The following is a 54,808-nucleotide window of genomic DNA, read 5'->3' as shown; positions in this document are numbered from 1 at the left end:
GCCCGGCGCGCCCGGCGACGCCAGCGGCGGCGGCAGCAGCAGCCAGGCCTGAACCCTCTTCCCCGTTTCATCCCTTCCAGGCGCGACATGCCCATCATCGAATTCACGCTCGCCGACGGCAGCCCCTATATTGAAGTCAACCAGCTGCTGAAGGCCACCGGCGTATGCGACAGCGGCGGCGCCGGCAAAATGCTCGTGGCGGAAGGCCACGTAAGCGTGGGCGGCGTTGTGGAAACCCGCAAGACGGCGAAGATCCGGCCCGGCCAGATCGTCACCTGCGGCGACGCGCGCATCGTGGTGCGCGCCGCCGAGGCGGGCGGCGCCCCGGCCTGACGCTCCCTCATCCATCCCAGCAACGCCGCGAGCCGCCATGAAATTCAAGATGTCCCGGAACTCCATCTTCGCCGTCCTGCTGCGCTCGCCGTGGTGGATGAGCGCGGGAGTGGCCGTGCTGCTGTCGGCGGCCGGCTTTGCCGCCCTGCCCCTGGAGTACGCCGCGATGGGCGTGTTTGCCGCGGTGCCGTTCGCGGTCATCGCCATCATGGCGGCCTACAAGCAATTGCGCGCGCCGTCGGGCGCGCGCGTGCAGGCCGTGGCCGAAGCGGCGGCCGGCATGTCGTGGGCGGACTTCTCCCGGACCGTCGAGGCGGGCTTCCGCCGCGACGGCTGCGAGGTGCAGCGCCTGCAGGTTGCCGGCGCGGACTTCGCGCTCAGCAAGGACGGGCACGTGGCCATCGTCAGCGCCAAGCGCTGGAAGGCCGCCCGCGTCGGCGTCGAGCCCCTGCGCGAGCTGCAGGCGGCGCGCGAGCAACGCGGCGCGCGCGAAGCCATTTACATCGCCTTGGGCGAGGTCTCTGAAAACGCGCAGCAATACGCCAAGGCGCAAGGCGTGTCGCTGATGACGGCGCCCGAGCTGGCCAAGCTGCTGCGGGACCTGAAGACCTGATCCGGACACGGCGATGAGCTACCGCCTGCTTGCCGATCTGGTGCTCGTCGTCCACGGCCTCTTCGTCGCATTCGTGGTGTTCGGCGGGCTGCTGGCGCTCTGGAAACGCTGGATCGCCTATGTGCATCTGCCCGCGCTCGCCTGGGGCGCCCTGGTGATCGGCATGGGCTGGATCTGCCCCTTGACGCCGCTCGAGGTTTCGCTGCGGCAACAGGCCGGCCAACAAGGCTACGGCGGCGGCTTCATCGAACACTACGTGCTGGGGATCATCTACCCCGAGCACATCACACGGGAAGTACAGATTGCGCTGGCGGCGCTGCTGATCGCGGGCAATCTCATCATCTACGCCCTTTGGGCCCGGCGCGGCCGGCGCCCCGCCGCGTAGCGCGGCGCCGGGCACCGGAAGCTCCGTTCCTACAGGCTGCGCGCGATAACCAGGCGCTGGATGTCGCTGGTGCCTTCATAAATCTGGCACACGCGCACATCGCGGTAGATGCGCTCTACCGGAAAATCCTTCAGATAGCCGTATCCGCCCAGGGTCTGGATGGCTGCGGAACACACTTTCTCGGCCATTTCGGAGGCGAACAGCTTGGCCATCGACGCCTCGGTAAGAGCCGGAAGGCCCGCGGCGCGCAGGGCCGCGGCGTGCAGCACCAGCTGGCGGGCGGCGTGGATCTGCGTGGCCATGTCTGCCAGGCGGAACGACACGGCCTGATGCTCCATGATGGGTTTGCCGAAGGCCTGGCGGTCGCGGGCGTAATCGCGCGCGCATTCGAACGCGGCCCGCGCCATGCCGACGGACTGCGAGGCAATGCCGATGCGGCCGCCTTCCAGGTTGGACAAGGCGATCTTGTAGCCTTCGCCCTCCTCGCCCAGGCGGCTGGCGGCCGGGATGCGCAAGTCCTCGAACGCGATCTGGCAGGTGTCGGATGCATGCTGGCCCAGCTTGTCTTCTACCCGCAGCACCTTGTAGCCGGGCGTATCGGTGGGCACGATGAACGCGGAGATACCGCGCTTGCCGGCCTCGGGATCGGTCACCGCGAACACAATCACGGTCTGGCCGTTGCGGCCGGAAGTGATGAACTGCTTGGCGCCGTTGAGGATGTAATCGCTGCCGTCGCGGCGCGCGCGGGTGCGTAGGCTGCTGGCGTCCGAGCCGGCCTGCGGCTCGGTCAGCGCGAAGGCGCCAATGTGCTCGCCGCGGGCCAGCGGCCGCAGGAACTGTTCTTTCTGCGCATCGGTGCCGAACTTCAGGATGGGCATGCAGGCGACCGAATTGTGCACGCTCATGATGGTAGAGCAGGCGCCGTTGCCCGCCGCGATCTCCTCCAGCGCAACGGCGTACGACACATAGCCGCTGTCGTTGCCGTCCCAGGCCTCCGGCACCAGCATCCCGAAGAACCCGAGCTGCGCCATCTCGGCGATGGCGTCGGCGGGATAGTGGTGGTCGCGGTCCCAGCGTTCGGCATTGGGCGCCAGGCGCTCCTGCGCAAACCGGCGCGCCATTTCCTGGACGCTTTGCTGTTCTTCCGTCAAAAGCATGGTTGTCTCTCCTGGGTGCGGCAGCCAGCGTGCGGGATCGCCGCCTGGCTTTGTCTGCGCGAGACGGGGCCCGTCATAGGGGCCCCGCATGACAGCGAGGATACACCGCGGCGGGCCCGTCAGGCGCGCGGCGCGTCCTGCTCGGCGCGCTGGCGCGCGGGGCCCGTCGCCCCGCTCAGGTTGTAGGCGGTATTCACCAGGCCGATATGCGAAAAGCCCTGCGGAAAATTGCCGACCAGCCGCCGGCGGACCACGTCGTATTCCTCCGCCAGCAAGCCCAGGTCGTTGCGCAGCGTCAGCAGCCACTCGAACAGGCGCTCCGCGTCGTCCAGCCGGCCCTGCATCACGTAGGCGTCCGCCAGCCAGAAGCTGCAGGCGAGGAACACGCCTTCCTCGCCCTCCAGCCCATCATCGGTGCGGTCGGTGGAGTAGCGGCGCAGCAGGCCGTCGCGCAGCAGCCCGCGTTCGATGGCACGCACCGTCCCCGCCACGCGCGGATCGTCGGCGGGCAGAAAGCCCACCTGGGGAATCAGCAACAGGCTGGCGTCCAGCGCATCCGACCCATAGCTCTGCACGAAACAACCCTGTTCACGGTCGTAGCCGTGCTCGCAGATATCGGCCCGGATCTGCTCGCGCAGCCGGCGCCATGCCTGCACCGGTCCTTTCAGGCCGAAACGCTCGCACGCCTTGACCGCCCGGTCGAACGCCACCCAGCACATCAGCCGGGAATGCGTAAAAGCCCGCCGCTCCCCCCGTACTTCCCAAATGCCATGGTCCAGCTCCGTCCAGCGCCGCGCCAGCGGCTCCAGCAGTACCTTCTGCAGGCGCCAGGCCTCGGCCAGCGGCGCCAGGTCCGCCACGCGCGCGGCATACAGGGTCTCGATGAGCTCGCCGTAGACGTCGAGCTGATTCTGGCCCGACGCGCCGTTGCCGCTGCGCACCGGCAGGCTGGATGCGTAGCCGGGCAGCCAGGGAATCTCCTGCTCCGGCAGCCAGCGCCCGCCGGCGATGCCGTACATGATCTGCAACTGGTCAGGATGCCCGGCCACCGCGCGCAGCAGCCACTGGCGCCAGGCCTCGGCCTCTTCGCGATAGCCGGCATTGAGCAGCGCATAGAGCGTCAGCGCCGAATCGCGCAGCCAGCAATGGCGGTAGTCCCAGTTGCGGCTGCCGCCCAGCGTCTCCGGCAGCGAGGTGGTGGGCGCGGCGATGATGCCGCCCGTGGGCTGGAAGGTCAGGAGCTTCAGCGTGATCAACGAACGCAGCACCGCATCGCGCCGCGCATCCGCCGGCCCTTCCCAGTGGCAGCGCTTGGCCCATTCCTGCCACCACGAGATCGTGCGGTCCATGCTTTCGACCCGGTCCGGCACGAAATGCGGGGTGCGGTGCGAACGGTGGTACGACAAGGTGAAGGGCACCACCGTGCCCGGGTGCACGTTGAAGCGCGCCGTGGTCTTGAGCTCGTGGCCCTCGAGCTCGATGGGCGTATGCAGCTCGACGGCGTCCGGCCCGGCGATGGCGCTCAGGCCGTAGTCGCGCCGCCGCACCCAGGGCACCGCCTGGCCGTAGTTGAAGCGCAGCACCAGCTCCATGTCCATCTGCACGTGCCCGGATTCGCCGCGCACGATACGCACCACGTCCGCGCGTTCGTCGTCGTCGCTGAGCGGCATGAAGTCGAACAGCGTGGCCGCGCCCGTGGCGGTCTCGTAGCGCGTTTCCAGCACGGCGGTATCGGGCACGTAGCGCCGCGAGACGCCCGCGGCCTTGCCGTGTGGGGCGATGCGCCAGCGTCCATGGCGCTGGTCGCCGAGCAGCGCCGCGAAGCAGGCGGGCGAATCGAAGTGCGGCAGGCAGAGCCAATCAATCGAGCCGTCCCGCGCGACCAGCGCGGCGGAGAGCATATTCCCGATGAGTCCGTAGTCTTCCAGGGGTTTGGACATGCGCGCCGCCCTATGCTCAGGCCCTAGCCCGCGCCGCGAAATTCGGGATAGAGCGTCATCCCGCCATCCACGAACAGCGTCGTGCCCGTGACGTAATCGGATGCGTCGCTGGCGAGCCAGACGGCGGCCTGCGCCACATCCTCGGGTTCGCCGATACGGCCATAGGGAATCAGCTTGAGCAGATTCGCCAGGCTGTCCGGGGTATCCCAGGCGGGCCGGTTGATTGCGGTGCGGATGGCGCCCGGCGCGATGGAGTTCACACGGATCCTGGCGGGCGCCAGCTCCTGGGCCAGCGACTTCATCAGCAAGGAGACCCCACCCTTGGACGCCGCGTAGTTCACCTGGAACGCCCACGGGATAACTTCGTGGACCGAGCTGATGAAGAGAATGTTGCCCTGGGCGAGGCCCTGCCGCGCCGGATCCGCGGGCTGCGTCTCGAAGGCCCTGGCCGCCGCGCGAGCGCACAGGAAATGGCCCGTGAGGTTCACGTCGATTACCCGCCGCCAGTCGGCCAGCGTCATGTCGGCGATCGGCGAAGGGTGCTCGATGCCCGCGTTATTGACCAGGATGTCCAGCCGCCCGAAGTGCCGCACGGCCTCGCCGAACAGATGTTCCACGTCGGCTTCGCGGCTGATGTCGGCGGCCGCGGCCACGGCCTGGCCGCCCACGCGCTGGATGTCTTCCACCACCGCGGCCGCACGCACCTGCGAATCGCCGCCCGCCCGGTGATTGACCACCACGCGCGCGCCCGCCGCCGCCAGCGCGATGGCGGTGGCCCGCCCGATGCCCGACGACGCGCCGGTAACCAGCGCGACGCGCCCTTTAAGGTCCGAACCTTGCCGCATGCCGCCTCCCTTGCGGCGCACCGCCAGGCACGGCCGCTGGATGTCGAGCTAATCAGGTTAGTCCTGCCCTCCGGACGGCACAACCCCGACGCGCAACAGGGTTTGACACAGCGGGCGCGGCCACGGCGGGCGACGTGGGCGCGCGCCAGGCTGCCTGACGGGCTCCACGCCCACACGATACTTTTAAAGTTGCATAAGTGGCCTCTCTTGCCCTATTATGCAACTTATAAAGTATCTTGATAGACATTCCTGGGAGTCCGTCCATGACATACGACGCCATCATCGTCGGCGGCAGCTTCGCCGGCCTGTCCGCCGCCCTGCAATTGGCGCGCGCCCGCCAGCGCATCCTGCTGATCGACGCGGGCCTGCCCCGCAACCGCTACGCCGCGCACGCGCACGGAATCCTGGCGCAGGACGGCAGGCCGCCCCGCGACATCCTGGAACAGGCGCGGGCGCAGCTCGCGCTGTATCCCACCCTCACCTTCCTTGACGGAGAAGCGACAAAGGCCAGCGCCGTCCGCGACGGCGGCCCGTTCCGCGTCGCGCTGGCCGACGGGCGCGAAGCGCTCGGCCTGCGCCTGATTCTGGCCACCGGCCTGCGCGACGAACTGCCGCCCCTGGCGGGCCTGCAGGAGCGCTGGGGCCAGACGGTCCTGCACTGCCCCTACTGCCATGGCTACGAAAACGCCGGCCGGCCGCTGGGCGTGCTGGCCGCGCATCCCTTGTCCGCCCATCAGGCGGCGCTGCTGCCGGATTGGGGCCCGACCACCTACTTCACGCAAGGCGAGTTCGAGCCCGACGCCGAACAGGCGGCCCTGCTCGCCAAACGCGGCGTGCGCATCGAACGCACGCCCGTCGTCGAGCTGATGGGCGCGGCGCCCGCGCTGGACGCCGTGAAGCTTGCCGACGGCCGCCGCATGGCGGTCCACGCGCTCTTCGTGGCCAGCAGGACGCACATGGCCAGCCCGCTGGCGATGCAGCTGGGCTGCGCGTTCGACGAAGGCCCGCTGGGGCCCGTGATCCGCGTGGATGCGCTCAAGCAGACGACGGTCGCGGGGGTGTTTGCCGCAGGCGACGCAGCCATTCCCATGAGCAACGCGACCCTGGCCAGCGCCTCGGGCGTGATGGCCGGCGTGTGCGCGCACCGGTCGCTCGTGATGGCCTGACGGCAAAGCAAAAAAACGCCACGTTGCCGTGGCGTTTTTTTGCGGCCGGGCGCTTACCTGACCTTGCCGTCCTTCCAGGCGGCCAGCAGCTTTTCATAGGGAATGGTCTCGCCCTTGGGCTTTTCGTTGGCGAGCTTTTTCCAAGGCGCATGCTGATCGGACAGCCACTTGGACGGATCGCTCTTGGCATTGAGCTTCGGCGCGCACTGCGCCATCCCCGCCCGTTGCAGCCGCGCCATGACCTGGTCCATTTCGTTGGCCAGGTTGTCCATGGCGGCCTGCGGCGTCTTCTCGCCGGTTACGGCGGTGGCGACGTTCTTCCACCACAGCTGCGCGAGCTTCGGATAGTCCGGCACGTTGTTGCCAGTGGGGGTCCATGCCACGCGCGCCGGGCTGCGATAGAACTCGATCAGGCCGCCATAGTTCGCGGCGTTCTTGGTGAAGAACTCGCTATTGATGTCGCTGTCGCGGATGAACGTCAGGCCGGTGATGGATTTCTTCAGCGACACCGACTTGGACGTGACGAACTGCGCGTACAGCCAGGCCGCGGCCATCTTGTCCGGGTCGGTGGACTTGAAGAAGGTCCACGAGCCCACGTCCTGGTAGCCGTTCTGCATGCCGTCCTTCCAGTATGGGCCATAAGGCGACGGGGCCATGCGCCACTTGGGAGTGCCGTCGTCATTGACCACCGGCAGGCCCTTCTTGGTCATGTCGGCGGTGAAGGCCGTGTACCAGAAGATCTGCTGCGCGATCTGGCCTTGGGCTGGCACGGGGCCGGACTCCGAGAAGGTCATGCCCATGGCCTGCTGCGGCGCGTACTTCTTCATCCAGTCCACGTACTTGGTCAGCGCATAGACAGCGGCTGGGCTGTTGGTGGCGCCGCCGCGCGAGACCGACGCGCCCACCGGGGTGCACTTGTCGTCCGCGACGCGGATGCCCCATTCGTCCACCGGCATGCCGTTGGGCAGACCCTTGTCGGCCGCGCCGGCCATGGACAGCCAGGCATCGGTGAAGCGCCAGCCCAGCGACGGGTCCTTCTTGCCGTAGTCCATGTGGCCGTAGACCTTCTTGCCATCCAGCTCCTTGACGTCGTTCGAGAAGAAGTCGGCGATGTCCTCGTAGGCGGACCAGTTGGTGGGTACGCCCAGTTCGTAGCCGTACTTGGCCTTGAACTTGTCCTTCAGATCCTGGCGCGCGAACCAGTCCGCGCGGAACCAGTAGACGTTGGCGAATTGCTGGTCGGGCAGCTGGTAGAGCTTGCCGTCCGGCGCCGTGGTGAACTTGGTGCCGATGAAGTCCTTGAGGTCCAGGCCCGGATTGGTCCATTCCTTGCCCGCGCCGGCCATGTAGTCCGACAGCGGCAGGATCGCCCCGTAGCGGTAATGGGTGCCGATCAGGTCCGAGTCAGAGATCCACCCGTCGTAGATGGATTTGCCGGACTGCATGGACGTCTGCAGCTTCTCGACGACGTCGCCTTCCTGGATCAGGTCGTGGTTGACCTTGATGCCGGTGATCTCGGTGAAGGCCTTGGCCAGCGTCTTGGATTCGTACTCGTGCGTGGTGATGGTTTCGGATACCACGCTGATTTCATTGACTCCCTTCGCCTTGAGCTTGGCGGCGGCCTCGATGAACCACTTCATCTCGGCCATCTGCTGGTCCTTGGACAGCGATGAGGGTTGGAACTCCGAATCGACCCACTTCTTCGCTTCCGGCTCACCGGCCCACGCTCCCGACGTTCCGATCAGGGCGATAGCGGCCGCCATGGCGTGCATGCGCAATTTCATGACCTGTCTCCTCGATAAGCCTTCCCCACTGTTCGCTGCGGACCGCTGGCCGGGGAAGACGCTGGCCGATAGTCCTTCCACACCGCTTGCATTGACGAGGGGTCTGGCGCCCCTCTTCAGCCCTTCCTCATGACGAATGCCAGTACCAGCATCGACGCGGCAAAGCCGATCCACACCGAGGGCGGCTCGTCCAGCGACAGCCATTGGGCCGCCTTCTCGCCAAACCCCACGTACGCCAGGTTGACCCAGGCCGCGGCCATCAGGCCGATGAAAAGGCGGTCGCCCCGCGTGGTGCGCAGGGGCAGGAATCCCTTGCGCTCGACCGTGGGCGATTTCAGTTCCCACACCGTCATGCCGACCAGCATCAGGACGATGCAGGAAAAGAACACGGCGACGGGGGTGGTCCATACCATCCAGCTGAACATGGGCGGTCCTCCTGATGGTTTCCGGCGCTATACCCGGCCCATCGCGAAGCCCTTCGCGATGTAGTGCCGCACGAACCAGATGACGATGCCGCCGGGCACGATGGTCAGCACGCCCGCCGCGGCCAGCACGCCCCAATCCATGCCCGAGGCGGACACCGTGCGCGTCATGGTGGCGACGATGGGCTTGGCGTTGACCGAGGTGAGCGTGCGCGCCAGCAGCAGTTCCACCCAGCTGAACATGAAGCAGAAAAAGGCCGCCACCCCCACGCCCGACTTGATCAGCGGCAGGAAGATCGTCAGGAAAAAACGCGGAAAAGAATAGCCATCGACATAGGCGGTTTCGTCGATCTCCCGCGGGACCCCGGACATGAAGCCCTCCAGAATCCACACCGCCAGCGGCACGTTGAACACCAGGTGCGCCAGGGCGACCGCCAGATGCGTGTCCATCAGGCCGAACGAGCTGTAGAGCTGGAAGAACGGCAGCAGGAACACCGCGGGCGGCGTCATGCGGTTGGTCAGCAGCCAGAAGAACACGTGCTTGTCGCCGATGAAGCGGTAGCGCGAGAACGCATAGGCGGCGGGCAGCGCCACGGCCAGCGAAATGACGGTATTGATGGCCACGTAGATCAGCGAATTGATGTAGCCCGAGTACCAGGCCCGATCCGTGAAGATCGTCCGGTAGTGCTCGAAGGTGAAGTCGCTGGGCCAGAACGTCAGCGTGCTGACGATCTCGGTGTTCGTCTTGAACGACATGTTCAGCATCCAGTACAGCGGCAGGATGGCGAAGACCAGGTACAGGGTCAGGAAGGCGCCGCGCCACCAGGTGTTGTTCTCACGCATTCGAGCGCTCCTCGTCGAAGCCGCCGGCCGTGCCGGCGCGCTGCATCCAGTTGTAGAGGATGAAGCACAAGAGCAGGATGATCAGGAAGTAGATGATAGAAAACGCGGCGGCCGGCCCCAGGTCGAACTGGCCCACGGCCTTCTGCGTCAGGTACTGCGACAGGAAGGTCGTGGCGTTGCCCGGCCCGCCGCCCGTCAGCACGAAGGGCTCGGTGTAGATCATGAAGCTGTCCATGAAGCGCAGCAGCACCGCGATCATGAGCACGCCGCGCATCTTGGGCAGCTGGATGTAGCGGAACACGGCCATGCGCGAGGCCCCGTCGATGCGGGCGGCCTGATAGTAGGCGTCCGGAATCGCGCGCAGGCCGGCGTAGCAGAGCAAGGCCACCAGCGGCGTCCAGTGCCAGACGTCCATGACCAGCACCGTAACCCAGGCGTCGATATCGTTGCCCGTGTAGTTGTAGTCCACGCCCATCCAGGACAGCGCAGCGCCCAGCAGACCGATGTCCGTGCGGCCAAATACCTGCCAGATGGTGCCGACGACGTTCCAGGGGATCAGCAGCGACAGCGCGATGATGACCAGCACCGCGGAGGCCCGCCAGCCGCTGGCCGGCATGGACAGCGCCAGCAGGATGCCCAGCGGGATCTCGATCGCCAGCACCGCCAGCGAAAAGCCGATCTGGCGCAGCAACGCGCCATGCAGCTCTTCGTCCTGGAGCACGGCGGCATACCACTCGGTGCCGACGAACACGCGGCGATCGGGCGAAATGATGTCCTGCACCGAATAGTTCACGATGGTCATCAACGGCAGGATGGCCGAGAACGCCACGCACAGCACCACGGGCAGGACCAGGAACCAGGCCCGGTGATCTATGGGTTTCATCGGATCAGCTCCTCGTCGCGGTAGAAGCAGGTATGCGGGTTGAGCACGGACAGCCAGACCGTGCCGCCGGCCGCGGCCGGCACGGCGCCGTTGCCCAGGCGGGCGCGCACGGGCACGCCCTCGAAATCCGCCACCAGCAGCGTATACGTGCCCACGTCCTGCACGCGCTCGACGCGCATGGGCACGGCGCCGGCGGCGTCCGGCTCGGCCAGGCGCAGGTACTCGGGGCGCACGCCCAGCTTCACCGGCCCCGCGCCGGCCAGTTTGGCCGCCATGGCCTCGGGCACGCCCGCCACGCGGCGCTGGCCGACGTCGAGGGCGCCTTCGCGCCATTGCGCGGGCAGGAAATTCATGCCGGGAGAGCCGATGAAATGGCCCACGAACGTATGCGCCGGGCGCTGGAACAGATCATCCGCGCTGCCCACCTGCACGGCCCGGCCCCGCGCCATCACCATGACCTGGTCGGCGAAGGTCAGCGCCTCGGTCTGATCGTGCGTCACGTAGATCAGCGTCAGCTTGAATTCGTGGTGGATTTCCTTGAGCTTGCGCCGCAGTTCCCACTTGAGCTGCGGGTCGATCACGGTCAGCGGCTCATCGAACAGGATGGCCGACACGTCGCTGCGCACCAGCCCGCGGCCCAGCGAGATCTTCTGCTTGGCGTCGGCCGTGAGGCCGCTGGCCCGCCGGTCCAGTACGGAGGACATCTCCAGCATCTCGGCGATGCGTCCCACCCGCTCGCGGATGCGGTCGCGCGCCATGCCGCGGTTGCGCAGCGGAAACGCCAGGTTCTCGGCCACCGTCATGGTGTCGTACACGACGGGAAACTGGAAAACCTGGGCGATGTTGCGGGCCTGCGGCGTCTTGCCGGTGACATCCCGGCCGTCGAACAGGATGCGGCCATGGGACGGGCGCAACAGGCCGGACACGCAGTTCAGAAGCGTGGTCTTGCCGCAGCCGGACGGCCCCAGCAAGGCGTAGGCGCCGCCGTCCTGGAACGTGAACTTCAGCGGCAGCAACGCGTAATCGTCGTCCGTCCTGGGATCCGCGACATAGGAATGGGAAAGGTCCAGCTCGATCTCCGCCATCAGGCCGCCTCCCCCGCGCCCGCCGGCTGCCGCGGGGCGGCCAGCAAGGCGCCGCCGGCGCCGAAGGCATAGGTCTGGGCAGGGTCGAAGTACAGCTGCACGCGCTGGTCCAGGGTGTAGCGATGGACGCCGGGCAATTGCGCCACCACGTCGCCCGCCGCCGTTTCGGCATGCACGAACGTGTCGGAACCGGAGATCTCGGCCAGCTTCACGACCCCCGGCAAGCCCAGGTGGCCAGGTCGGGGTTCCACGTCCAGCGCGCCGGCCCGCAGGCCGGCGGTGATTTCCGCGCCGTCTCCGTCTCCGCCCGTGCCCTGCGGCAGCGCCCGCTCCACTTCCATCTCGCCTTGCAGCACGAAGCCGGCGGCCGTCCGGCGCGCCGCGAACAGGTTCATGGGCGGATCGCTGAAAGCGCGCGCCACGCGCAGGGAATTGGGCCGGTGGAAGACCTCGGCCGTGGGCCCGTATTGCAGCAGCTCGCCCGCATCGAGCACGGCCGTGTGGCCTCCCAGCAACAGGGCCTCGCCGGGTTCGGTGGTGGCGTACACGACCGTGGAACGCCCTTCGGCGAACAGCTCGGACAGTTCGTCGCGCAATTCCTCGCGCAGTTTGTAGTCCAGATTGACCAGGGGTTCGTCCAGCAGGATGAGCGGCGCGTCCTTGGCCAGGGCCCGCGCCAGCGCCACCCGCTGCTGCTGTCCGCCGGACAGTTCCGACGGATACCGTTCCAGCAGGTGGTCGATATGCAGCCGGGCCGCCATGGCGCGGACTTTTTCGCGGATGTCGCCCGCCCCGCGCAGCTTGAGCGGCGAAGCGATGTTGTCGTAGACCGACATGGACGGGTAATTGATGAACTGCTGGTACACCATGGCGACGTTGCGCTGGCGCACCGGCACGCCGGTCACGTCCGCCCCGTCGGCCAGCACGCGGCCTTCGGTGGGCCGGTCCAGTCCGGCCATGATGCGCATCAGCGACGTCTTGCCCACCAGGGTTGCCCCCAGCAGTACCGTCATGGCGCCCTCGACCGGCGCGAGGCTCATGGGGTACAGGTGCGTTTGCGAGCCGGCCCGCAAACCGATCCTGTCCAGGTTCAGCTGCATCTGATCTCCTCTACCTACTAATACGTCCCTATTTGTTTAATGCGGACTTCGGTATTCGGTACAGCGGCTCGACCTGCGCCAAGCGAACGACAGGATGAGCATACTCTTTCAGATAGCTTTCGTTTTTTGTGCGTTTTACTCAAGAAGCGAACAAAAAACAATCTTGCAGCGCGTCATTATTTTTCGCTTTTGTTGTTTTATGATGTGAATATGACATTGAATCCCCGACAGAGCGCGCTGATCGAAATGGTGCGGGCCCAGGGCTCCGCCTCGATCGAAGAACTCGCCAAACGTTTTGACGTCACGCTGCAGACGGTGCGGCGCGACGTCAATATCCTTTCGGAAGCCGGCCTGCTTTCGCGCTTCCATGGCGGCGTGCGCATCGAAGCGTCCACCATCGAGAACATCGCCTACCGCAAGCGCCAGGGCCTGCACGCCGCCGGCAAGCAGCGCATCGCAGAAGCCGTCGCGCGCGCCGTGCCGGACGGCTGTTCGCTGATCCTGAACATCGGCACCACCACCGAAGCGATCGCGCGCGCCCTGTTGCGCCATCGCGGCCTGCGCGTCATCACGAACAATCTGCACGTCGCGGACATCCTGTCGGACAACCCGGACTGCGAAGTCATCGTGGCCGGCGGCGTAGTGCGTTCGCGCGACCGCGGCATCGTGGGCGAAGCAACGATGGACTTCATCCGCCAGTTCAAGGTGGACATCGGGCTGATCGGCATTTCGGGCATCGAAGCCGACGGCACCCTGCGCGACTACGACTTCCGCGAAGTGCGCGTCGCGCGGACCATCATCGAACAATCGCGCGAAGTCTGGCTCGCCGCCGACAGCAGCAAGTTCAAGCGCCAGGCCATGGTGGAACTGGCGCACATTTCGCAGATTGACCGGTTTTTCACCGATGCGCATCCGCAGGAGCCGCTGGCGCAGGTCCTGCTGGACGCCGGCGTGCGCTGCGACGTCGCCGCGGCACCCAATACTTTGAAGCAAACACCTTGATCTCTATGAACGCTCCCCTCGCCTCCGCCGCCCCGCCCGACCGCAACCGTCTCCTGGCCACGCTGGACAACACGCATTCCTGGGATGTGATCGTCATCGGCGGCGGCGCCACGGGCCTGGGCACCGCGGTCGACGCTGCGTCGCGCGGCTACCGCACGCTGCTGATCGAAGGCGCCGACTTCGCCAAGGGCACGTCCAGCAAGGCCACCAAGCTGGTGCATGGCGGCGTGCGCTACCTGGCGCAAGGCAATATCAGCCTGGTGCGCGAGGCCCTGCACGAGCGCGGGCTGCTCAACCGCAACGCGCCGCACCTGGTGTGGCCGCTGGGTTTCGTCGTGCCCGCCTACAACCTGCTGGACCAGCCTTTCTATGGCGTGGGCCTGAAGATGTACGACATGCTGGCCGGCAAGCTGAACCTGTCGCCCAGCCGCTGGCTGTCGCGCCGCGATACGCTGGCCAATGCGCCGACCCTGGCCGAAAGCGTGAACGGCCGCAAGCTGAAAGGCGGCGTGCTGTACTACGACGGCCAGTTCGACGACGCGCGCCTGGCCGTCAGCCTGATGCGCACGCTGTTCGACCTGGGCGGCACGGCGGTGAACTACGTGCGCGCCACGGGCCTGACCATGACGGGCGGCAAGGTGGACGGCGTGACGGCGCAGGACGCGATCGGCGGCGCGAACTTCACGCTGCGCGCGCGCTGCGTCGTCAACGCCACCGGCGTCTGGGTCGACGCGGTGCGGCGCATGGAAGACAAGAACGCGCAGACCATGGTCGCCCCGAGCCAGGGTGTGCACTTGACCCTGCCCCGCGACTTCCTGCCCGGCAATCGCGCCATCCTGATCCCCAAGACCGACGACGGGCGCGTGCTGTTCGTCGTGCCCTGGAACGGCCATACCATCGTCGGCACCACCGACACGCCGCGCGACGACCTGCCGCTGGATCCGCAAGCCGGCGCCCAGGACGTGGACTTCATCCTGGGCACGGCGGCCCGCTACCTCAGCCGCAAGCCCACGCGCGACGACGTCACCAGCGTCTGGGCCGGGCTGCGCCCCCTGGTGAAGGCCACCGGCGAAGCGTCCACCAAGACCTTGTCGCGGGAGCACACGATCCTGGTGTCCAAGGCCGGGCTCGTGACGGTCACCGGCGGCAAATGGACGACCTACCGCCGCATGGCGCAGGACGTGGTGGACACGGCCATCCAGCACCAGTTGCTGACGCAGGCCAGCTGCCGCACCGAATCGCTGGCCCTGCATGGCGCCGCGGACCTGGCCCCGTCGCAGGAGCATGCCGGCACGCCGGACAGCTACTACGGCAGCGATCTGGCGGCGCTGAAGGCGCTGCCGGGCGCCGACCGCATGCTGGTCAAGAGTAGCGGCCTGTCGGAAGCGCACGTCCGGTTCGCCGCGCGCTTCGAACTCGCGCGCAGCGCCGAAGACGTGCTGGCGCGCCGCAACCGCGCGCTGTTCCTGGATAGCGAAGCCGCGATGCTGGCCGCGCCCGAAGTGGCGCGCATCCTCGCGGAAGAGCTGGGGCACGATGCCGCTTGGCAGCAGCGCACCCTGCAGGACCTGGCGGCGGTAGCCGCGCACTACCGGTTGAAGTAACCACCCTACGGAACCCGCAGCGGGCTCTGGCGGATCATCCGCTCGAACAGGCGCAGGAGGCCCGGATCACATTTGGCGCCGGCCTCCTCGTTCAGGATGCGCATGATCTCCGCATGCGGGCGCGCCGGATGATAGGGCCGCGCGTCGCCCAGGGCATCGTAGGAATCCGCCAGCGAAATGATGCGTGAGTGCAGCGGGATGGCTTCTCCCGCCAGGCCGTCCGGATAACCGGATCCGTCGAAGTGCTCGTGGTGATGGCGCACCGCCAGCGCGATCAGATCGCGCTGCGGGATCGCGCTGTGCAGAATGATTTCGGCGCCCGCCGCCGCATGCGCCTTCATGATTTCCCAATCGTCCTTATCCAGGCGCTTGGGGGAAAACAGCACGCGGTCCGGCGTGCCGATCTTGCCGACGTCATGCAGCCGGGCCGCGACGGCGACCACTTGGTGTTCGGTTTCGGGCAGGCCGCAGGCCTGGACCAGGGCCACGCTCAGGGCCACGACTCTGTTGCAGTGATGGCCGGTGGCGGGATCGCGCGTCCGCATGGCGGCGAACAGGCCCTCCACGCAGCAGCCATGGGAAAACTCGGGTACGTCTGGAGGCATCAAGGCTTAAAGCGCAAGACGGCCGGGCGCCGTGCGCGTGTTTCAGAAAGTAGCGATTCTGACACAATGCACGGCAATTCCGGCCTATCAGATGACAGCCCAAGCTGGCGATGCAGCGCTAGCCGGAAATCAGCTCTTGAGCCGCTCCAGCAGGGCTTCGGCCACCTTCACCGACGAGGCGGGATTCTGGCCGGTGATCAGCAGACCGTCGCTGACCACGTGCGGCTGCCAGTCCGGAGCGCTGGAATAGAGCCCGCCCAGTTTCTTCAATTCGTCCTCGACCAGGAACGGCACCACGTCGGTCAATTGCACGGCGGCCTCTTCCGCATTGGAAAAGCCGGTGACCTGCCTGCCCTGCACCAGCGGCTTGCCGTCGGCCGTCTTGGCGTGGCGCAGCACGCCGGGCGCGTGGCACACGGCCGACACCGGCTTGCCGGCCGCCAGCATGGTCTCGATCAGCGAAACCGACTTCGGATCCTCCGCCAGGTCCCACAGCGGACCATGGCCGCCAGGATAGAAAACGGCATCGAAGTCGGCCGGCTGCACCTCGCCCAAGCGGCCCGTGGCGGCCAGCAGGCGCTGGGCCCCGGCATCCTGCCGGAAGCGGCGCGTATCGTCGGTCTGGGCGTCGGGATCGTCGCTCTTGGGATCCAGCGGAGGCTGGCCGCCCGCGGGCGAAACCAGCGTGACCTTGGCGCCGGCGTCGACGAACGCATAGTACGGCGCCGCGAACTCCTCCAGCCAGAAGCCGGTCTTGCGGCCGGTGCCGCCCAGCGTGTCGTGGGATGTCAGCACGATCAGGATCTTCATAGTGCGTTCCTTTCATCGGGGCCGACACGCACGATGCGCTTGCCGGCGTTCTCGCCCTTGAGCAGCCCGATCAGGCCGCGCGGCGCGTTTTCCAACCCCTCGACCACGTCTTCGCGGTACTTGACCCGGCCTTCCCGCACCAGGCCTTCCATTGCCTGGCGGAATTCGCCGTACCGGTGCGCGTATTCATTGAAGATGATGAAGCCCTGGACCTTCAGGCGCTTGGTCAGGATCGTGCGCATCAGCAGGCCCAGGCGGTCGGGACCTTCGGGCTGGCTGGTGGCGTTGTAGGCGGAGATCAGGCCGCAGACCGGCACCCGGGCGCGCGGATTCAAGAGCGGCAGCACCGCGTCGAAAACGGCCCCGCCGACGTTCTCGAAGTACACATCGATGCCTTGCGGCACGGCGCGGGCCAGGCGGCCCGGCAGGTCGGGCGCCTTGTGGTCCAGGCAATCGTCAAAGCCCAGCTCGTCGACCGCGTAGCGGCATTTGTCCGCGCCGCCGGCGATGCCCACGACTTTGCAGCCGTGGATCTTGGCGATCTGCCCGACCACCGCGCCCACCGCCCCGCTGGCGGCGGCCACCACTACGGTTTCGCCCGCCTTGGGCTGGCCGATGTCCAGCAGGCCCATATAGCCGGTGAAACCGGGCATGCCCAGCACGCCCAGCGAATAGGAAGGCCGCTCGGGATCAGGGCCCAGGTGCAGCAGGCCGGTCCCGTCCGACAGCGCGTAATCCTGCCAGCCCGATTGCGCCAGCACCCAGTCGCCCGGCCGGTAGTCGGGATGGCCGGATGCCTCGACGCGCGTGACCGTGCCGCCCACCATGGGCTCGCCGACCTTCACGGGTTCGGCATACGACGGCGCGTCGCTCATGCGCCCGCGCATGTAAGGGTCCAGCGACAGATAGACGGTGCGCAGCAGCACCTGGCCCGGGCCAGGTTGCGGCACGTCGCCGGTTTCCAGGCGAAAGTCGCTGTCGGCGGGTTCGCCGTGCGGACGGGCGGCGAGCACGATGCGGCGGTTGAGGGAAGACGATTGCGGCATGACGGTCCGGTCTCCTGCGAAAAGCCGTCCGGGCCTGGCGGGCAGCGCCCGGGCGGCGAGGTGGGGGGATCCGACCCATTACACCATCGTTGGCCGCGGCCCCGGGGTGTAACCCTGGCGCGCGCCCCCCTTTTAATTAATTAATAATTTAATTAACATGCAGCGTATGAGCCCGGTACCCCCTCCCCCCTCCCGCCGGCCCGGCCGGCCCCCGCGCCCCGACAATGCCGCCATGCGCGGGCAATTGCTGGACCTCGCCACGGACCTGTTCGCCGCCCGCGGCGTGGCCGCCACCACCATCGCCCACATCGCGCAGCGCGCGGGCGTCACGCCGGCGATGGTGCACTATTACTTCAAGAGCCGGGACCAGTTGATCGACGCTGTCGTGATGGAACGGATCGTGCCGGTGATCGGCTTCGTCTGGGCCCCCGTGCCGCTGGCGCAAGACGTCCCGCAGGCGCCGATTCCGGACCCCGCCGCCGGGGCCCGCGCCTTCATCGCGGAAATCGTCGGCCGCCTGGTCCAGTGCGCGGCCGAACGGCCCTGGCTGCCCGCCCTGTGGCTGCATGAAGTGGTCAACGAAGGCGGCCAGCTGCGCGAACGGGTGCTGCGCCATCTGCCCTCCGACCGCCTGCAGGCCTTCGCCGGCCTGATCGCCGACAGCCAGCGCCAGGGCGCCATCACCCCGGGCGTCGAACCGCGCCTGGTGTTTCTTTCCATCCTGGGCCTGACCCTGTTGCCGCTGGCCACGTCTGCCTTGTGGCGGCGCGTCTGGCAGGCCGATCCCCAGGCGCAGTCCATCGACACCCAGGCGATCGCGGCCCACGCCATCGCCATGCTCACGGGCGGCCTGTTCTCGCCGTCCGCCCCGCCCCCCGCCCCACCAGGACGCTGACCATGCGCATCCCTTCCGCCCTGCGCCGCCCCCTGCCCGCCGCCACGGTGCTGGCCCTGCTGCTTGGCGGCTGCGGCAACGACAACGACGCGTTCTTCCAGGGCTATGCGGAAGGCGACTATATCTACGTGGCCTCGTCCGAAGCGGGGCGGCTGACCGATCTGCCCGCGCGGCGCGGGCAGCAGGTCGAGGCCGGCGCCCCGCTCTTCGCGCTGGAGGCCGACCGCGAAACCGCCGCGCGCGACCAGGCCAGCGCGCAGCTGGCCGCCGCCGCGGCCCAGCTGGAAGACATCGCCACCGGCAAGCGTCCGGCCGAAGTGGACGTCACGCGGGCGCAGCTGACCCAGGCCGAGGCGGCCAGCCGGCGTTCGGCCACGCAGCTGCGCCGGGACGCCGAGCAGTTCCGCATCGGCGGCATCGCGCGCGCGCAGCTGGACGACAGCCGCGAACAGGCCCAGTCGGACGCGGCCCGCGTGCGCGAACTGAAAGCCCAACTGGAAGTGGCCGCCCTGCCTGGCCGCGATGACCAGCGGCTCGCCCAGGCTGCGCAGGTCGAGGCCGCCCGGGCGGCGCTGGCGCAGGCGGACTGGACGCTGGCGCAGAAGCGCCAGGCCGCGCCCGCCGCCGGACTGGTATTCGACACGCTGTACCGCGTCGGCGAATGGGTGCGCGCGGGCAGCCCTGTCGTCAGCCTGCTGCCCCCCGGCAACATCAAGGTGCGCCTCTTCGTGCCGCAGACGGCCCTGGGCGGCTTGAAGGTGGGGCAGGCGCTCACGGTGCGCTGCGACGGCTGCGGCGACCCGATACCCGTGCGCATCGATTACATCTCCACCCAGGCCGAGTACACGCCGCCCGTCATCTACAGCCGGGAAAGCCGCAGCAAGCTGGTCTATATGATCGAGGCCCGGCCGGCACCGGAAGCCGCGCCGCGGCTGCATCCGGGCCAGCCGCTGGAGGCGTCGCCGCAATGAACACGCCGCCCGCCCCGCAGGCCGCCGCCGGCCCGTGCGTCATCGACGTGCAAGGCCTGAACAAGCGCTTTGGCGACAAGCACGTCGTCAATGATGTATCGCTCCAGGTGCGCGAAGGCGAGATCTTCGGCTTCCTGGGCCCCAACGGCAGCGGCAAGACCACCTGCATCCGGCTGATGTGCGGGCTGCTGACGCCGGACTCCGGCAGCGGCACCTGCATGGGCTACGACATCCTCCGGGACAGCGAACAGATCAAGCGGCATGTCGGCTACATGACGCAGAAGTTCTCGTACTGGGACGATCTGACCATCCGCGAGAACCTGGATTTCGTCGCGCGCATGTACGGCATGCCCAGGCGCCGGGCAACGGTGGACCAGGCCCTGGAAAGCCTGGGGCTGCAGACCCGCGCCAAACAGCTGACCGGATCGCTGTCGGGCGGCTGGAAACAGCGGCTGGCGCTGGCCGCCTGCCTGCTGCACGAGCCGCGCCTGCTGCTGCTGGACGAACCCACCGCCGGCGTGGATCCCACCGCGCGGCGCGACTTCTGGGAACAGCTGCACGAACTGGCGGCGCGCGGCATCTCGGTGCTGGTCAGCACGCACTATATGGACGAAGCCGAACGCTGCCACAAGCTGGCCTACCTCTCGTACGGCCGCCTGCTCACACAGGGCACGGCGGACGACGTGATCGCCGAGCAGCACCTGACCACCTGGGCCATCCGCGGCCACAACCTGGTGCCGCTGGCGCAGCGCCTGCGCGGCGCGCCGGGCGTGGACCAGACGGTGGCTTTCGGTTCCGCCCTGCACATCAGCGGCCAGGACGCCGCGCTGCTCGAACGCACGCTGCAAGACGCCATCGCCGGCCAGGACCTCCGCCTGGAACGCATCGACACCAGCCTGGAGGACGTTTTCATCTACCTGATGAACCGCTCCACCGACAACTTCGCGAGCCCGCCATGATGCGCCGCCTGCTGGGCTTTTCCTGGTCCCGCTGGTGGAGCATGGTGCTCAAGGAGTTCCTGCAGCTGCGCCGCGACCGCATCACCTTCGGCATGATCGTCGGCATGCCCATCATGCAGCTGGCGCTGTTCGGCTACGCCATCAACACCGATCCCAAGCAGATGCCCACCGCCATCATCGCGGCGGACCACAGCCCCTTCACGCGCAGCTTCGTCGCGGCGATGAAGTCGTCCGACTACTTCCGCATCACCGAAGAGCTGGACAACGAAGAGGCCGGCCGCGCCGCGCTGGCGCAGGGCCGCGTGCTGTTCGTGCTGACCATTCCGCCGGACTTCAGCCGCAGCCTGCTGCGGGGCGAACGCCCGGCGCTGCTGATCGAGGCCGACGCGACCGATCCGATGGCCACCGGCCTGGCCATCGGCGCGGCCACCCAGTTGACCCAGGCGGTGGCGGCCAAGGACCTGACCGGCCCGCTGGCCGGCCTTGCCGGCGGCCAGCCGCCGTTCGACGTGCGCGTGCACCGGCTCTACAACGAAGAACAGATCTCGCAGTACAACACCGTGCCGGGGCTGATGGGCGTGATCCTCACGATGACGCTGGTGATGATGACCGGCCTGGCCATGACGCGCGAACGCGAACGCGGCACGATGGAGAACCTGCTGGCGATGCCGGTGCGGCCGCTGGAAGTGATGACGGGCAAGATCGTGCCCTACATCGCGATCGGGCTGATCCAGGCCAGCATCATCCTGCTGGCCGCGCGCTTCGTGTTCCACGTTCCGTTCCAGGGATCGCTGCTGAGCGTGTACCTGGCCTCGTTGCTGTTCATCGCGGCCAACCTGACGGTGGGCATCACGCTGTCGTCGCTGGCGCAGAACCAGTTGCAGGCCATGCAGCTGACCATGTTCTATTTCCTGCCGAATATCCTGCTGTCGGGCTTCATGTTCCCGTTCCAGGGCATGCCGGTGTGGGCGCAGTATCTGGGCAACCTGCTGCCGCTCACGCATTTCAACCGGCTGATCCGCGGCATTCTGCTCAAGGGCAATGGCTGGTGGGATCTCTGGCCCAGCATCTGGCCGCTGCTGCTGTTCACCGTGGTCATCATGACCGCCGCCGTGAAGTTCTACCGCCGCACCCTGGATTGACCCGCCATGTCCCGCTCCCTGCCTACGCCCCACCCCTTCGCCCCTGCGCCGCGGCGCCTGGCCGCGCTGGTCCTGAGCGCGCTGCTTGCGGGCTGTGCCGTCGGCCCCGATTTCCATACCCCGGCGTCCCCGGACGTCGACGCCTACGTTCCGCCCGGAGAGACGCCGCAGCCCGGCGGCGATCAGCAGCTGGTCGCGGGCGCCGACATCCCCGCCCAGTGGTGGCGGCTGTTCCGCTCCGACGCGCTGGACGACCTGGTGCGGCAGGCATTGCAGGCCAGCCCGACGCTGGCGCAGGCGCGCGCCCGCCTGCGCCAGGCCGGCGAAACGCTGAACGCCGAAACCGGAGGACGCCTGCTGCCTTCCGCCGACGGCAACCTGTCGGTGGCGCGGCAGAAGGTGGATCCCTCGGCCTTCGGCGTGCCCGTGGTCGAGCAGCCGGCGCCCTTCACCCTCTACAACGCCTCTATCGACGTGTCCTACACACTGGACGTGTTCGGGGCCAACCGGCGCGCGCTGGAAGGACTGGGCGCCCAGGTGAACTACCAGCGCCACGAATTGCAGGCCGCGCGCATGTCGCTGGCCGCCAACGTGGTCACGGCCGCCATCCGGCAAGCCGACCTGAGCGAACGCCTGGAAGCCACGCGCGAACTGCTCGCGGCCCAGCTCCGGCAGCGGGACATCGTGCGCCAGCGCCTGGCCGCGGGCGGCGTGTCGCAGGCCGACCTGAGCAACCAGGAGCTGCTGGTGGCGCAGACGCGCGCCACGCTGCCGCCGCTGGACAACCAGCTCGCGCAGGTCACGCACCAGTTGGCGACCTACCTGGGCCAGCCGCCGGCCGCTCTGCGCCAGCCTCCCTTGCGGCTGGCGGACCTGACCCTGCCCCCGGACGTGCCCACCGGCGTGCCGTCGGCGCTGACGCGCCAGCGCCCGGACGTCCTGGCGGCCGAAGCGCTGTGGCACCAGGCCTCGGCCGACGTGGGCGTGGCGACCGCCAACCTGTATCCGCAATTCACGCTGACCGCCAGCTTCGGCTCCCAGCGCACCCGCGCCGGCGACCTGTCCAACGGGGTGAATGTGTGGAACCTCGGCCTGGGGCTGACGCAGCCGCTGTTCCATGGCGGCGAGCTGCGCGCCCGCCAACGCGCCGCGCAAGCCGCTTACGAGGCCGCAGCCGCCGCCTACCGCCAGACCGTGCTGGACGGCTTCCGACAGGTCGCCGACGCCTTGCGCGCGCTGCAGACCGACGGCGACGCCTTCCTGGCCCAGGACGACGCATGGCGCCGCGCGGACGAGGCCGAACGCATCGCGCAGGGCCGTTACCGCGCCGGCGGCATCAGCCACCTGAGCCTGCTGGACAGCCAGCGGCAGTTGTTGCAGGCGCGCATCGCGCGCACCGCGGCGAACGCGGCGCGTTACGCCGACACCGCGGCGCTGCTGCAGGCGCTGGGCGGCGGCTGGTGGAACGAAGCGGCCGCCCCCTGAGGCCCCGCCACGCACCATAACGGTGCACCCGTCCCTGCGCCAGCCGCCATGTCCGAGAATTCGGGCCGGAAAATGGCGTTGTGCGCCGTTTGGGAAATCGCGGTATCCGTTGCATCATGCAAATGCTTATGCTGCACAGATCACAACGATTCATGAATGACTTACTCGACTTGATCGTCTTCTCGCCCGATGCCGGTCAACGCAAGCGCCGTAGCGGCTCGCTGGCCGGAATGGGCTTCTCGCCCCGCCCCTGCGAAGACTCCAACGGCCTGTTCCGCCTGTTCCAGGCCCACCGCACGCCCCTCATCGTGATGGAAGCCGAACTTTCCGATCTCTGCATGGCCGTCGCCGGGCTGCGGGCCATGGACACCACCGCCGGCATCATCGCCATTTCGAGCTTCGATTCCCCCGAAAACCGCATCCTGGGCCTGCATTGCGGGGCCGATGCCTGCTTCCAGGCCGACGTCGGCACGCCGGAAATCGCGGCGGCGCTCCAGGCGCTGGTGCGGCGGGTGCCCGCCGCGGGCCGCCGCCCGCCCGCCGAGGCCGACCTCCGCCAGCCTGCCCCCGCGGAATCCGCGGGCAAGTGGCAGTTCCACGACGCCGCCTGGACGCTCGTCAGCCCGCAGGGCACGCGGCTGCCGCTGACCCAGGCAGAACGCGAGTTCCTGCTCAAGCTGACCGCCACCGCCGACAGGCGCCTGCCGCGCGGCGATTCGCCCGCCATGGACCCGCAGGGCGGCCGCGAATCCATGCGTCGCACCGACGTCGTGGTGAGCCGGCTGCGGCGCAAGGCCCAGGACGTGAACGTGGAGCTGCCGATCCGTACCGTCTGGGGATGGGGCTACGCCTTCACCGGCGACATCTAGGAAGCCCGCGGCCGGCGTATCATGCGGCGTACGGTGCCGACTCCCGGCGCCGGCCCGATCTCCCACGCCCGCGCCCGACATGGAAGTCTTTGAACGCCTGCAAGCCCTGCTTGCCCAGAACCAGGCCCGCTACCGCCTGCTCGAACACCCCGCCGCCGGCCGCTCCGTCGAAGTCGCCGCCATCCGCGGCACCGAGGTCAGCCAAGGCGCGAAGGCGCTGGTCTGCCGCGTGAAAATATCCTCCAACCAGCGCAAGAACGTGCTGGCCGTCTTCCCCGCCGACAAGCAGGCCGACCTGGACGCTATCGCCCGCGCGGCGGGCGGCAAAAAGGCGTCGCTGGCGTCGCAGGACCTGGCGCGCGAGCTGACCGGCTGCGAGATCGGCGCCATTCCGCCCTTCAGCTTCAACCCCGAATTGCACCTGCTGGTGGATCCCAGCCTCCGCGAGCGCCATGGCGAGATCGTGTTCAACGCCGGCCGCCTGGACGCCTCCATCCTCCTGAACACGGAGGATTACTTCCGGCTGGCGGCGCCCGACGAGGCGCCGCTGATCAAAACATAGGGTTCGTTACCGCCGTGTCCCGCCGATCGATGAGCCGCGGTGCGCGCACCTCCAACATGCGCTGGCTGATGAGCCTGGCGCACATGGAACCGTCCCCTGTCAGCCGCTGGGTGGCGCTGCGCGCCGCCCTCGCGATCGGACTGCCCACGGCCGCCGGCCTGGCGCTGGACCAAAGCGCGGCGGCCGCGCTGGTGTCGCTCGGCGCGCTGCCGGCCATCACGGGCGACAACGGCGGCCCCTACCGCAACCGCGCGCTGTCCATCGGATCGACCGTATTCGGCGGCGCGCTGGGCTATTTCCTGGGCAACCTGATGGCGGGCCACGGCCTGTGGACCGCCGGCGCCATGACGCTGCTGGTGCTGGCGGCCAGCCTGGTGGGCACCTTCAACAACATCGCCGCCGTGGCCACGCTGCAGTTCGCCGTGTACGTGATCGTGGGCGCGAGCCTGACGTCCTCGCTGCCGCCGTGGCTGCCCTCTGTGCTGGTGGGGGCCGGCGGCCTGTTCGGCCTGGCCCTGACGCTGTCGGGCTGGGTGGTCAATCCCATCGCGCCTGAGCGGGCCGCGGTGGCCATGGCCTACCGCAAGCTGGCGGCGATGTTCGCGGCCATCGGCACCTCGCGCACCATGGCCGCGCGGCGCGACATGGAAGCGGCCATGACCACCGCCTACGACACGGTGCTGGCGGCCCGGGGCCGCGCGGCCGGCCCTTCGCCCCGTCTGGCCCGGCTGGCCGCCCAGCTGCAGGCCTGCACGCCGCTGACCAACGCCGCCTTGGCGCTGGCCCGCGCCGGCCGCGTGCTGCCCACCGACTGCGCGCGCGTCATGAACCGGCTGGCCGACCGCGTCGAAAACGATGCCGTGCCGGATCCCCGCGACGACATCGCGACACTGCGGCGCGCGGACATGCCGCAACTGGCCGACGCGCTGGCGCAAGCGCAGCCGCTGCTGGACGGCGGCAAGCTGAGCGAGGCGGCCGCTTTCGCGGATCTGCCGCCGGCGCGGCCGCGTACGCCCTGGCGCGTGCTGGCGCGGACCTACCGGCCCGGGCCGACGACGGTGCGCTACCTGGTCCGGCTGGGCCTGTGCCTGATCGCCGCGGAAGCGGTGGCGCACGCGGTGTCGCTGCCGCGGTCCTACTGGGTGCCGCTCATCGTGGTGGTGGTGTTCAAGCCCAACTTCGGCTCGGTCTTCGCGCGGGCGCTGCAAAGCTGCGCGGGCAGCGTGATCGGCGTGGCGATCAGCGCTACCGTGCTGGCGCTGGACCGCAACGGCATCGTCAGCCTGCTCACCGTGGCGGCGCTGGCGTCCTTGCTGCCCTGGTCCATACGGCGCAACTACGGCCTGTTCTCGGCCATCCTGCTGCCCATCCTCATGCTGCTGATCGGCGCCTTGCAGCCCGGCAGCTGGCCGATCGCGCTGGCGCGGCTGATCGACGTCGGCGTGGCGGCGGCCATCGTGCTGCTGGTCGGATACCTGCCCTGGATACGCATCGAACGCAACAACCTGGATAACGCCGTCGCCACCGCCATGGACACGCTGGCCGCCTACCTGAACACGGTGTTCCAGGCCGATCCCGCAAGCCGGCACAACCTGCGCGCCAGCGCTTACGCCCGCCTATCGGACCTGCGCGTCGCGTTGCAGCGCGGCCTGTCCGAGCCCCGCTTGGTCAGCCGCCGCGCGCTGGCGTGGTGGCCGGTCGAAGTGGCGCTGGAGCGCGTGGCCAATGCCATTTCCGACACCGCCTGGTCGGCGCCGGACGATGGCCCCGCGCCGACCGCCGCGCAATTGGCGCAACTGGCCGCGTGCCTGCACGACATGAGCACCGCCGTCGCGCAGGGCGCGCCGATGCCCTCCACCCCCATCGCCACGTCTTCGCCCGCGCTGCAGGACGTGGCCGCCCAGATCGAAACCCTGCGCGCGACGTTGGCCGGTCCCGATTTCGCCGCCGCGTCGCTCCGCGTGCCCCCCAACCAACCCGCCAACCAGGTCTGAATCATGTGTCTTGCCGTACTGGCCCTGCATGCCCTGCCGGGCATCCCCGTCCTGATTGCCGCCAATCGCGATGAATTCCACGAACGGCCCACCCTGCCCGCCGCGCAGTGGCCCGACGCCCCTGACATCTACGCGGGGCGCGACGGCCGCGCCGGCGGCACCTGGATGGGCGCAACCGCGCAGGGACGCTATGCGCTGGTGACCAATTTCCGCGAACCCGGCCGTTTCCGCGACAACGCGCCGTCGCGTGGCGCGCTGGTGGAAGACTATTTGCGCAGCGCCGAAACGCCCGCCGGCTACCTGGCCCGCGTGCACGAGGCGGACCAGGCCTACAACGGCTTCAACCTGATCGTGGGCGATACGCGCCAAGCCTGGTATCTCAGCAACCGCGATGGCGGGCCGCGCGCCCTCGCGCCCGGGGTCTATGCCCTGTCCAACCACCTGCTGGACACGCCCTGGCCCAAACTGGCGCGCACCAAGGCTGCCTTCGCCGCCGTGTTGTCCCGCGGACCGCAGCCCGACCTGCCCGCGTTGATGGCCGCCCTGGCCGACCGCGTCCCCGCCGACGACGCTGACCTGCCCGCCACCGGCCTGCCGCTGGATCGGGAAAGACTATTGAGCAGCCCCTTCATCGTCAGTCCGAACTATGGCACCCGCAGCTCCAGCGTGCTGGCGCTGCGCGACGGCGGCGCCGGACAGCTCGATGAAAGGCGTTTCGCGCCCGACGGCTCGGTCAATGGTGAAAGCGAGCTGACGTTTTCCTGGCGCACGGCGGACGGCGGCGATCGTCCGCGATAGGCGCCGCCGGAAACAATCGGTAGGCATCCAGGGCGCGCCGGCGCGAACTCCCCGCGCCGGCGGAGGTCGAACTCCCTATCGCCCCTTCATGGCGCGACATCGACCGCGGCTGGCGTAAAGCGGCGCTGGCCATCCTATCTAGGAGAACCTCATGAACAAGCGCATCGAACGCTGCACCATGGCCGCCGCGATGGCCGTGGGCAGCATGGCCTTCGCCGGGATCCTGTCGACCGTGCAGGCCGGCTTGCCGCCGGTACAGCACCAGGGCGCCGTGGAATACGTCAGCGGCGGCATCGGCCTGGACGAATCCGAGGCCATGAAGGCCGCCGCCAAGGATTATCCGCTGGCGCTGACCTTCGCCGCGCAACGCAACGGCAACGCCGATTACGTCGCCAACGTCGGCGTGTCGATCCAGGACGCGCAGGGCAAGGCCGTCTTGCAGGCCACCGCCGAAGGCCCCTACATGCTGGTGAAACTGCCCGCGGGCAACTACAAGGTGTCGGCCACCTATGACGGCAAGGCGCAGGAACGCGAAGTCACCGTGCGCAACGGCGCCACCGCGCGCGCCGTATTCGAATGGAAGTAAGCGGCCCTAGACGCCCGCGAACAGAATCGCGATCACGAAGCCCACGCTGATCGCCCATACCAGCGAACGCAGCGCGCCCCAGCCCGCCAGGTACATGGCCAGATAGCCCAGGCGCACGCCCAGCCAGCAAGCCATCAGGGTAGCCACGTGGGCGGCGGGCGCCTGGTTGTACAGCGCGAACAGCACCGCCGCAAAGAAGAACGGCAGCGCCTCGAAGGTGTTGATCTGCGCCGCGTTGGCGCGGGCGCGCCACCCTTCCTGGCGCGCCAGCCAGGCGCGCGGATCGTTGTTGTCGTACTGCCGGCCTCCCGCCTTGGCGATGATCGTCGACACAAAAGGCAGCAACGCCGCCGCCAGCATCAACCACGCGATCGTCTTCATTGTGCGACTCCTTGGTATGCGACACGTGGGGGGACGATAACGCAGGTTGGAGGGAAGTGTCAGACACCCGGGTCGCGCTGCGCCGGATTGAAGATTGTCTCGTAAGGGTGTCAGACACTGATCCGTTGGGGCGAGTGTCTGACGCTGATTCGTTGGGGCGGGTGTCGCAGATGGGACAGTGTCTGACACCCCGCAGATGGGACAGTGTCTGACACCCTTACGAACCGCCGGTCAAGCTTTAGCCGCCCCGCCCGGGTGTCTGACACCCCCCCACCGCGTACACTCACCGCTTTACCCGCCTCCGTCTCGTGCCCTTCCCTCCCGCCTGGTCCCTGCTGTTTCTTGCCGCCGCCATGCTCTGGCCGCCCGCGACGCGGCGCTGGGCCTTGCTTGCGCTGGCTGGCGCCTACGGCTGGGCCTGGGCCGACGGGGCCGTCGATCCCATCGCGCTTGCCTGGCCCGCGCTACTGGTCCTGGCCGCGGCGCTGGTCCGGCCCGCGTCGCCTCCAACCGCGCGCGCCGCGGGGCACGCCCTGTTCCTGGCGCTGGCCGCGCTGCTCTTCCTGCACCTGCTGCCCGGCTTTCACAACCTTTTGGTCATCGACCCGGCGCCGCTCAGCCCCGGCGCCGTGCCTTTCGGCATGTACCTGAACCTGGACAAACCGCTGGTGGCATTCTGGGTGGTGCTGGCGCTCGCGCCACCCATGGCGGGTCCGGACGCGCGCGCCACGCTGAGACCGGCGGCGCTGGCCTGGGCCGCGGCGGTTGCGGTATGCCTGGGGCTCGCGCTGGCCCTGGGCGTTGTGGGCTGGGCGCCCAAATGGCCCGCGGCGGGCCCGATCTGGCTGATCAATAACGCGCTGCTGGTCACGCTGGCCGAGGAAGCGCTATTCCGCGGCTATCTGCAACAGCAATTGAGCGTGCGCTGGCGCGGCCGCCCCTGGGGCGCCTGGGCGGCGCTGGGCGTGGCGGCCGCCCTGTTCGGGCTGGCGCATTACGCAGGCGGCTGGCAGTGGATGCTGCTCGCCGGGCTGGCGGGCGCCGCCTACGGCATGGCCTACCGCCATGGCGGCCTGGCCGCCGCCGTGCTCGCGCACCTGGGCCTGAACGCCGCGCACTTCGCCCTGTTCACCTATCCGATGCGCGCGGCATTCTGATGCCCCGCGTCCGCCCAGGACGCGCCCGGCCTACGCCGGCAGGGCCGGATAGTCGGTATAGCCGCCGGGGCCCGGCGCGTAGAACGTGGCCGGATTCGGGCGGTTCAGCGGCGCCTTGAGCGCGAAGCGGCGCGCCAGGTCGGGGTTGGCGATGTACTGCACGCCGAAGGCCACCGCATCGACCCGGCCCGCCGCGACGGCGGCCTCCGCCGACTCCTGCGTATAGCCTTCGTTGCCGATGTAGACGCCGCCGAACGCCGCCTTGAGCGCCGGGCCGAGGCTGTCGGCGGCTTCGTGTTCGCGCACGCACAGGAAGGCGATGCCGCGCTTGCCCAGTTCGCGCGCCACGTACCCGAACGTGGCGGCGGGGTCCGAATCGCCCATGCTGTGGATCTCGCCGCGCGGCGACAGGTGCACGCCGACCCGGCCCGCCCCCCAGACCGACACGCAGGCATCCACCGCTTCCAGCAACAGGCGCGCGCGGTTCTCAACCGGGCCGCCATAGGCGTCGGTGCGCAGGTTGGTGCTGTCCTGCAGGAACTGGTCCAGCAGGTAGCCATTGGCGGCGTGCACTTCCACGCCATCGAAGCCGGCCTCCATCGCCATCCGGGCGCCGTGGCGGTAGGCCTCGACCACGCCCGGGAGCTCTCCGGTTTCAAGCGCCCGCGGCGTCACATAGGCGCGCAGCGGGCGCACGTGGCTGACGTGGCCTTCGGCGGCAATGGCGCTGGGCGCCACGGGCAGCTCGCCGTCCAGGAACATCGGGTCGGAGATGCGGCCCACGTGCCACAGCTGCGCCACGATCCGGCCGCCGGCGGCATGCACGGCGGACGTGACCTTGCGCCAGCCCTTGACCTGCTCGGGCGTCCACAGCCCCGGCGTGTCCGCGTAGCCCACGCCCTGCGGGGTAACGGCCGTGGCCTCGGTCAGGATCAGACCGGCGCCGGCGCGCTGCGTGTAGTACTCGACCATCAGGTCGTTGGGCACGCGGCCCGGATCGGCGTGCATGCGCGTCAGGGGCGCCATGATGATGCGGTTGGGCAGCGTCAGGTCACCGACGCGCAGGGGTTCGAAAAGCTGGTTCATGCGAAATCCTTGGCCCCGGTTGCGGGGCCGGTGGCGTAGCCGGGGGCTACATATCCTGGTTGAGTTGCCGCAGGAACGCGGCGATAACGGCTTCGTTGCGACGGAAAAATATCCACTGCCCCACCTTCGTGGCCGAGATCAGGCCCGCGCGCTGCAAGACGGCCAGGTGCGAAGACACGGTGGACTGGGACAGGCCGCAGCGGCTATCGATGTGGCCCGCGCACACGCCATGCTCGAAGGAGTGGCCCGGGCGTTCCTCGAAGTAAGCATGCGGCGTTTTCAGCCAGGCGAGGATGTCGCGCCGCACGGGATTCGCCAGCGCCTTGAGAATGGCGTCGGCGTCGATGCCGGGCGGCACGGCGGCGGGATCGGGGCTGGCAGGGGAAGTGGTCATATTTAAATATCGCAATTTATCGAATCTTATATCGAATAAATTAGATATATAGTCATGCCCCTGCGGGCGCCAGGGCTATCGGCCCGGCCGACGCCCCCCGTCCGGCGGGAAAATCAGACGGGACACCGGTCTAGAACAGACCACGCCGCGCGCGCCTCGAGCGCCTCGCCCGCGGCAAGGCACAGGTCTTCCCGGAACCGCCCAGCCACCAGCTGCACGCCCATGGGCACGCCATCCGCCAAGCCGACGGGCACCGACAGGCCCGGAAGGCCGAGGACCGCGGTCGAAACGAGCGGGCTCTGGGCGCGCAGCATGCCCGCCATGGCGGCGTCGCCCTGCTGATCCTGGTCGACCAGGAACGGGCGCTCGAGCGACACCGGCATGAGCAGCACGGGAAAGCGGTTGAAGAACTCGCCCCACTCCCGCAAGATCGTCGTGCGCATCGCCATGGCGTTGACGAAGCCGTCTTTTTCCAAAACCGGCGTATGCGCCAGCATGCTGCGGTAGGCGCGCTGGATCGCCCGGTCGCCGGCGCGCTCGATCTCGCGCTGCATGGATCCGGACGCCTCGTTCATCAGCACCTCGAGCCACAGGGCGGCCGCCTCGCCGAACCGGGGCGGCTCCGCCTCTTCGACGATGTATCCGGCCTCCTCCAGCCAGGCCGCGGACCGCTGCAATGCGTCCAATACCGCGGGATCGGGCTGGAACGCCGGGGGGCCGCGAAACAGCGCCACACGGCGGCTTTCGCCAGGCTGCCGCAAATCCAGCGGCGCCGGCACCCACCATGGATCGCGGGAATCGCCGGACGACATCGCGGCCAGGCCCAGCCGCAGGTCGGCGATGGTCCGGCCCATCGGGCCCTGGGTCGCGGCCATCTGGGAGGCCACAGGGCGTTCCGACCGCTGGCTGGCGTTGTAGGCCGGCACCCGGCCTTGCGACGGCCGCAGCCCCGCGACGCCGCAGGCGTATGCCGGATACCGGATCGATCCGCCCTGGTCGCTGCCGTGCGCAAGGGCGCCGATGCCCAATGCCGCGGCGACGGCCGCGCCGCCGCTGGACCCTCCGGGCGTGCGCGCGGCATCGAAGGGATTGACGGTGCGTCCGTGCAGATCGTTGTCGGTGAACCAGCGCCAGGAGAATGCCGGCACATTCGTGCGGCCGATCACGACGGCGCCGGCCTTGATCCAGTTATCGACGGCCGGATTGTTCTCCCGGGCGATCACATCCCGGTACGCCACGACGCCATTGGTCGTCGCCGATCCGGCGAGATCGGCGTTGGCCTTGATCGTCACCGGCACGCCGTGGAGCAGCCCCAATTCCCGCCCCTCGCGGACGGCGGCGTCGGCGGCATCGGCCGCCTTGATGGCCTGGTCGGCGTGAATCTCGCTCAAGGGATTGAAGCGGGGGTTGAGCAGCGCCGCGCGTTCCAGGCAGCTTTGCACGGCTTCCCGGCTCGAAACATCCCGGGTCCGGATGGCCTTTGCCAGGTCGAGGGCGCTCCAGCGCCAGAGTTCGTTCGTCATGATGGCTCCAGGTTGCCAGGGACAGGGTCAGTCGGCCGACGCGCCGGAACGCTTCACCATGGCGCCCCAGCGCGGGATCTCCGCCGCGATGAGGCTGGCGAACTGCTCGGGCGTGGAAGGCGTCGCGTCGACCGAGAGCGTCTCGTTGAGCTTGAGCACCGCGGGGTCCTTCAAGGCCTTGGCCACCGCGGCGTTGAGTTTGTCGATGATGGGCCTGGGCGTGCCGGCGGGTGCGACGATTCCGCCCCAGGAAACCACTTCAAAGCCCTTCAGGGCGGACTCGTCGACCGTGGGCACATCCGGAAGGACCGGCACCCGCGCGAGGCTGGTCGCTCCCAGCACCTTGACCTGGCCGGAGCGGATAAAAGGCAGCACGCCGGCGACGTTGTCGATCATCACGTCGAGCTGCCCGCCCGAGATGTCGACGACCGCCTGCTGGCCGCTCTTGTAGGGAACGTGCAGCATGGTCGTGCCGGTCTCGCTCTTGAGCATCTCGCCAGCCAGGTGAGCGCTGGACCCCACGCCCAGCGACCCCACGCTGACCTTGCCGGGGTGCGCCCTGGCGTAGCCGATCAGTTCCTGGACGTTGCCAGCCGGGAAATCGTTGCGGGCGATGAGCACCAGGGCGTTGCTGATGGCGAGGCTGATGGGCGCGAGGCTGAGCTGCGGGTCGTAAGGCAGTTTGGAATACATGCTCTTGTTGATCGCCAGGGTGACCAGATTGCCGAAACCGATCGTGTAACCGTCCGGCCGCGAGGCGGCCAGCGCCTGAGTGCCGACGATGCCCCCCGCCCCGCCCCGGTTGTCGACGATCACCGGCTGGCCCAGTTCGCGTCCGAGGGCGTCGGCGATCGGGCGCAATACCACGTCGGGGCCGGATCCCGCCACATACGGCACGATGAGCTTGATGGGCCGTTCGGGCCATTCGGCATGGGCCGCGCCCGCGGCGGCAAACAGGGCGACACACAATGAAAGGGCACTGCGGGCACGGCGTGGAAGGATCTGCATGGTTTTCTCCTGGAGAGCTTCACGGAACCAGACTTTGGATCGCGCCTAGTCTTGTCGTCGTGAAGCTTAGAGATCGGCCGCGCTGCATGTAAGGCTATTTATTTGTTAAGGTGACAACTCAAGGTTGTCATCGTCGGGATGCGCATGAAAGACCATCATCTTCGGGCCTGGCTGAAAGTGGCGGAGCTGCGCAGCATCCGGGCCGCGGCGCGCAGCCTGCACCTGAGCCAGGCCGCGGTGACGAAGGCCATCAAGGAACTGGAAACCGAACTCGCAGCGCCGCTGCTCACGCGCAGCTCGAAGGGCATTGCGATCACCGAATGCGGCGAACACCTGACGGTGCGCGCGCGGCTTGCGCAGGCGCAGCTCGCGCTGGCGCGCCAGGACATCCTCCAACTGCTCAGCGGCGCGCAGGCGCGGGTGGCGGTGGGCGTAACGCCCATGGTGATGCTGAGCGTGCTGCCCGACGTCCTGAACGATTTCAGGCAGACCATGCCCGCGGCCAAGGTCAAGGTCTCGGAAGGCTTGCTGGCGGCGGTCCAGCCCGCGCTACGCAATGGCACGCTGGACTTCGCCCTGGCTTCGCGCATGCCGGGAGGCAGCGGCGCGCACGAATTCGAGTTCGAAGCGCTGCGGCCGCTCGAATTCATGATTGCCTGCCGGCGCGGCCACCCGCTGGCGCGGGCCACGCGCTGGGACGATATCGCCGGCTGCGAATGGCTGCTCAACGCCTCGGGAGGCAGCCACACCGATGCCTTTCTGCAGGGCCTGCGCGCGAACGGATTGAAGGAACCCGAACGCGTCATCGATTGCGATACGTTCGGCGTGATGTGGAACCTGATGACTCGAAGCGATGCGCTGATCATTTGCCCGTCCGGCATGCTCGGCGTCAAACCGTACGGCAACGAAGCCCGGCGGATCCGGGCGGACGTGCCCATGCCCGTCGCAAGCATCGGCATCATGACGCTGCGGGGCACGCCGCTGTCGCTCGCCGCGGCCACCATGGCCGATCTCTTCCGGCATCGCATGGCGCGCGCGGCATAGGCCGCCAGCCGCGGCCCGGCGCTATCGTCCCGGCGGATTCCCGGGCTTGAGGCTGTCGGCCCAATCACGCGCCAGGTCGCGCCGGGCCCGCCAATTGACCAGCGCGGTAATGGCCATGGCGATGACCGCGCCCGTGGCCGCCAGCGCCATGTCCTTCTGCGCGTCCCAGATATCGCCCTGCGTGCCCAGGTAGGCCGCGCCCAGATCGCCGCCGACGACCTCGGCGGCGCCCCATTCCAGCAGTTCGTAAAGCGCCGACGTCGACAGCGTCACGTCCATGGGCAGGAAATAGGCCCAGAAGCCGCGCACCTCGACCACGCGCAGGAAGATCTCGCGGATGGGATAGGCCAGCAGCAGGCCATAGGAAAAATGCACGACGCGGTCGAAGTTGTTGCGCTCCCAGCCGACCAGGCTGTTGAAGCTGCGGCCCGTCAAGGCCCGCCACCAATCGTCGTAGGGCACCAGCGAATAGGTGTAGTGGGCGCCGATGGCGTGCAGGCACAGGTACAGGAAGATCAGCGTATAGGACGTCCGCGAAAACACGAACCAGCGGCGCGTGAACAGCAGCGCCGCGCCGAAAGCCAGCACCAGCGCGTTCTCCAGCGCCCAGTCGGCGCGGTCGTGCGGCGCGATGGCCAGCGCCGTCCAGACCACGGCGAACAGCGCGCCCAGCGTGTACAGGTAGCGGCGGCGCGCATCGGCCACGGTCAGTCTCCCTCGACCCGGCCGCGCAGGCGCTTGATCTCGCCGTGCCGCACCTTGCGCTGGACGCGCCGGCGCTGCGAGGCACGGGTCGGCCGGGTCGCGTGGCGCGGCTTGTCGGGCCGCGCCACCGACCGCAGCATGGCGAGCAGGCGCTCGATGGCTTCGGCGCGGTTCTTTTCCTGGCTGCGGAACGCCTGCGACTTGATGACGATGACCCCGTCCTTGGAGATCCGGTGATCGCTCAGCGCGCACAAGGCGTCCTGGATCTCGGGCGGCAGGCTGGACGCCCGCACGTCGAACCGCAGGTGGACCGCGCTGGATACCTTGTTGACGTTCTGGCCGCCCGCGCCCTGGGCGCGGATCATGGTGAACGTCAGTTCGCGTTCATCCAGGTAAAGGGAATCTTGGACGTGAAACATAGGGCGGAAGTATAGAGGGAGCGGGCCGCCCGGCGGCGTCCGGGCGGCGCCTTTTCGGGCGGCGAAAAGCCGGTTACCCAATGGCGCTACCGTCCAAGGCGCCGCGCCAAGTAAAATAACGCGCTTTGCCCGATTTTCCGGCGTCCGGCCGCCGGCACCACTCATGACTTATTCCGCCAAAGAAATTTTCAAGACGCTGCAAGGCGAAGGCGCCCATGCGGGCCGCGCGGCGGTATTCTGCCGGTTTGCAGGCTGCAACCTGTGGACGGGCCGCGAAAGCGACCGCGCCAGTGCCGCCTGCACCTTCTGCGACACCGACTTCGTCGGCACCGATGGCGAGGGCGGCGGCAAGTTCGCCACGCCCGAACTGCTGGCCGACACCATCGCGGCCTGCTGGGGCCCCGGCACCGAAGACCGCTACGTGGTCTTCACGGGCGGCGAACCCCTGCTGCAGCTGGATGCGCTCCTGCTCATGGCCATCCACGCCCGCGGCTTCACCGTGGCCATCGAAACCAACGGCACCATCAAGCCGCCCGCCGGTATCGACTGGATCTGCGTCAGCCCCAAGGGCACCGCGCCGGTCGTGCTGGAACGCGGCGACGAGCTCAAGCTCGTCTACCCGCAAGCCAATGCGCTGCCGGAGGCCTTCGCGCACCTGGACTTCGACCACTTCTTCCTGCAACCCATGGACGGCCCCGCGCGCGCGGCCAATACCGAGCAGGCCGTCCAGTACTGTATGCAGCACCCGCAATGGCGGCTCAGCCTGCAAACCCACAAATACATAGGCATTCCATGATTTACCCCCGTCCCCTGCGGAGCGCGCCATGATTTCCGTGACCCGCAGGCTGGAGTTTGACGCCGGCCACCGCATTCCCGACCATCGCAGCCAGTGCCGCAATCTGCATGGCCACCGCTACGTGCTGGAGATCACCCTGACCGGCGACATCGTGCAGGCGCCGGGCGAGTCCGACAACGGCATGTTGATGGACTTCTCCGAAATCAAGCAGATCGCCAAGGCCCACGTCGTCGACGTCTGGGACCATGCCTTCCTGGTCTACGAGGGCGACGCCGCCGTGCGCGCCTTCCTGGATACCCTGCCCGGCCACAAGACCGTGGTGCTGGACCGCATCCCCACGGCCGAGAACCTGGCGGCCATCGTCTTCGGCATCCTGGCGCCCCACTATCACGGCCACTACGGCGCGGAACTGCGCCTGACCCGCGTGCGCCTGTACGAAACGCCCAACTGCTGGGCGGACTGCAACGGCTGACCGCCGGGGCGCGCCCGCCGCGCCCCGGCGCTGAAACCCGCGCCGACCCTCCTACCCCATCCCGGCTTTCCATCCATGGAAAGCCCGCCCCCTATTTTCCCGATTGAAAGAATCTATGGAGATATTCGCCATTTTCAATTATTAGTAAGCTAATAGATAGGATACAATCTATTCCATGAACACGCCCTCCGACCCCCAACTCATGGCCACCACCGCCAACCTGATGGTGCTGTCGCGCGCCTACCGCGGCGCCGCCGACAAAGCGCTGGCCGACTATGGCCTTTCCCAGGCTACGGCCTGGCCTGTCATCCTGGCCGGCCGCCTGGGCGACGGCGTCCGCCAGGGCGCCCTGGCCGAGGCGCTGGGCGTCGAAGGCCCCTCCCTCGTCCGGGTGCTGGACCAGCTGGTCGCCGCCGGCCTGATGGAACGCCGCGAAGATCCGCACGACCGCCGCGCCAAGACCCTGCACCTGACCAGCGCCGGCCACGCGTTGCGCGCGCAGGTCGAGGAAGTGCTGGTCGAACTGCGCCGCCGTTTGTTCCGCGGGGTCAGCGAAGCGGATCTGGAAGCCTGCCTGCGCGTCTTCGAAACCCTGAAGGTTTCGCTGGGCCGCAGCGGCGCCGGCGCGCAGCAACAGGACCAGCAGCCGTGAAACTGCCGAACGTCCGCGAAACCATCTTCTCGCTGAAGAGCTACCTGAGCGCCATCACGGCGCTCTACCTGGCCTACAGCATCGGGTTGCCGCGTCCGTTCTGGGCCATGACCACCGCCTATGTCGTGGCCCAGCCCTGGTCGGGCGCGGTGCGCTCCAAGGCGCTGTACCGCCTGACAGGCACCTTCTTCGGCTCCGCCGCCACGGTCTACATGGTGCCGCGCCTGTCGAACTCCCCGGTTGTCATGACCGCCGCCATGGTGCTGTGGGTGGGCGCCTGCCTGTATCTGTCCGTGCTGGACCGCACGCCGCGTTCGTACCTGTTCATGCTGGCGGGCTACACCGCCGCGATGATCGGCTTTCCCAGCGTAACGGACCCTTCCCTGGTGTTCGACACCGCGCTCGCCCGCGTCGAGGAAATCAGCCTGGGCATCGTCTGCGCCACGCTGGTCCACAGCATCGTGCTGCCGCGCGGCCTGGCCCCGGCCCTGACCCTGCAGCTGGACAAGGCGGTGCGCGACGCCCGCAACTGGATGCACGACACGCTCAGCGGCCAGACCGCCGAACAGAAAGACCGCGACCGCCGCGTCCTGGCCAACGACATCACCCAGTTGCGCCTGTTGTCCACGCACGTGCCCTTCGACACCAGCAACCTGCGCTGGACCTCGGGCGCGGTGCGCGCCATGCAGGACCAGATCGCATCCTTGACCCCCACGGTCTCCGCCGTGGAAGACCGCATGCGCGCCCTGCAGGCCGGCGGCCAGCCGCTGCCGGAAGCGGTGTCGGCGCTGCTGCGCGACATCTCCGAATGGATCAACGCGGGCGCCCTCGCCACGCACGAAGCCGCCGTGCGCCTGCGCGCCGCGGTGACCCGGCACACGCCGTCCATCGACAGCCGCTCCACCTGGCGCGACGCCCTGCTCGCCAGCCTGATGGCGCGCCTGCGCGAACTCATCGACACCTATGACGAATGCCTGGCCCTGCGCCGCGAAATCCGCGCCGGGCTGCAAGGCGCGCCGCTGCGTTCGCCCCGCTCCAAGCGCTCCCCCAAGACGGTGCTGCACCGCGACCAGGGCATGGCGCTGCTGTCGGCGCTGGCCGCCGGCGTGGCCATTTCGGCATGCTGCGCCTTCTGGATCGGCACGGCCTGGAGCAACGGCGCCACCGCCGCGCTCATGGCCGCCATCTTCAGCTGCTTCTTCGCCTCGCAGGACAACCCCGTTCCCGGCATCATGCAGTTCCTGACCTACACGGTCTATTCGATCCCGCTGTCCGCGCTGTACCTGCTGGGCATCATGCCCGCCATCCATTCGTTCGAAATGCTGGCCCTGGCGATGCTGCCCACCGCCTTCGTGCTGGGCATCTTCATTGCGCGCCCCGCCACCGCCGGCAAGGCCATGGCCATGCTGTTCGGCTTCCTGGGCACGATGGCGCTGCAAGACACCAATACCGCCGACGTCGTGTCCTTCATCGACACGCAGGTCGCGCAGTGCATGGGCGTGGCCACGGCGGCGATCATCGCCGCCATCTTCCGCACGGTCAGCGCCGACTGGAGCGCGCGCCGCATCCAGGCCGCCAACTGGAAGGAACTGGAAATGCTGGCAAGCTCGCCGCGCACGCCGTCGCGCCACACCTATGCGGCCCGCATGCTGGACCGCATCGGCCTGCTGCAGCCGCGCCTGGCGCTGGCCAAGCGCCCGGACGACGTCGTCGCCGCCGACGCGCTGAAAGACCTGCGCGTGGGCCGCGACATCACCGAACTGCAACGCGCCCGCCGCCACCTGCCCATGGCCGAGCCCACCATCAAGCCGGTGCTCGACAGCCTGGCCAGCTTCTTCCGCGCGCGCTCGGCGTGGCAAGTCGGGATGAAGACGCCTGAATTCCTGGCGCAGATCGACCGCGCGCTGTCCAGCGTCGCCGCCGCGCCGCAAGGCGCCGCCGCGCGCGACCGCGCCGTGGTCGCCCTGGTGGGCATCCGCCGCGCCTTCTTCCCCGACGCGCCCGACTACCAACCCGCCCATCCCACGCTGGAGGGCCAAGCATCATGATCGGCGAATTCAATCTGTACGGCATTTACTTCCCCTGGCTGCTGGTGCTGGGCGTGGTCACCCTGGGCGTCGCCTGGGCGGTGCGCCGCGTGCTGGCCCGCGCCGGGCTGTACCGCCTGGTGTGGCACCCCGCGCTGTTCGATCTCGCGCTGTTCGTGGTGCTGCTGTATGGCGTTTCCCTCATTTCCCCGCATTTTCTCCAGAGATAGGTATGAAACTCCCCAATGCCCTGCGCCCTGCCGCTATCGGCAAATTCGCGATGACGGCCATCGTCGTCGCCGCGGCCGCCTATGCCGGCTGGCAGCTCTGGGAGCACTATGAAGTCGAACCCTGGACGCGCGACGGCCGCGTCAAGGCATACGTGGTGCAGGTCGCGCCCGATGTCTCCGGCCTGGTGACCAGCGTGCCCGTGCACGACAACCAGGACGTGAAGGCCGGCGACGTGCTCTTCGAAATCGACCGCGCGCGCTTCCAGCTGGCCTTCGACCAGGCCCAGGCTTCGGTGCGCTCGCAACAGGTGGCGCGCGACCAGGCGCTGCGCGACGCCAAGCGCAACCGCTCGCTGGGCCAGCTGGTGGCGGCCGAAGCGCTGGAACAGAGCCAGACCCGCCTGCAGCAGACCGAAGCCGCGCTGGCGCAGGCCGAAGTGCAACTGAACACCGCCCGCCTGAACCTCGAACGCAGCCGCGTGCTCGCCGTCAACGACGGCCGCGTCACCAACCTGGACCTGCGCGCGGGCTCGTACGCCACCGCCGGCCGCGGCGTGATGGCGTTGGTGGATTCCAGCTCCTTCTACGTGGAAGGCTACTTCGAAGAAACCAAGCTGCCCGGCATCCACGAAGGCGATCCCGTCACGGTGACGCTGATGGGCGATTCGCGCCACATCAGCGGCCACGTGGAAAGCATCGCCATGGGCATCGCCGACCGCGACCGCAGCACTGGCGCGAACCTGCTGCCCAACGTGAACCCGACCTTCAATTGGGTCCGCCTGGCGCAACGCATCCCGGTGCGCGTGAAGATCGACGACGTGCCCCAAGGGGTGCGCCTGGTGGCCGGCCAGACCGCCACCGTGTCGGTCGATCCCCAGCCCGCCCAGGCGCCGGCCGACGCCCGCCTGCCGTCCTGATCCCTTTTCCCGGCCTCAACCCTTTTATCGACGCCCAGCCGTAACTGCCATGAACACCAAAAACCTCCTGCCGCTGATGCTAGCCCTGGCGCTAGCCGGATGCACCACCGTAGGCCCTGACTACCAGGTGCCCGCGGACTCGGTGGCCGAGCGGCAGAGCGCGCAGGCGCCCTTTGCGCAAGCGCAGGAAAAGGTGTTCCAGCAGGAAGCGGTGCCCGGCCGCTGGTGGCGCCTGTACAACGATCCCGTGCTGGACGGGCTGGTGGAAAAGGCCCTGTCGGCCAATACCGATCTGCGCGTGACCAGCGCCAACCTGGAGCGCGCGCAAGCCGCCTTGCAGGAAACGCAGGCGCAGCAGCAGCCCAGCCTCGGCGTCAATGCCTCGCCCACCTACGGCCACGTCTCCGGCCTGCAGGAACTGCAGCCCGGCATCGATCCCCCGAACCGCTGGTCCTACTCCGCGGGCGCCAGCGTGTCCTACCAGCTGGACCTGTTCGGCCAGATCCGCCGCGCCGTGGAAGCCTCCACCGGCGACGCGCAAGCCGCCCAGGCTGCCTACGACGCCACCCGCGTCACCGTGGCCGCCGAGACGGCCCGCGCCTACGCCAACATCTGTTCGGCCGGCATGCAGCTGGCCTCCGCCCAGCATTCGGTGCAAGTGCAGAAGGCATCGCTGGACGCGGTGGAACGGCTGCAACGCGCCGGGCGCGGCACCGCGCTCGACGTCACGCGCGCGCGCAGCCAGCTGGAACAATTGCAGGCCAACCTGCCGCCTTTCGAAGCCCAGCAGCGCACCGCGCTATACCGCCTGGCGGCGCTGACCGGCCAGACGCCCGCCGAGGCAACGCCCGCGCTGCTGCAATGCGCCGCCCCGCCCCGCCTGGCCGAGACCATCCCGGTCGGAGACGGCGCCGCGCTGCTGCGCCGCCGCCCCGACATCCGCCAGGCCGAACGCACCCTGGCCGCGGCCACCGCGCGCATCGGCGTCGCCACCGGGGATCTTTATCCGAAGATCACGCTGGGCCTGTCGGCCGCCTCGGGCGGCCCCGCCTCCCTGTTCGGCGACCGCGGCACCTTCAGCTGGAGCGTCGGCCCCCTGATCTCCTGGACGATCCCCAACACCGGCGCCGCGCAGGCCCGCATCGCGCAGGCGCAGGCCAACACCAAGGCCGCCGCGGCACGTTTCGACGCCACCGTGCTGAACGCCCTGCGGGAAACGGAAAGCGCGCTGGTGGTCTACGCCCGCCAGCTCGACCGCGACGCGGCCCTGCGCGCCGCGCGCGACCAAAGCGCCGAAGCCGCCTCCCAGGCCACCCGGCTGTTCAAGTACGGCAAGACCGACTACCTGACCGTGCTGGACGCCGAGCGCACGCTGGCCACCAACGAAAGCGCGCTCGCCGCGTCGCAGGCCGAACTCAGCAGCGACCAGATCGCCCTGTTCCTGGCGCTGGGCGGCGGCTGGGAAAAGTAATTCCCGCGCAGGGCGGCCTCATGCCGCCCGCCCCCTCTCTTTCTCCCTTCCCCGCCCGGCCAGCGCGCCACACCGGCAACTCCGGCCATCCCAATTAATTTCCATAATATGGATTTAATATTGATCCGCTGAAATCTCGGCCGGTAGAATCGTTTCGTCTATCCCGTTTATCAGTAGCGCGGCGACGAATCGCGATGATCCATGCATCTCGCCGGGCTTCAACATGATCAATAAATCCATAATATGGAAGTTCAATCCAGCGTAACGCCCGCGCGCATCCTGGACAGCATCACCAAACTCGCGCCGGAGGATGCCGGCCGGGTGGTGATCGCGGGTTCTCATGGCGGCGGCTATGCGGCGTACTGCGCGGCGCGCGGGCAAGTCCGCGCCGTCGTGCTCAACGACGCCGGCGTGGGCTGGCGGCAGGCCGGCATTGCCGGCCTTGCCGACCTGGAACGCTGGGGCATCGCCGCCGCCGCGGCCGATTACCGCAGCTGCCGCATCGGCGACGGCGCCGATATGGCCCGGCACGGCCTTATCAGCCACGTCAATACGCTCGCGGCCGCGCTGGGGTGCCAGCCCGGCATGCCCGTCGCGCAAGCCGCGCGGCTGCTGGAGAACGCCGCGCCGCCGCTGGCGCGTCCGGACCCGAGAGCCGAATCGCGCACCGTGCTCCGAGCAGCCGCTGACGGCCGGCCGCGGGTGGTCGGCGTGGATTCCGTCTCCCTGTTGCGTCCGGAAGACGACGGCCTCATCGCCGTCACCGCCTCCCACGGCGAGGCCCTGGCCACGCTGGGAACGGACGGCGTCGCGCCGAGGCTCCGGCTGGCCACCTTCAACGATGCGGGCATCGGCAAGGACGGCGCCGGCACGGGCCGCTTGCCGATGCTGCAAGCGCGCGGCATCCCGGCGTTGACCGTTGCAGCCGGCAGCGCATGCATCGGAGACGCCCGGTCCTGCCATGACGAAGGCGTGATCTCGTGCGCGAACGCCTTGGCGCTCAAGCTCGGCGGCCGCCCCGGCACGCCTCTGAAAACCTTTATCGATGCCCTGCTTGCAGCGCACGACACCCACTAGGAGCAAAACCCGCATGTCGGAAAAACTGGAAATCACGGGCGGCGAAGCCATCGCGCGCATGTTTGCCGCGCATGAAGTCGGCCTGATGTTCGGCATGGGCGGCTTCCAGCTGCTGCCGTTCTATGACGCCGCGCGCCGCCTGAAGCTGAACCACAACCTCATCAACGACGAGCGCTGCGCGGTCTTCGCCGCCGATGCCTACACCAAGGTCAGCGGCCGTCCGGGCGTGTGCGACGCCACGCTGGGACCGGGCGCGACCAACCTGGTGACAGGGCTTGCGGAGGCCTACAACGCGGGCACGGCGATGGTGGCCCTGGTGGGCGATTCGCACCGGATGCACTCGTGGAAGAACATGACGCAGGAAGCGCGCCAGCTGGAAGTGCTGCGCCCCGTCGTCAAGGACGTGCTGCGCGTGGAGAAGATCGAGCGCATTCCGGAGCTGGTGCGCCGCGCGTTCGCGATTGCGACCAGCGGCCGGCCCGGCCCCGTGGTGCTGGACGTCCCCGAGGACATCGCGCACGAGGTCCACGCCTTCGACGCGGACGCGTTCTATTCCAGCGCCAACTATCGCCGCGCGCCCGCGCTGCGCTGCCGGCCGGCAAGCAGCGATCTCGAGCAGGCGGCCAGCATGCTGGCCGGCGCCGCCCGCCCGCTGATGCTGTGCGGCGGCGGCGTCCACATCAGCGACGCCGCCGACACCGTCCAGGCGTTCGCCCGCCGCTTCGGCATCCCGGTCGCGCACACCATGAGCGGCAAGGGCGCGATCGCCTGCAGCGACCCGCTGAACGCCGGCCTGTTCGGCCGCTATAGCCGCATCGCCAACGAACTGATCGCCAAGTCCGACTGCCTGTTCGTCGTCGGCTGCAAGCTGGGCGAAGTCGCCACGCGCCGCTACGACCTGCTGCCCGCCGGCACGCCCATCATCCACCTGGACATCGTGGCCGAAGAATTCGACCGCACCGCCACGCCGGCGCTGCGGCTGTGGGGAGACGTACAGGCCACGCTGCAGGATCTGGAAGAACGCATCGCCGCCCAGGCCGGCGCCCCGTCCGCGGCACGCGAAGACTACCGGGCCGAAGTCAGCCAGGCCATGCAGGCATGGCGCGAATCCGTGCAGGGCAAGCTGACCGCCGCGGAGACGCCGATCGGCATGGCCCGCCTGATGCATGAAATCAACGCGACGCTGCCCGAAGACGGCATTCTCGTGGCCGACGGCGGCTTCGCCGCGCATTGGGGCGGCCTGCTGTTCGATACCAAGCGCGCCGGGCGCGGCTTCGTGCCGGATCGCGGTTTCGCCTCGATCGGCTATGGCATCCCGGGCGCCATCGGCGCCGCCGCCGCCGCGCCGGGCCGCCAGGTCGTCAGCCTGACCGGAGACGGCGGCTGCAATATGTCCTTGGGCGAGCTGGAAACCGCGGTACGCATGGGCCTGGCCTTTACGCTGATCGTCGTCAACAACGCGGCCTCCGGGTACATCAAGGCGCTGCAACACTTGATGTACGGCAGCGGAAGCTACCAGTCCTCCGATCTCGCGGAAACCAACTACGCCAACGTGGCCCGCGCGCTGGGCTGCAACGGAATCCGCGTCGAAGATCCCGCCGACATCCAGGCCGCGCTGCAAACCGCCTACGCCTGCAAGGACCGTCCGACCATCCTGGACGTCGTGGTGACGCGCGATCCCGCGCACATGCTTCCCGGCGTGGACAGCCGGGCGGCGAAGATCAAGCCGGGCGACCGCATCGCCTGAGCCGAATACTCAAAACGAAAAAAACTGAGCGAGGAGACAACATCATGAAGATCCGCAATTGGCTGACCCTGGCCGCGGCCGTCCTGGCCGTATCGGTGACTGGAACCTCGGCGGCGCAGGGCAGCTATCCCGACCGCCCCATCCGCTTGATCGTGCCCTTCCCGCCCGGCGGCACCTCCGACGTGGTGGGCCGCATCTTCGCCGAAGCGCTGGCCAGGCAGATCGGCCAGGCCGTGGTGGTCGAAAACCGCGGCGGAGCGGGCGGCACGGTGGGCACCCGGGCGGTGGCTTCGGCCCCGGCCGACGGCTACACCTTGCTGCTGGGCACTTCCAGCACCAATGGCACCAATTCGGCCGTCTACAAGAGCCTGCCGTACGACGCCGTCAAAGACTTCACGCCCGTTACGCAGATCATCCGGGTGCCCGGCGTGATCGTCGTGAACAAGAACTTTCCGGCCAAGGACTATGCTTCCTTCGTCGCGCTGATCAAGAGCGCGCCCGGCAAGTATTCCTATGCGTCCTCGGGCAACGGCGGCGCCACGCACATGGCCATGGAGTACTACAAATCGCTGTCCGGGCTGGACATGATGCACGTGCCCTACCGCGGCACCGGGCCCGCGCTCAACGACGTTATCGCCGGGCAGGTGCCGATCCTGTGGGATACCGCGGCGTCGTCGATGGCGCACATCCAGTCCGGCAGCCTACGGCCCATCGTGGTGGCCGCCAAGACGCGGCTGGCGCAATTGCCCGACGTGCCGACGTTCGCGGAAGTAGGCCTGCCGGACTATGACGCGGAAATGTGGAACGGCCTGCTGGCGCCCGCGGGATTGCCCGCCGACGTGCTCGCCAAACTGAGCGACGCCTCGCGCAAGGCGCTGGCTGCCCCCGACGTGCAGGCCAAGTATGCCGGCGTCGGCGCTTATGTGGTGGCCGATCAGCCCGAAGCGTTCAAGGCCATGATCCAGGCCGACGTGGCCAAATGGAAAAAAGTCGCCGAGTTCGCGCACATTTCGGTGGACTAGACCCATTTACGCCAAAAGGAGCTACACATGGGCGATCGTCTGAAGGGCAAGATCGCGCTGGTCTTCGGCGCCGGTTCCTCGGGGCCGGGCTGGGGCAACGGCAAGGCCGCGGCCGCGCTGTATGCACGCGAAGGCGCGCAGGTGTTCGCCGTGGACCTGCGCGCGGAAGCGGCCCGGGAAACCCAGCGCGTCATCGAGGAAGAAGGTGGGCAATGCACGGCGCTGACCGCCGATGTCACGGACTCGGCGCAGATCCTGGCGGCGGTGGACGCCGTGCTGGCCTCGGCCGGCCGTATCGACGTGCTGCACAACAACGTGGGCATCACGGAAATGGGCGATCCCATAGCGGCCAGCGAGGAAAGCTGGCGCCGCGTGATCGACACCAACCTGACCAGCGTCTTCCTGACCTGCAAGCACGTGCTGCCGGCCATGCTGGCCCAGGGCGCCGGCAGCATCGTGAACATTTCGTCGCTGGCGTCGATCCAGGTCAATACCTACCCCTATACGTCCTACTACGCCGCCAAAGCCGGGCTGAACCATTTGACGCGTTCGCTTGCCGTACGCTATGCACCCCACAATATCCGGGTGAACGCGGTGCTGCCCGGCGTGATCGACACGCCTTTGATCTATACCCAGATCGCGGGCCAATTCGGCGATGTCGAGGAAATGCGCCAACGGCGCAATGCGGCCAGCCCCATGGGACGGATGGGCGATGCCTGGGACGTGGCGCATGCCGCCTTGTTCCTGGCCAGCGACGAAGCCAAGTACATCACCGGAGTGTGCCTGCCTGTCGATGGTGGCAAGGCGTGCGCGGGCCGCTGAAGCGCCCCCGCGGCCTCAGGGACGCGGCGCCAGGTCGGCGGCCAGATCGGCCGACGCCCGCTGCAGGGCCGCCACCACTTCCTGCAGCCGGGCGCCGGACAATCGCGACCGGATCGCCGCCACGCTCAGCGCGGCCACCACATGCTGTTCGCGGTCGAATACCGGCACGCCCACGCCCAGCATGTCGGGAATGATGCGGCCAGGATTCAGCGCATAGCCGTTCTTGCGGGCCGCGGCGATGTCCGCCCGCAGCAGGTCGGTAGAAGGCAGGTCCGGCGCGGCGGAGGCGTCGTAGCGCGCCAGCACGCGTTCGATATCGTCATTGGTCAGGAAGGCCAGCAGCGCCAGGCTGCCCGCGCCCACGCCCAGCGGACGGCGATGCCCGACCTCGAGCGTCAGGATCTTGATCGGGAAATCGCCCGTCTGGCGGTCGACGCAAACGGCCTCGTGGCCGGAGCGGACGGATAGAAAGCTGGTGTCGCCCGTCGACTGGGCCAGGCGCAGCACGGCGGATTCGGCGATGGCCTTGATGCCGTGCCGGCTTTCCGCCGCCAACCCCAGGATGTAGGATTCGCGGCCCAGGCTGTAAGTCTTGAGTTTCGGGTTCAGCGACAGAAAGCCTTCCTGCAGCAGCGCCGCCAGCATGCGATGCGCTGTGGGCGGCGTCAGGCCGAGATCCCGCACCACGTCGGTCAGGCCGACCCCTCGCGCAGGCGCGGCCCCCACATATTTCAGGATGCGCAGCACGCGGAAAATGCTCTGCGCGCCGCCCACGGCGTCTGTGCGGCGGGGCGGAACGGAAGCGGAGGATTTGGCGGGGCTCATGAGGCGGACATGGTAGCCGCAAAACCCGGGGCGCCGCTTGGCTTCCGGCTGATCTTCAATGCACCGTGCTGCCGTCCGGCGGCGTCTGGTTCAGGCCCAGCGCCGCTTCCCAGCTGCGCAGCGGCACGCAGGTCTGCAGGCGCATGATGGCGCGCTCGATCAGGGCGGGGTGCAGTTCGTGCCCCACGCGGGTGGCGACGTCGATGGTCGAGTCGCCATGCAGCTCGGTCAGCCGCGCCTGGGCGGCCTGGATGTGCGCCACGCTCATGACCGGATCGTCGGCCCCGTGCAGCAGGTGCAGCGTGGTGTATTGCGGCGCGGACCGGGGCAGCTGCGCGTAGCGGCCTGAAAACGCGATGACGCGGCCGGCCATGCCGTCGTGGGCCTGGACCAGTTCCAGCGCCATGATGGCGCCCTGCGAGAACCCCGCCAGCGCCGTATCCGATTGCAGCAGGCCGAAGCGGGCCTGCGCCTGGCGCACATAGGCTTCCAGGGGCGGCAGCGCTTGCGCCACGCGCTCGGGACGGTTTTCTTCGGTCACGCCGCGCACCGAAAACCATTGCCGGCCCGCGCCGCCGCCGTCGAAGGGCTCGAAGCCTTCGGGAACCAGCACCGCCGCCGTGGGGAATGCCGTGCGCAGGGCCTGGGCCAGCGGCTGCAGGTTGTCGGGCGAACCGCCCACGCCGTGCAGCAGGATGAAAAGCTGGCGCACGTCGACGCCCGGATCGGGAAGGAATTCGATAGAACTGGAAGACGCCATGAAACTGCTCCGTGCTGGCCTGGGGCCGCTGAAACGAGCCCCGATTGCCGCATTGTAAAATGCGCCGCCCGGTGTCTCCAGGTGCCTGGCACCTTTGGTACGCCGCCTTCGCCTGAAACCCGTCTCCGACGGGCGCCAGGCACCGGCTCACCCGCGAAGGGTGCCAGGCGCCGGGACACCGAAGCAACCTCCGCCGCGACGGCCATCACTCACCCAGCAATGCAAACACCGACAACAAAAGCCGGCTCCCCGACTGCCGGCCAGAACCAGCTGCATCGCGTGCTCAAGGCGCGCCACCTGACGATGATAGCGCTAGGCGGGGCCATCGGCACCGGCCTGTTCGTCGCCTCCGGCGCCGCGATCGCGCAAGCGGGCCCCGGCGGTGCCCTGCTGGTCTACCTGACGATCGGCCTGATGGTCTATTTCATCATGACCAGCCTGGGCGAACTGGCGACCTTCATGCCGGTGTCGGGTTCTTTCTGCACGTACGCATCGCGCTACGTGGACCCGGGCTTCGGCTTCGCGCTGGGCTGGAATTTCTGGATCAGCTGGGCCACGGTCGTGGCGGTGGACGTGGTGGCCGCGCAGCTCGTCATGGCGTACTGGTTCCCCGATACGCCTGGATGGATATGGAGCGTGGCGTTCCTGGCCCTGACCTTCGGCCTGAACGCGTTTTCGGCGCGCAGCTTCGGCGAGGCCGAGTACTGGTTCGCCATCATCAAGGTCGCGGCCGTGCTGTGTTTCATCGGCGTCGGGCTGGCGATGCTGGCGGGCATCATCCATGGCGGCGTCCCCGTGGGCCTGGAGAACTGGAAGGTAGGCGACGCGCCTTTCGTGGGCAACGCGGCCACCTGGGTCGGCGTGGCGATGGTGGTGGCCTATTCCTTCCAGGGCACCGAGCTGGTGGCCGTGGCGGCCGGCGAATCCGAAAACCCCCGGCGCAACGTGCCGCGCGCGATCAACCACGTGTTCTGGCGCATCCTGCTGTTCTACGTGCTGGCCATCCTGATCATCGGCCTGCTGCTGCCCTATACCGACCCGCAGTTGCTGCGCAACGAAGTCGAGGACATCGCCGTCAGCCCCTTCACCCTGGTATTCCAGCATGCGGGGCTGCTGTCGGCGGCTACGGTGATGAACGCCGTCATCCTGACCTCGGTGCTGTCCGCCGGCAATTCGGGCATGTACGCCGCAACGCGGATGCTGTTCAACATGGCGGCCGAAGGCCAGGCCCCGGCGCTCTTCAAGCGCCTGACCCGCAACGGCGTGCCGCTGTTCGCGCTGCTGGCGACGGCGCTGCTGGCCTGCCTGTGCCTGTTCAGCCTGGTGTATAGCCCGAAGGCGGTCTACATCTGGCTGCTGAACTTCGCGGGCATGACGGAATTCATTGTGTGGTTGAGCATCGCGGTCAGCCATTACCGCTTCCGACAGGGCTACGTGAAGCACGGCTACGACACCGCCGACCTGCCCTACAAGGCCGGCCTGTTCCCCTTCGGCCCGGTGCTGGCCTTCGCGCTGTGCCTGGTGATCACCCTGGGCCAGAACTACCAGGCCTTCCTGCAAGACCGCATCGACTGGATCGGCGCGATCTCCACCTACCTGGCCATCCCGCTCTTCCTGGCCCTGTGGATCGGCCATCGGCTGGTGCGCAAATCGCACTGGATCCGCTACGAAGACATGCGCTTCGACGGGCTGGCGCTACCCGCCCGCCTCGATAAAAAAAGCTGATAGCGCCTATCCAAAATCACAGTTGGCGCCCCCGGCGCCAGCGCTCCCATAATCGCGTCTGACAGACACGCATACGGGAGTTCCCAGATGACAAACGCGGGACAAAGCGGCTACGAGGCGCGCCAGCTCATTCGCGCGGGCCGGCACACGGGGCAGACCTCGGGCATGGCACCGGGTTTCGTTCAGGCAAACCTGGCGATTATTCCCGCCGCGCAGGCCAATGACTTCTTGCGGTTCTGCGTCCTCAATCCGAAGCCGTGTCCCCTGATCGGCCATTCCGAGCCCGGCGACTGGCGCCTGCCCGCGTTGGGCCGCGACATCGACATCCGCACGGACCTTCCCAGCTACCGCGTCTGGCGCGACGGCAAGATCGCTACCGAGACCGATGACATCACGTCATACTGGCGCGACGACCTGGTGGCGTTCCTGCTGGGCTGTTCGTTCTCGTTCGAGGCCCCCTTGCTCGAAGCGGGCCTCACTTTGCACCACCATGAACTGGGCACGGACGTCCCGGTCTATCGCACCTCCATCCCGACGGCGCAAGCTGGTCCGTTCCATGGCCCCATGGTGGTGTCCATGCGCTCCTTCAAGCCGGCCGATGCCATCCGGGCCGTGCAGATCACCTCGCGCATGCCCGGGGTGCATGGAGCGCCGGTGCACATCGGCCTGCCTGAAAGCATCGGCATCCAGGACCTGGACCGGCCCGATTACGGCTCGCCCGTGCCCGTGCCCGCCGGCGAACTGCCCGTATTCTGGGCTTGCGGCATCACGCCGCAGGCGGTGGTGGAAGCAGCCGGATTGGAGTTCTGCATCACGCACACGCCCGCGCACATGCTCGTCACCGATCTGCGCATCGCCGACCTCTCGGTGCTCTAGCACCGCGCGCCTCTGAATGAAACATCACGGGGATTTCCCGTGCCGCTGATGTACGGTAAGGTCATTGCCCGCCGCCCATCACCCGCCACGAGTCCCCCATGCGCGATTTACGCAATTTCGAGACGTTCTACTGGGTCGCCCGTTCGGGCGGCTTCCGCGCGGCCGCCATCAAGCTGCATACGACGCAGCCGGCGGTATCCGCGCGCATCGCCCAACTGGAGCAGGAGCTGGGCGTCAACCTGTTCGACCCGAACAACCGGCGCGCCTCGCTGACCGCGCGCGGGTCCATGCTGCTGACCTATGTCGAGCGCATCCTCCGCCTGAAGGACGAAATGATGAGCGCGGTGGCCGATCCCACCGCCATGCGCGGCAAGTTCACCATCGGCGTCTCCGAGACTCTGGTGTACACCTGGCTGTCCGATCTGATCGAAAGCATCAGCACCGATTTTCCCAACATCACCATCGATCTTTCCGTGGACACCACGCCGGAAATTACGCGGCGCCTGCTTGCCCTGGACGTGGACCTGGCGCTGATGGCCGAGCCACTGGACCACGCCAACGCCTGTTCCGAACAGCTCTGCTCATACCCGTTTCGTTTCATCGCGGCGCCGCGTTTCGCGCGGGCCTGCGACACGCCCGAAGACGAGGTCGCGCTGTTTTCGCAGCAGCCCATCATCACGTACCCGGCCTCCACCGTCACCTCGGCCGCGCTCGCGGTCAACGTCTGCCGCACGCTGGAACTGGCCGACATCAGGCTGTGGGGCATGGCGTCCATCCACACAATCGTGGACATGGTCAAGGCCGGACACGGCATCGGCGCGCTCTCGCCCGTTAACGTAAAAAAGGAGCTCGACGCGGGTAGCCTGGTGATCCTGGACTCACGCGTCAAACTGCCCGATTTCGCCTTCCACGCCGTTTATCTTGGCGGCGCCAACGCACATTTGAAACAGTCTATTTGCGCGCGTGCGCACCTTGCCGCCAACGCCTATGGGCAGGGTCCCGCGTAATCGCGGTTTCTGATCTCGGCGATAAAAAAACACAGTCACCCCGGTGAATCATGGCGCGGCATAATGGCTGCGCAGCCCATCAAGGACGGGAGCACAGCCTACCCGCCGGCCATGCATCAACAAGGGGAATGTCCATGTTTCACTTTATCGTGAAGGCCTGCTCATGAGCGATCGCATTCTCACCGCGCCGCTCCCTGACACCGCCGCGTCTTCTTCAGGTCCCGCCGTCTACGGCAAGATCGCGCGGCGCATCCTTCCGTTTCTCATCGTCTGTTACCTGATGGCCTATCTGGACCGGGTCAACATCGGGTTTGCCAAACTGCGCATGCTGGAAGACCTCTCGTTCACGGAGGCGGCCTACGGGCTGGGCGCGGGCCTGTTCTTCATCGGCTATCTGCTGTTCGAGGCACCCAGCAACATACTGATGATGAAGATCGGCGCCAAGAAAACCATCATGCGCATCATGGTGCTGTGGGGCCTGATCTCGATGGGCTTTGCCTTCGTGCAGACGCCGACGCAGTTCTACTTCCTGCGCTTCCTGCTGGGCGTCGCCGAAGCCGGCTTCTATCCCGGCATCATCCTGTACCTCACGTTCTGGTTTCCGTCGCGCTATCGCGGCAAGATGCTGGCGCTCTTTGTCACCGCCATTCCTTTGTCGGGCGTTATCGGCGGCCCTTTGTCGGGCTGGATCCTGCAAAGCATGGACCAGGCTCACGGCTTCGCCGGATGGCAATGGCTGTTTCTCATCGAAGGCCTGCCTTCGGTGCTGCTGGGTCTGGCCGTGCCGTGGTTCCTGACCGACAGCCCGCATCAGGCCAAGTGGCTATCGGCCGAGGAAAAGCGCAATGTCCTGGCCGATCTGGAAGAGGATGCACAGCGCAAAACGCAGGAAGGCGGCGACCACTCCTCTATCCTCGCCATGCTGGCCGATCGCCGGGTGTGGACCATGGTGGCGCTGTGCGTCTGCCAGGCCATCGGCATTTACGGCGTGTCGTTCTGGCTGCCGTCGCTGGTCAGCGGCCTGGGCTACCAGAACGTGCTGCAGATCGGGCTGATCTCCGCCGCCCCCTTCGGCGCGGCCGCCATCGCCTTGAACCTGGTGGGCCGCAGTTCGGACCGCCGCCTGGAACGCCGCTGGCACCTGATCGGCGCATTCTTGGTCGGCGCGGCGGGCCTGGTCGCCAGCGTCTGGCTGCACAACACGCCCATCGCCGCTTTGGTTGCGCTCACCGTGGCGACGGCGGGCGTCTACTCCGCCACCACCATGATGTGGATGTTGCCCAGCCTCTTCCTGAACGGCGTCGGCATGGCAGCCGCCATCGGCGTGATCAATTCCATAGGTGGCCTGGGCGGCTTTGTCAGCCCCTATGTGATCGGCCTGATCAAGGATTCCACGCAAAGCACCAGCGGCGGCATTTACTTCATCGCCGTCGTGGCGGTGATCGGCGCGGTGTTGACCTACCGCTTGCCCAAGAGCCTGGTGAACCGCTGAACGGCCTGGGGGACGGGCGCGGAATCCGTCCCTCATTCAGAGAAATTCCGCAGATTCTGCATCTGCGGGACACGAAGGGGCGGCGGCCCCTGGCGCTACCGGTTTTTTTGGTGAATACTGTATATTCATACAGTTATAATTCGGCTTCGGCCTTTCTTATTCGCCTTTTCGGAAACCGGCTAGCCCGCCAGCCATGCAGTCCCCTGAACGCATCCATCCCGCGCTATGGCGCGCCACTCAGTTGGCCCAGGGCGCCGCCCGCAGCCTGCCCACTGGGCATGCCGCGCTGTCGGCCGAACTGCCCGATGGCGGCTGGCCCCTGGGTTCGCTGATCGAATTGCTGGCACCTCATCCCGGCATCGGGGAAATCCGCCTGCTGCGCCCGGCGCTGGCCCAACTGGAAACCCGCCGGGCCATCGCGCTGGTGCAGCCCCCGCACGTCCCCCATATCGCCAGCTGGATGAGCTGGCGGCTGGATCCCCGCCAACTGCTCTGGGTCGCGCCCGAAAAACCCGCCGACGCGCTTTGGGCCGCCGAACAGATCCTGAAGAACGGCAGCTGCGGGGCCCTGATCTGCTGGCTGCCCCGCGTGCGCCCTGAATCCCTGCGCCGCCTGCACCTGGCCGCCCAGGCCAGCGATCTGCTGTTCGTCGCCGTGCGCCCCTCCGGGGCGGCGCAGAACGCCACTCCCGCCCCCTTGCGGCTGGCGCTGGCGCCCGCGCCGGGGGGCTTGTCCGTCCATATTCTCAAGCGCCGGGGGCCCGTCTGCGACGCGCCGCTGTACGTCGGCCTGGAACCCGGCGCCGCCTCACCTTCCTCCTCCCGCCATGCGCCTCTGGATCGCCGCCTGCCTGCGCTGCCTGCCGCTGGACGCCATACGCCCGCACTGGCCGCATGAGGAGCAGGCGTTCGCCGTCCTGGACCAGGAACGCGTCGCCGCCCTCACGCCCGCCGCCCGCCGGGCCGGCGCCCGGCCCGGCATGCGCCGCGCCGGCGTGGCGGCCATCGCGCCCGGGGTCGAATTGCTGGCCCGCGACCTCCAGGCCGAAGCCGAGGCCCTGCAGGGCGCGGCGCTGGCCCTGCTGCAATACACGCCTGAAGTCGCCCTGGCCGACGGCGACACCGTGCTCCTGAACGTCGGCGCCAGCCTGATGTTTTTCCGCGGCCCCCGGGCCTTGAGCCGGCGGGTGGCCGCCACCCTGCGCGCGCTGGACCTGCGCGTCACGCTGGGCATGGCGCCCACCGCCATGGGCGCCTGGCTGCTGGCGCGCCGCCCGGGCCGGCACGCG

Annotated in this window: 57 protein-coding genes (1 of these 57 cut by a window edge); 36 read left to right on the top strand and 21 right to left on the bottom strand. The window is 68.2% G+C overall.

Going from position 1 to position 54,808, the window contains the following annotated elements:
* The 4 genes in view from AGI3411_RS14660 to AGI3411_RS14645 are tightly spaced (at most 37 nt apart) and all read left to right on the top strand, a layout consistent with a single transcriptional unit that may run on beyond the window.
* On the top strand, nt 1-52 hold the 3' portion of the coding sequence (locus tag AGI3411_RS14660) for a DUF502 domain-containing protein (protein ID WP_129528099.1). It extends 632 nt beyond the left edge of the window; the window shows 52 of its 684 coding nt (coding positions 633-684); its start codon lies off the left edge, out of view; the stop codon is at nt 50-52.
* Nucleotides 53-87: 35 nt separating this feature from the next.
* Complete coding sequence (locus AGI3411_RS14655) at nt 88-333, top strand: RNA-binding S4 domain-containing protein (RefSeq protein ID WP_129528098.1); 246 nt, start codon at nt 88-90, stop codon at nt 331-333.
* A 37-nt stretch (nt 334-370) separates the two neighbouring features.
* Entirely contained in the window at nt 371-946 is a 576-nt protein-coding gene (locus AGI3411_RS14650) for a restriction endonuclease (protein ID WP_129528097.1), read from the top strand.
* 13 nt (nt 947-959) lie between these two features.
* Entirely contained in the window at nt 960-1,331 is a 372-nt protein-coding gene (locus AGI3411_RS14645; RefSeq protein WP_129528096.1) for a DUF2784 domain-containing protein, read from the top strand.
* Between the two features lie 29 nt (nt 1,332-1,360).
* On the opposite strand, the gene AGI3411_RS14640 is transcribed toward AGI3411_RS14645, so the two are convergent.
* The 3 genes from AGI3411_RS14640 to AGI3411_RS14630 form a co-directional block, all read right to left on the bottom strand.
* Nucleotides 1,361-2,488 carry an acyl-CoA dehydrogenase family protein gene (locus tag AGI3411_RS14640; RefSeq protein ID WP_129528095.1) on the bottom strand — a complete coding sequence of 376 codons (1,128 nt, stop codon included), beginning with the start codon at nt 2,486-2,488 and terminating at the stop codon, nt 1,361-1,363.
* A 119-nt stretch (nt 2,489-2,607) separates the two neighbouring features.
* A complete protein-coding gene (locus AGI3411_RS14635; RefSeq protein WP_129528094.1) occupies nt 2,608-4,428 on the bottom strand; it encodes a glycoside hydrolase family 15 protein in 1,821 nt (606 codons plus the stop codon).
* Nucleotides 4,429-4,451: 23 nt separating this feature from the next.
* Nucleotides 4,452-5,273 (bottom strand): glucose 1-dehydrogenase, encoded by an 822-nt coding sequence (locus AGI3411_RS14630; RefSeq protein ID WP_129528093.1) that lies wholly within the window; start codon nt 5,271-5,273, stop codon nt 4,452-4,454.
* A gap of 263 nt (nt 5,274-5,536) precedes the next feature.
* Between AGI3411_RS14630 and AGI3411_RS14625 the strand changes: the two genes are divergently transcribed.
* A complete protein-coding gene (locus AGI3411_RS14625) occupies nt 5,537-6,439 on the top strand; it encodes an NAD(P)/FAD-dependent oxidoreductase (protein ID WP_129528092.1) in 903 nt (300 codons plus the stop codon).
* Between the two features lie 53 nt (nt 6,440-6,492).
* On the opposite strand, the gene AGI3411_RS14620 is transcribed toward AGI3411_RS14625, so the two are convergent.
* The 6 genes from AGI3411_RS14620 to AGI3411_RS14595 all read right to left on the bottom strand — a co-directional run bounded on the left by AGI3411_RS14620 (nt 6,493) and on the right by AGI3411_RS14595 (nt 12,556).
* On the bottom strand, nt 6,493-8,223 hold the full coding sequence (locus tag AGI3411_RS14620) for an ABC transporter substrate-binding protein (protein ID WP_129528091.1): 1,731 nt from the start codon (nt 8,221-8,223) through the stop codon (nt 6,493-6,495).
* A gap of 116 nt (nt 8,224-8,339) precedes the next feature.
* On the bottom strand, nt 8,340-8,648 hold the full coding sequence (locus AGI3411_RS14615) for a DUF2160 domain-containing protein (protein WP_129528090.1): 309 nt from the start codon (nt 8,646-8,648) through the stop codon (nt 8,340-8,342).
* Between the two features lie 27 nt (nt 8,649-8,675).
* The gene (locus AGI3411_RS14610) at nt 8,676-9,488 is read right to left on the bottom strand and encodes a carbohydrate ABC transporter permease (protein ID WP_129528089.1); all 813 of its coding nucleotides are present in this window, start codon (nt 9,486-9,488) and stop codon (nt 8,676-8,678) included.
* Entirely contained in the window at nt 9,481-10,371 is an 891-nt protein-coding gene (locus tag AGI3411_RS14605; protein WP_129528088.1) for a carbohydrate ABC transporter permease, read from the bottom strand. The genes AGI3411_RS14610 and AGI3411_RS14605 overlap by 8 nt, the downstream gene beginning before the upstream one ends.
* Complete coding sequence (locus AGI3411_RS14600) at nt 10,368-11,456, bottom strand: ABC transporter ATP-binding protein (RefSeq protein WP_129528087.1); 1,089 nt, start codon at nt 11,454-11,456, stop codon at nt 10,368-10,370. Before AGI3411_RS14600 ends, AGI3411_RS14605 begins: the two co-directional genes overlap by 4 nt.
* Nucleotides 11,456-12,556, bottom strand: a complete 1,101-nt coding sequence (locus tag AGI3411_RS14595) for an ABC transporter ATP-binding protein (RefSeq protein ID WP_129528086.1) — start codon at nt 12,554-12,556, stop codon at nt 11,456-11,458. Before AGI3411_RS14595 ends, AGI3411_RS14600 begins: the two co-directional genes overlap by 1 nt.
* A gap of 210 nt (nt 12,557-12,766) precedes the next feature.
* Here AGI3411_RS14595 and AGI3411_RS14590 point away from each other — a divergent pair, with 210 nt between their 5' ends.
* Nucleotides 12,767-13,558 (top strand): DeoR/GlpR family DNA-binding transcription regulator, encoded by a 792-nt coding sequence (locus AGI3411_RS14590; RefSeq protein WP_013394120.1) that lies wholly within the window; start codon nt 12,767-12,769, stop codon nt 13,556-13,558.
* A gap of 5 nt (nt 13,559-13,563) precedes the next feature.
* Nucleotides 13,564-15,162 carry a glycerol-3-phosphate dehydrogenase/oxidase gene (locus tag AGI3411_RS14585; protein WP_129528085.1) on the top strand — a complete coding sequence of 533 codons (1,599 nt, stop codon included), beginning with the start codon at nt 13,564-13,566 and terminating at the stop codon, nt 15,160-15,162.
* Nucleotides 15,163-15,167: 5 nt separating this feature from the next.
* On the opposite strand, the gene AGI3411_RS14580 is transcribed toward AGI3411_RS14585, so the two are convergent.
* From AGI3411_RS14580 to AGI3411_RS14570, 3 genes are all read right to left on the bottom strand, one after another.
* Complete coding sequence (locus AGI3411_RS14580) at nt 15,168-15,767, bottom strand: HD-GYP domain-containing protein (protein ID WP_129528084.1); 600 nt, start codon at nt 15,765-15,767, stop codon at nt 15,168-15,170.
* A gap of 129 nt (nt 15,768-15,896) precedes the next feature.
* The gene (locus AGI3411_RS14575; protein ID WP_129528083.1) at nt 15,897-16,577 is read right to left on the bottom strand and encodes a type 1 glutamine amidotransferase domain-containing protein; all 681 of its coding nucleotides are present in this window, start codon (nt 16,575-16,577) and stop codon (nt 15,897-15,899) included.
* Nucleotides 16,574-17,623: an NADP-dependent oxidoreductase gene (locus AGI3411_RS14570; RefSeq protein ID WP_129528082.1), complete on the bottom strand. Its 1,050-nt coding sequence runs from the start codon at nt 17,621-17,623 to the stop codon at nt 16,574-16,576. Before AGI3411_RS14570 ends, AGI3411_RS14575 begins: the two co-directional genes overlap by 4 nt.
* Before the next feature lie 232 nt (nt 17,624-17,855).
* Between AGI3411_RS14570 and AGI3411_RS14565 the strand changes: the two genes are divergently transcribed.
* The 10 genes from AGI3411_RS14565 to AGI3411_RS14520 all read left to right on the top strand — a co-directional run bounded on the left by AGI3411_RS14565 (nt 17,856) and on the right by AGI3411_RS14520 (nt 27,884).
* Nucleotides 17,856-18,518, top strand: coding sequence for a TetR/AcrR family transcriptional regulator (locus AGI3411_RS14565; RefSeq protein ID WP_244240361.1), 663 nt, complete (start codon nt 17,856-17,858; stop codon nt 18,516-18,518).
* Between the two features lie 2 nt (nt 18,519-18,520).
* Complete coding sequence (locus AGI3411_RS14560) at nt 18,521-19,489, top strand: HlyD family secretion protein (RefSeq protein ID WP_129528080.1); 969 nt, start codon at nt 18,521-18,523, stop codon at nt 19,487-19,489.
* The gene (locus AGI3411_RS14555; RefSeq protein WP_129528079.1) at nt 19,486-20,448 is read left to right on the top strand and encodes an ABC transporter ATP-binding protein; all 963 of its coding nucleotides are present in this window, start codon (nt 19,486-19,488) and stop codon (nt 20,446-20,448) included. Before AGI3411_RS14560 ends, AGI3411_RS14555 begins: the two co-directional genes overlap by 4 nt.
* Nucleotides 20,445-21,590 (top strand): ABC transporter permease, encoded by a 1,146-nt coding sequence (locus AGI3411_RS14550; protein ID WP_129528078.1) that lies wholly within the window; start codon nt 20,445-20,447, stop codon nt 21,588-21,590. The genes AGI3411_RS14555 and AGI3411_RS14550 overlap by 4 nt, the downstream gene beginning before the upstream one ends.
* 6 nt (nt 21,591-21,596) lie before the next feature.
* The gene (locus AGI3411_RS14545; RefSeq protein ID WP_129528077.1) at nt 21,597-23,075 is read left to right on the top strand and encodes an efflux transporter outer membrane subunit; all 1,479 of its coding nucleotides are present in this window, start codon (nt 21,597-21,599) and stop codon (nt 23,073-23,075) included.
* Between the two features lie 152 nt (nt 23,076-23,227).
* Nucleotides 23,228-23,944, top strand: coding sequence for a response regulator transcription factor (locus tag AGI3411_RS14540; protein ID WP_129528076.1), 717 nt, complete (start codon nt 23,228-23,230; stop codon nt 23,942-23,944).
* 79 nt (nt 23,945-24,023) lie between these two features.
* A complete protein-coding gene (locus tag AGI3411_RS14535) occupies nt 24,024-24,506 on the top strand; it encodes a YbaK/prolyl-tRNA synthetase associated domain-containing protein (RefSeq protein ID WP_129528075.1) in 483 nt (160 codons plus the stop codon).
* Between the two features lie 14 nt (nt 24,507-24,520).
* Entirely contained in the window at nt 24,521-26,500 is a 1,980-nt protein-coding gene (locus tag AGI3411_RS14530; RefSeq protein WP_244240360.1) for an FUSC family protein, read from the top strand.
* Between the two features lie 3 nt (nt 26,501-26,503).
* A complete protein-coding gene (locus AGI3411_RS14525; protein ID WP_129528074.1) occupies nt 26,504-27,298 on the top strand; it encodes an NRDE family protein in 795 nt (264 codons plus the stop codon).
* Nucleotides 27,299-27,449: 151 nt separating this feature from the next.
* On the top strand, nt 27,450-27,884 hold the full coding sequence (locus AGI3411_RS14520; RefSeq protein WP_129528073.1) for a carboxypeptidase-like regulatory domain-containing protein: 435 nt from the start codon (nt 27,450-27,452) through the stop codon (nt 27,882-27,884).
* 6 nt (nt 27,885-27,890) lie between these two features.
* Here the strand turns inward: AGI3411_RS14520 and AGI3411_RS14515 are convergent, their stop codons facing one another.
* On the bottom strand, nt 27,891-28,265 hold the full coding sequence (locus AGI3411_RS14515; RefSeq protein ID WP_129528072.1) for an MAPEG family protein: 375 nt from the start codon (nt 28,263-28,265) through the stop codon (nt 27,891-27,893).
* Between the two features lie 353 nt (nt 28,266-28,618).
* On the opposite strand from AGI3411_RS14515, the gene AGI3411_RS14510 reads away from it, so the two are divergent.
* Nucleotides 28,619-29,422 carry a CPBP family intramembrane glutamic endopeptidase gene (locus tag AGI3411_RS14510; RefSeq protein ID WP_129528203.1) on the top strand — a complete coding sequence of 268 codons (804 nt, stop codon included), beginning with the start codon at nt 28,619-28,621 and terminating at the stop codon, nt 29,420-29,422.
* Between the two features lie 30 nt (nt 29,423-29,452).
* Here AGI3411_RS14510 and AGI3411_RS14505 read toward each other — a convergent pair whose 3' ends face one another.
* The 4 genes from AGI3411_RS14505 to AGI3411_RS14490 form a co-directional block, all read right to left on the bottom strand.
* Nucleotides 29,453-30,508: an alkene reductase gene (locus tag AGI3411_RS14505; protein WP_129528071.1), complete on the bottom strand. Its 1,056-nt coding sequence runs from the start codon at nt 30,506-30,508 to the stop codon at nt 29,453-29,455.
* A gap of 46 nt (nt 30,509-30,554) precedes the next feature.
* Complete coding sequence (locus tag AGI3411_RS14500) at nt 30,555-30,902, bottom strand: ArsR/SmtB family transcription factor (protein ID WP_129528070.1); 348 nt, start codon at nt 30,900-30,902, stop codon at nt 30,555-30,557.
* A 113-nt stretch (nt 30,903-31,015) separates the two neighbouring features.
* Nucleotides 31,016-32,425: an amidase family protein gene (locus tag AGI3411_RS14495; protein WP_129528069.1), complete on the bottom strand. Its 1,410-nt coding sequence runs from the start codon at nt 32,423-32,425 to the stop codon at nt 31,016-31,018.
* Nucleotides 32,426-32,452: 27 nt separating this feature from the next.
* Nucleotides 32,453-33,433 carry a Bug family tripartite tricarboxylate transporter substrate binding protein gene (locus AGI3411_RS14490; protein WP_129528068.1) on the bottom strand — a complete coding sequence of 327 codons (981 nt, stop codon included), beginning with the start codon at nt 33,431-33,433 and terminating at the stop codon, nt 32,453-32,455.
* A 144-nt stretch (nt 33,434-33,577) separates the two neighbouring features.
* On the opposite strand from AGI3411_RS14490, the gene AGI3411_RS14485 reads away from it, so the two are divergent.
* The gene (locus AGI3411_RS14485; RefSeq protein WP_129528067.1) at nt 33,578-34,477 is read left to right on the top strand and encodes a LysR substrate-binding domain-containing protein; all 900 of its coding nucleotides are present in this window, start codon (nt 33,578-33,580) and stop codon (nt 34,475-34,477) included.
* A gap of 21 nt (nt 34,478-34,498) precedes the next feature.
* On the opposite strand, the gene AGI3411_RS14480 is transcribed toward AGI3411_RS14485, so the two are convergent.
* Nucleotides 34,499-35,182, bottom strand: a complete 684-nt coding sequence (locus AGI3411_RS14480; RefSeq protein WP_165359179.1) for a DUF2238 domain-containing protein — start codon at nt 35,180-35,182, stop codon at nt 34,499-34,501.
* Nucleotides 35,183-35,184: 2 nt separating this feature from the next.
* A complete protein-coding gene (arfB, locus tag AGI3411_RS14475; RefSeq protein ID WP_129528066.1) occupies nt 35,185-35,601 on the bottom strand; it encodes an alternative ribosome rescue aminoacyl-tRNA hydrolase ArfB in 417 nt (138 codons plus the stop codon).
* 163 nt (nt 35,602-35,764) lie between these two features.
* On the opposite strand from arfB, the gene queE reads away from it, so the two are divergent.
* The 11 genes from queE to AGI3411_RS14420 all read left to right on the top strand — a co-directional run bounded on the left by queE (nt 35,765) and on the right by AGI3411_RS14420 (nt 46,834).
* Nucleotides 35,765-36,397, top strand: coding sequence for a 7-carboxy-7-deazaguanine synthase (gene queE / locus AGI3411_RS14470; protein ID WP_129528065.1), 633 nt, complete (start codon nt 35,765-35,767; stop codon nt 36,395-36,397).
* 28 nt (nt 36,398-36,425) lie between these two features.
* A complete protein-coding gene (gene queD, locus AGI3411_RS14465) occupies nt 36,426-36,869 on the top strand; it encodes a 6-carboxytetrahydropterin synthase QueD (protein ID WP_129528064.1) in 444 nt (147 codons plus the stop codon).
* A gap of 175 nt (nt 36,870-37,044) precedes the next feature.
* Nucleotides 37,045-37,521 carry a MarR family winged helix-turn-helix transcriptional regulator gene (locus AGI3411_RS14460; RefSeq protein ID WP_129528063.1) on the top strand — a complete coding sequence of 159 codons (477 nt, stop codon included), beginning with the start codon at nt 37,045-37,047 and terminating at the stop codon, nt 37,519-37,521.
* Complete coding sequence (locus AGI3411_RS14455; RefSeq protein WP_129528062.1) at nt 37,518-39,569, top strand: FUSC family protein; 2,052 nt, start codon at nt 37,518-37,520, stop codon at nt 39,567-39,569. Before AGI3411_RS14460 ends, AGI3411_RS14455 begins: the two co-directional genes overlap by 4 nt.
* Nucleotides 39,566-39,778: a DUF1656 domain-containing protein gene (locus tag AGI3411_RS14450; RefSeq protein ID WP_043548020.1), complete on the top strand. Its 213-nt coding sequence runs from the start codon at nt 39,566-39,568 to the stop codon at nt 39,776-39,778. Before AGI3411_RS14455 ends, AGI3411_RS14450 begins: the two co-directional genes overlap by 4 nt.
* Before the next feature lie 2 nt (nt 39,779-39,780).
* The gene (locus AGI3411_RS14445) at nt 39,781-40,695 is read left to right on the top strand and encodes an efflux RND transporter periplasmic adaptor subunit (protein WP_129528061.1); all 915 of its coding nucleotides are present in this window, start codon (nt 39,781-39,783) and stop codon (nt 40,693-40,695) included.
* A gap of 49 nt (nt 40,696-40,744) precedes the next feature.
* Nucleotides 40,745-42,166, top strand: a complete 1,422-nt coding sequence (locus AGI3411_RS14440) for an efflux transporter outer membrane subunit (protein ID WP_129528060.1) — start codon at nt 40,745-40,747, stop codon at nt 42,164-42,166.
* A 243-nt stretch (nt 42,167-42,409) separates the two neighbouring features.
* Entirely contained in the window at nt 42,410-43,243 is an 834-nt protein-coding gene (locus AGI3411_RS14435) for a hypothetical protein (protein ID WP_129528059.1), read from the top strand.
* A 13-nt stretch (nt 43,244-43,256) separates the two neighbouring features.
* On the top strand, nt 43,257-44,990 hold the full coding sequence (locus AGI3411_RS14430) for a thiamine pyrophosphate-binding protein (RefSeq protein ID WP_129528058.1): 1,734 nt from the start codon (nt 43,257-43,259) through the stop codon (nt 44,988-44,990).
* Nucleotides 44,991-45,034: 44 nt separating this feature from the next.
* A complete protein-coding gene (locus tag AGI3411_RS14425; protein ID WP_129528057.1) occupies nt 45,035-46,012 on the top strand; it encodes a Bug family tripartite tricarboxylate transporter substrate binding protein in 978 nt (325 codons plus the stop codon).
* Nucleotides 46,013-46,039: 27 nt separating this feature from the next.
* Nucleotides 46,040-46,834, top strand: coding sequence for an SDR family NAD(P)-dependent oxidoreductase (locus AGI3411_RS14420; protein ID WP_129528056.1), 795 nt, complete (start codon nt 46,040-46,042; stop codon nt 46,832-46,834).
* Between the two features lie 15 nt (nt 46,835-46,849).
* Here AGI3411_RS14420 and AGI3411_RS14415 read toward each other — a convergent pair whose 3' ends face one another.
* Together AGI3411_RS14415 and ypfH are read right to left on the bottom strand one after the other, a co-directional pair.
* On the bottom strand, nt 46,850-47,659 hold the full coding sequence (locus AGI3411_RS14415) for an IclR family transcriptional regulator (protein ID WP_129528055.1): 810 nt from the start codon (nt 47,657-47,659) through the stop codon (nt 46,850-46,852).
* A 55-nt stretch (nt 47,660-47,714) separates the two neighbouring features.
* Entirely contained in the window at nt 47,715-48,419 is a 705-nt protein-coding gene (gene ypfH, locus AGI3411_RS14410) for an esterase (RefSeq protein ID WP_129528054.1), read from the bottom strand.
* A gap of 219 nt (nt 48,420-48,638) precedes the next feature.
* On the opposite strand from ypfH, the gene AGI3411_RS14405 reads away from it, so the two are divergent.
* The 6 genes from AGI3411_RS14405 to AGI3411_RS14380 all read left to right on the top strand — a co-directional run.
* Complete coding sequence (locus AGI3411_RS14405) at nt 48,639-50,144, top strand: amino acid permease (RefSeq protein ID WP_129528053.1); 1,506 nt, start codon at nt 48,639-48,641, stop codon at nt 50,142-50,144.
* A gap of 87 nt (nt 50,145-50,231) precedes the next feature.
* On the top strand, nt 50,232-51,020 hold the full coding sequence (locus AGI3411_RS14400; protein ID WP_129528052.1) for a putative hydro-lyase: 789 nt from the start codon (nt 50,232-50,234) through the stop codon (nt 51,018-51,020).
* A 98-nt stretch (nt 51,021-51,118) separates the two neighbouring features.
* Nucleotides 51,119-52,027 (top strand): LysR family transcriptional regulator, encoded by a 909-nt coding sequence (locus tag AGI3411_RS14395; protein WP_129528051.1) that lies wholly within the window; start codon nt 51,119-51,121, stop codon nt 52,025-52,027.
* Nucleotides 52,028-52,190: 163 nt separating this feature from the next.
* On the top strand, nt 52,191-53,519 hold the full coding sequence (locus tag AGI3411_RS14390; protein WP_129528050.1) for an MFS transporter: 1,329 nt from the start codon (nt 52,191-52,193) through the stop codon (nt 53,517-53,519).
* Between the two features lie 193 nt (nt 53,520-53,712).
* A complete protein-coding gene (gene imuA / locus AGI3411_RS14385; RefSeq protein WP_129528049.1) occupies nt 53,713-54,417 on the top strand; it encodes a translesion DNA synthesis-associated protein ImuA in 705 nt (234 codons plus the stop codon).
* Nucleotides 54,347-54,808: Y-family DNA polymerase (locus AGI3411_RS14380; RefSeq protein ID WP_482752373.1), on the top strand; the 462-nt coding region annotated here is incomplete at its 3' end. The genes imuA and AGI3411_RS14380, both read left to right, overlap by 71 nt.

It is taken from the genome of Achromobacter agilis (assembly GCF_900496965.1).
Lineage (GTDB): Bacteria > Pseudomonadota > Gammaproteobacteria > Burkholderiales > Burkholderiaceae_B > Achromobacter > Achromobacter agilis.
Note: the sequence above shows the minus strand (reverse complement) of the source record. Positions and strands in the feature narration are given on the sequence as shown.

Bases quoted from the DNA above. Each gene is read 5' to 3' on its own strand.
- AGI3411_RS14655 (WP_129528098.1), top strand. From the start codon at position 88: ATGCCCATCATCGAATTCACGCTCGCCGACGGCAGCCCCTATATTGAA.
- AGI3411_RS14650 (WP_129528097.1), top strand. From the start codon at position 371: ATGAAATTCAAGATGTCCCGGAACTCCATCTTCGCCGTCCTGCTGCGC.
- AGI3411_RS14645 (WP_129528096.1), top strand. From the start codon at position 960: ATGAGCTACCGCCTGCTTGCCGATCTGGTGCTCGTCGTCCACGGCCTC.
- AGI3411_RS14640 (WP_129528095.1), bottom strand. From the start codon at position 2,488: ATGCTTTTGACGGAAGAACAGCAAAGCGTCCAGGAAATGGCGCGCCGG.
- AGI3411_RS14635 (WP_129528094.1), bottom strand. From the start codon at position 4,428: ATGTCCAAACCCCTGGAAGACTACGGACTCATCGGGAATATGCTCTCC.
- AGI3411_RS14630 (WP_129528093.1), bottom strand. From the start codon at position 5,273: ATGCGGCAAGGTTCGGACCTTAAAGGGCGCGTCGCGCTGGTTACCGGC.
- AGI3411_RS14625 (WP_129528092.1), top strand. From the start codon at position 5,537: ATGACATACGACGCCATCATCGTCGGCGGCAGCTTCGCCGGCCTGTCC.
- AGI3411_RS14620 (WP_129528091.1), bottom strand. From the start codon at position 8,223: ATGAAATTGCGCATGCACGCCATGGCGGCCGCTATCGCCCTGATCGGA.
- AGI3411_RS14615 (WP_129528090.1), bottom strand. From the start codon at position 8,648: ATGTTCAGCTGGATGGTATGGACCACCCCCGTCGCCGTGTTCTTTTCC.
- AGI3411_RS14610 (WP_129528089.1), bottom strand. From the start codon at position 9,488: ATGCGTGAGAACAACACCTGGTGGCGCGGCGCCTTCCTGACCCTGTAC.
- AGI3411_RS14605 (WP_129528088.1), bottom strand. From the start codon at position 10,371: ATGAAACCCATAGATCACCGGGCCTGGTTCCTGGTCCTGCCCGTGGTG.
- AGI3411_RS14600 (WP_129528087.1), bottom strand. From the start codon at position 11,456: ATGGCGGAGATCGAGCTGGACCTTTCCCATTCCTATGTCGCGGATCCC.
- AGI3411_RS14595 (WP_129528086.1), bottom strand. From the start codon at position 12,556: ATGCAGCTGAACCTGGACAGGATCGGTTTGCGGGCCGGCTCGCAAACG.
- AGI3411_RS14590 (WP_013394120.1), top strand. From the start codon at position 12,767: ATGACATTGAATCCCCGACAGAGCGCGCTGATCGAAATGGTGCGGGCC.
- AGI3411_RS14585 (WP_129528085.1), top strand. From the start codon at position 13,564: ATGAACGCTCCCCTCGCCTCCGCCGCCCCGCCCGACCGCAACCGTCTC.
- AGI3411_RS14580 (WP_129528084.1), bottom strand. From the start codon at position 15,767: ATGCCTCCAGACGTACCCGAGTTTTCCCATGGCTGCTGCGTGGAGGGC.
- AGI3411_RS14575 (WP_129528083.1), bottom strand. From the start codon at position 16,577: ATGAAGATCCTGATCGTGCTGACATCCCACGACACGCTGGGCGGCACC.
- AGI3411_RS14570 (WP_129528082.1), bottom strand. From the start codon at position 17,623: ATGCCGCAATCGTCTTCCCTCAACCGCCGCATCGTGCTCGCCGCCCGT.
- AGI3411_RS14565 (WP_244240361.1), top strand. From the start codon at position 17,856: ATGCGCGGGCAATTGCTGGACCTCGCCACGGACCTGTTCGCCGCCCGC.
- AGI3411_RS14560 (WP_129528080.1), top strand. From the start codon at position 18,521: ATGCGCATCCCTTCCGCCCTGCGCCGCCCCCTGCCCGCCGCCACGGTG.
- AGI3411_RS14555 (WP_129528079.1), top strand. From the start codon at position 19,486: ATGAACACGCCGCCCGCCCCGCAGGCCGCCGCCGGCCCGTGCGTCATC.
- AGI3411_RS14550 (WP_129528078.1), top strand. From the start codon at position 20,445: ATGATGCGCCGCCTGCTGGGCTTTTCCTGGTCCCGCTGGTGGAGCATG.
- AGI3411_RS14545 (WP_129528077.1), top strand. From the start codon at position 21,597: ATGTCCCGCTCCCTGCCTACGCCCCACCCCTTCGCCCCTGCGCCGCGG.
- AGI3411_RS14540 (WP_129528076.1), top strand. From the start codon at position 23,228: ATGAATGACTTACTCGACTTGATCGTCTTCTCGCCCGATGCCGGTCAA.
- AGI3411_RS14535 (WP_129528075.1), top strand. From the start codon at position 24,024: ATGGAAGTCTTTGAACGCCTGCAAGCCCTGCTTGCCCAGAACCAGGCC.
- AGI3411_RS14525 (WP_129528074.1), top strand. From the start codon at position 26,504: ATGTGTCTTGCCGTACTGGCCCTGCATGCCCTGCCGGGCATCCCCGTC.
- AGI3411_RS14520 (WP_129528073.1), top strand. From the start codon at position 27,450: ATGAACAAGCGCATCGAACGCTGCACCATGGCCGCCGCGATGGCCGTG.
- AGI3411_RS14515 (WP_129528072.1), bottom strand. From the start codon at position 28,265: ATGAAGACGATCGCGTGGTTGATGCTGGCGGCGGCGTTGCTGCCTTTT.
- AGI3411_RS14510 (WP_129528203.1), top strand. From the start codon at position 28,619: ATGCTCTGGCCGCCCGCGACGCGGCGCTGGGCCTTGCTTGCGCTGGCT.
- AGI3411_RS14505 (WP_129528071.1), bottom strand. From the start codon at position 30,508: ATGAACCAGCTTTTCGAACCCCTGCGCGTCGGTGACCTGACGCTGCCC.
- AGI3411_RS14500 (WP_129528070.1), bottom strand. From the start codon at position 30,902: ATGACCACTTCCCCTGCCAGCCCCGATCCCGCCGCCGTGCCGCCCGGC.
- AGI3411_RS14495 (WP_129528069.1), bottom strand. From the start codon at position 32,425: ATGACGAACGAACTCTGGCGCTGGAGCGCCCTCGACCTGGCAAAGGCC.
- AGI3411_RS14490 (WP_129528068.1), bottom strand. From the start codon at position 33,433: ATGCAGATCCTTCCACGCCGTGCCCGCAGTGCCCTTTCATTGTGTGTC.
- AGI3411_RS14485 (WP_129528067.1), top strand. From the start codon at position 33,578: ATGAAAGACCATCATCTTCGGGCCTGGCTGAAAGTGGCGGAGCTGCGC.
- arfB (WP_129528066.1), bottom strand. From the start codon at position 35,601: ATGTTTCACGTCCAAGATTCCCTTTACCTGGATGAACGCGAACTGACG.
- queE (WP_129528065.1), top strand. From the start codon at position 35,765: ATGACTTATTCCGCCAAAGAAATTTTCAAGACGCTGCAAGGCGAAGGC.
- queD (WP_129528064.1), top strand. From the start codon at position 36,426: ATGATTTCCGTGACCCGCAGGCTGGAGTTTGACGCCGGCCACCGCATT.
- AGI3411_RS14460 (WP_129528063.1), top strand. From the start codon at position 37,045: ATGAACACGCCCTCCGACCCCCAACTCATGGCCACCACCGCCAACCTG.
- AGI3411_RS14450 (WP_043548020.1), top strand. From the start codon at position 39,566: ATGATCGGCGAATTCAATCTGTACGGCATTTACTTCCCCTGGCTGCTG.
- AGI3411_RS14445 (WP_129528061.1), top strand. From the start codon at position 39,781: ATGAAACTCCCCAATGCCCTGCGCCCTGCCGCTATCGGCAAATTCGCG.
- AGI3411_RS14440 (WP_129528060.1), top strand. From the start codon at position 40,745: ATGAACACCAAAAACCTCCTGCCGCTGATGCTAGCCCTGGCGCTAGCC.
- AGI3411_RS14435 (WP_129528059.1), top strand. From the start codon at position 42,410: ATGGAAGTTCAATCCAGCGTAACGCCCGCGCGCATCCTGGACAGCATC.
- AGI3411_RS14430 (WP_129528058.1), top strand. From the start codon at position 43,257: ATGTCGGAAAAACTGGAAATCACGGGCGGCGAAGCCATCGCGCGCATG.
- AGI3411_RS14425 (WP_129528057.1), top strand. From the start codon at position 45,035: ATGAAGATCCGCAATTGGCTGACCCTGGCCGCGGCCGTCCTGGCCGTA.
- AGI3411_RS14420 (WP_129528056.1), top strand. From the start codon at position 46,040: ATGGGCGATCGTCTGAAGGGCAAGATCGCGCTGGTCTTCGGCGCCGGT.
- AGI3411_RS14415 (WP_129528055.1), bottom strand. From the start codon at position 47,659: ATGAGCCCCGCCAAATCCTCCGCTTCCGTTCCGCCCCGCCGCACAGAC.
- ypfH (WP_129528054.1), bottom strand. From the start codon at position 48,419: ATGGCGTCTTCCAGTTCTATCGAATTCCTTCCCGATCCGGGCGTCGAC.
- AGI3411_RS14405 (WP_129528053.1), top strand. From the start codon at position 48,639: ATGCAAACACCGACAACAAAAGCCGGCTCCCCGACTGCCGGCCAGAAC.
- AGI3411_RS14400 (WP_129528052.1), top strand. From the start codon at position 50,232: ATGACAAACGCGGGACAAAGCGGCTACGAGGCGCGCCAGCTCATTCGC.
- AGI3411_RS14395 (WP_129528051.1), top strand. From the start codon at position 51,119: ATGCGCGATTTACGCAATTTCGAGACGTTCTACTGGGTCGCCCGTTCG.
- AGI3411_RS14390 (WP_129528050.1), top strand. From the start codon at position 52,191: ATGAGCGATCGCATTCTCACCGCGCCGCTCCCTGACACCGCCGCGTCT.
- imuA (WP_129528049.1), top strand. From the start codon at position 53,713: ATGCAGTCCCCTGAACGCATCCATCCCGCGCTATGGCGCGCCACTCAG.